Annotated in this window: 46 protein-coding genes and 1 tRNA gene (2 of these 47 cut by a window edge); 18 read left to right on the forward strand and 29 right to left on the reverse strand. The window is 33.6% G+C overall.

Annotated features, from left to right (window positions below; translation table 11 throughout):
• Nucleotides 1-414, forward strand: the 3' portion of a protein-coding gene (locus tag ACFSX9_RS06025; RefSeq protein WP_379805675.1) for an FAD-dependent oxidoreductase. Its footprint begins 195 nt before the window's first position; only the last 414 of its 609 coding nucleotides appear in the window; its start codon lies beyond the left edge, outside the window; it ends in the stop codon at nucleotides 412-414.
• Between the two features lie 3 nt (nucleotides 415-417).
• Here ACFSX9_RS06025 and ACFSX9_RS06030 read toward each other — a convergent pair whose 3' ends face one another.
• Genes ACFSX9_RS06030 through ACFSX9_RS06040 form a run of 3 tightly spaced genes read right to left on the reverse strand, consistent with a single transcriptional unit; the run spans nucleotide 418 to nucleotide 3012 of the window.
• Entirely contained in the window at nucleotides 418-1989 is a 1572-nt protein-coding gene (locus ACFSX9_RS06030; protein WP_379805677.1) for a S41 family peptidase, read from the reverse strand.
• A 1-nt stretch (nucleotide 1990) separates the two neighbouring features.
• On the reverse strand, nucleotides 1991-2419 hold the full coding sequence (locus tag ACFSX9_RS06035) for a deoxycytidylate deaminase (RefSeq protein WP_379805679.1): 429 nt from the start codon (nucleotides 2417-2419) through the stop codon (nucleotides 1991-1993).
• Nucleotides 2419-3012, reverse strand: a complete 594-nt coding sequence (locus ACFSX9_RS06040; RefSeq protein ID WP_379805681.1) for a HupE/UreJ family protein — start codon at nucleotides 3010-3012, stop codon at nucleotides 2419-2421. The genes ACFSX9_RS06035 and ACFSX9_RS06040 overlap by 1 nt, the downstream gene beginning before the upstream one ends.
• Before the next feature lie 134 nt (nucleotides 3013-3146).
• On the opposite strand from ACFSX9_RS06040, the gene ACFSX9_RS06045 reads away from it, so the two are divergent.
• Nucleotides 3147-3578, forward strand: a complete 432-nt coding sequence (locus ACFSX9_RS06045; protein WP_379805683.1) for a tellurite resistance TerB family protein — start codon at nucleotides 3147-3149, stop codon at nucleotides 3576-3578.
• 74 nt (nucleotides 3579-3652) lie between these two features.
• On the opposite strand, the gene fbp is transcribed toward ACFSX9_RS06045, so the two are convergent.
• Nucleotides 3653-4660: a class 1 fructose-bisphosphatase gene (gene fbp, locus ACFSX9_RS06050; protein WP_379805685.1), complete on the reverse strand. Its 1008-nt coding sequence runs from the start codon at nucleotides 4658-4660 to the stop codon at nucleotides 3653-3655.
• Between the two features lie 192 nt (nucleotides 4661-4852).
• Between fbp and ACFSX9_RS06055 the strand changes: the two genes are divergently transcribed.
• Nucleotides 4853-5323 carry a GNAT family N-acetyltransferase gene (locus tag ACFSX9_RS06055; RefSeq protein ID WP_379805687.1) on the forward strand — a complete coding sequence of 157 codons (471 nt, stop codon included), beginning with the start codon at nucleotides 4853-4855 and terminating at the stop codon, nucleotides 5321-5323.
• Nucleotides 5324-5388: 65 nt separating this feature from the next.
• The gene (locus tag ACFSX9_RS06060; RefSeq protein WP_379805689.1) at nucleotides 5389-6642 is read left to right on the forward strand and encodes an aspartate kinase; all 1254 of its coding nucleotides are present in this window, start codon (nucleotides 5389-5391) and stop codon (nucleotides 6640-6642) included.
• A gap of 91 nt (nucleotides 6643-6733) precedes the next feature.
• Here ACFSX9_RS06060 and ACFSX9_RS06065 read toward each other — a convergent pair whose 3' ends face one another.
• A complete protein-coding gene (locus tag ACFSX9_RS06065; protein WP_379805691.1) occupies nucleotides 6734-7783 on the reverse strand; it encodes a hypothetical protein in 1050 nt (349 codons plus the stop codon).
• A gap of 227 nt (nucleotides 7784-8010) precedes the next feature.
• Here ACFSX9_RS06065 and ACFSX9_RS06070 point away from each other — a divergent pair, with 227 nt between their 5' ends.
• The 5 genes from ACFSX9_RS06070 to ACFSX9_RS06090 all read left to right on the forward strand — a co-directional run bounded on the left by ACFSX9_RS06070 (nucleotide 8011) and on the right by ACFSX9_RS06090 (nucleotide 16347).
• Complete coding sequence (locus ACFSX9_RS06070; RefSeq protein ID WP_379805693.1) at nucleotides 8011-11415, forward strand: hypothetical protein; 3405 nt, start codon at nucleotides 8011-8013, stop codon at nucleotides 11413-11415.
• 67 nt (nucleotides 11416-11482) lie between these two features.
• Nucleotides 11483-14950 (forward strand): T9SS type B sorting domain-containing protein, encoded by a 3468-nt coding sequence (locus ACFSX9_RS06075; RefSeq protein ID WP_379805695.1) that lies wholly within the window; start codon nucleotides 11483-11485, stop codon nucleotides 14948-14950.
• Entirely contained in the window at nucleotides 14950-15708 is a 759-nt protein-coding gene (locus ACFSX9_RS06080) for an enoyl-CoA hydratase/isomerase family protein (RefSeq protein WP_379805697.1), read from the forward strand. Before ACFSX9_RS06075 ends, ACFSX9_RS06080 begins: the two co-directional genes overlap by 1 nt.
• Nucleotides 15705-15884 (forward strand): hypothetical protein, encoded by a 180-nt coding sequence (locus ACFSX9_RS06085; protein WP_379805699.1) that lies wholly within the window; start codon nucleotides 15705-15707, stop codon nucleotides 15882-15884. The genes ACFSX9_RS06080 and ACFSX9_RS06085 overlap by 4 nt, the downstream gene beginning before the upstream one ends.
• Before the next feature lie 10 nt (nucleotides 15885-15894).
• Nucleotides 15895-16347, forward strand: coding sequence for a 6-pyruvoyl trahydropterin synthase family protein (locus ACFSX9_RS06090; RefSeq protein WP_379805701.1), 453 nt, complete (start codon nucleotides 15895-15897; stop codon nucleotides 16345-16347).
• A gap of 40 nt (nucleotides 16348-16387) precedes the next feature.
• On the opposite strand, the gene accC is transcribed toward ACFSX9_RS06090, so the two are convergent.
• The 6 genes from accC to pdxA form a co-directional block, all read right to left on the reverse strand.
• Nucleotides 16388-17740, reverse strand: coding sequence for an acetyl-CoA carboxylase biotin carboxylase subunit (gene accC / locus ACFSX9_RS06095; protein ID WP_379805703.1), 1353 nt, complete (start codon nucleotides 17738-17740; stop codon nucleotides 16388-16390).
• A 91-nt stretch (nucleotides 17741-17831) separates the two neighbouring features.
• On the reverse strand, nucleotides 17832-18311 hold the full coding sequence (accB, locus tag ACFSX9_RS06100) for an acetyl-CoA carboxylase biotin carboxyl carrier protein (protein WP_379805705.1): 480 nt from the start codon (nucleotides 18309-18311) through the stop codon (nucleotides 17832-17834).
• Nucleotides 18312-18340: 29 nt separating this feature from the next.
• Nucleotides 18341-19336 (reverse strand): beta-ketoacyl-ACP synthase III, encoded by a 996-nt coding sequence (locus ACFSX9_RS06105; protein ID WP_379805707.1) that lies wholly within the window; start codon nucleotides 19334-19336, stop codon nucleotides 18341-18343.
• 166 nt (nucleotides 19337-19502) lie between these two features.
• A complete protein-coding gene (gene rpmF / locus ACFSX9_RS06110; protein ID WP_166236963.1) occupies nucleotides 19503-19697 on the reverse strand; it encodes a 50S ribosomal protein L32 in 195 nt (64 codons plus the stop codon).
• Between the two features lie 8 nt (nucleotides 19698-19705).
• The gene (locus ACFSX9_RS06115) at nucleotides 19706-20242 is read right to left on the reverse strand and encodes a YceD family protein (protein ID WP_379805709.1); all 537 of its coding nucleotides are present in this window, start codon (nucleotides 20240-20242) and stop codon (nucleotides 19706-19708) included.
• 81 nt (nucleotides 20243-20323) lie between these two features.
• Nucleotides 20324-21373 (reverse strand): 4-hydroxythreonine-4-phosphate dehydrogenase PdxA, encoded by a 1050-nt coding sequence (gene pdxA / locus ACFSX9_RS06120; protein ID WP_379805711.1) that lies wholly within the window; start codon nucleotides 21371-21373, stop codon nucleotides 20324-20326.
• 58 nt (nucleotides 21374-21431) lie between these two features.
• Between pdxA and ACFSX9_RS06125 the strand changes: the two genes are divergently transcribed.
• Complete coding sequence (locus ACFSX9_RS06125; protein ID WP_379805713.1) at nucleotides 21432-22022, forward strand: riboflavin synthase; 591 nt, start codon at nucleotides 21432-21434, stop codon at nucleotides 22020-22022.
• Nucleotides 22023-22427: 405 nt separating this feature from the next.
• Here ACFSX9_RS06125 and ACFSX9_RS06130 read toward each other — a convergent pair.
• Both ACFSX9_RS06130 and mce read right to left on the reverse strand, forming a co-directional pair.
• Nucleotides 22428-22501: transfer RNA gene (locus tag ACFSX9_RS06130), tRNA-Ile, on the reverse strand.
• A gap of 108 nt (nucleotides 22502-22609) precedes the next feature.
• Nucleotides 22610-23011: a methylmalonyl-CoA epimerase gene (mce, locus tag ACFSX9_RS06135; protein ID WP_379805715.1), complete on the reverse strand. Its 402-nt coding sequence runs from the start codon at nucleotides 23009-23011 to the stop codon at nucleotides 22610-22612.
• A gap of 113 nt (nucleotides 23012-23124) precedes the next feature.
• On the opposite strand from mce, the gene rbfA reads away from it, so the two are divergent.
• Both rbfA and ACFSX9_RS06145 read left to right on the forward strand, forming a co-directional pair.
• The gene (gene rbfA / locus ACFSX9_RS06140; RefSeq protein ID WP_379805717.1) at nucleotides 23125-23517 is read left to right on the forward strand and encodes a 30S ribosome-binding factor RbfA; all 393 of its coding nucleotides are present in this window, start codon (nucleotides 23125-23127) and stop codon (nucleotides 23515-23517) included.
• Between the two features lies 1 nt (nucleotide 23518).
• The gene (locus ACFSX9_RS06145; protein ID WP_379805719.1) at nucleotides 23519-24712 is read left to right on the forward strand and encodes an ABC transporter permease; all 1194 of its coding nucleotides are present in this window, start codon (nucleotides 23519-23521) and stop codon (nucleotides 24710-24712) included.
• Nucleotides 24713-24719: 7 nt separating this feature from the next.
• Here the strand turns inward: ACFSX9_RS06145 and gldD are convergent, their stop codons facing one another.
• The 4 genes from gldD to mutY are packed head-to-tail and all read right to left on the reverse strand — an operon-like array spanning nucleotide 24720 to nucleotide 28080.
• Entirely contained in the window at nucleotides 24720-25277 is a 558-nt protein-coding gene (gldD, locus tag ACFSX9_RS06150) for a gliding motility lipoprotein GldD (protein WP_379805721.1), read from the reverse strand.
• A gap of 2 nt (nucleotides 25278-25279) precedes the next feature.
• Nucleotides 25280-26569 carry a gliding motility-associated protein GldE gene (gene gldE, locus ACFSX9_RS06155; protein WP_379805723.1) on the reverse strand — a complete coding sequence of 430 codons (1290 nt, stop codon included), beginning with the start codon at nucleotides 26567-26569 and terminating at the stop codon, nucleotides 25280-25282.
• Between the two features lie 23 nt (nucleotides 26570-26592).
• On the reverse strand, nucleotides 26593-26994 hold the full coding sequence (locus ACFSX9_RS06160) for a single-stranded DNA-binding protein (RefSeq protein ID WP_379805725.1): 402 nt from the start codon (nucleotides 26992-26994) through the stop codon (nucleotides 26593-26595).
• A gap of 36 nt (nucleotides 26995-27030) precedes the next feature.
• Complete coding sequence (gene mutY / locus ACFSX9_RS06165; RefSeq protein WP_379805727.1) at nucleotides 27031-28080, reverse strand: A/G-specific adenine glycosylase; 1050 nt, start codon at nucleotides 28078-28080, stop codon at nucleotides 27031-27033.
• Between the two features lie 130 nt (nucleotides 28081-28210).
• Between mutY and ACFSX9_RS06170 the strand changes: the two genes are divergently transcribed.
• Both ACFSX9_RS06170 and ACFSX9_RS06175 read left to right on the forward strand, forming a co-directional pair.
• On the forward strand, nucleotides 28211-28504 hold the full coding sequence (locus ACFSX9_RS06170) for an HU family DNA-binding protein (protein WP_379805729.1): 294 nt from the start codon (nucleotides 28211-28213) through the stop codon (nucleotides 28502-28504).
• A gap of 328 nt (nucleotides 28505-28832) precedes the next feature.
• Nucleotides 28833-30383 carry an Rne/Rng family ribonuclease gene (locus ACFSX9_RS06175; RefSeq protein ID WP_379805731.1) on the forward strand — a complete coding sequence of 517 codons (1551 nt, stop codon included), beginning with the start codon at nucleotides 28833-28835 and terminating at the stop codon, nucleotides 30381-30383.
• Between the two features lie 56 nt (nucleotides 30384-30439).
• Here the strand turns inward: ACFSX9_RS06175 and pbpC are convergent, their stop codons facing one another.
• The 3 genes from pbpC to ACFSX9_RS06190 form a co-directional block, all read right to left on the reverse strand.
• Nucleotides 30440-32830, reverse strand: a complete 2391-nt coding sequence (gene pbpC / locus ACFSX9_RS06180) for a penicillin-binding protein 1C (RefSeq protein ID WP_379805733.1) — start codon at nucleotides 32828-32830, stop codon at nucleotides 30440-30442.
• Nucleotides 32806-38304, reverse strand: coding sequence for an alpha-2-macroglobulin family protein (locus tag ACFSX9_RS06185; RefSeq protein ID WP_379805735.1), 5499 nt, complete (start codon nucleotides 38302-38304; stop codon nucleotides 32806-32808). Before ACFSX9_RS06185 ends, pbpC begins: the two co-directional genes overlap by 25 nt.
• Nucleotides 38305-38369: 65 nt before the next feature.
• The gene (locus ACFSX9_RS06190; protein ID WP_379805737.1) at nucleotides 38370-38810 is read right to left on the reverse strand and encodes a nucleoside deaminase; all 441 of its coding nucleotides are present in this window, start codon (nucleotides 38808-38810) and stop codon (nucleotides 38370-38372) included.
• Nucleotides 38811-38870: 60 nt separating this feature from the next.
• Between ACFSX9_RS06190 and ACFSX9_RS06195 the strand changes: the two genes are divergently transcribed.
• The 3 genes from ACFSX9_RS06195 to ACFSX9_RS06205 all read left to right on the forward strand — a co-directional run bounded on the left by ACFSX9_RS06195 (nucleotide 38871) and on the right by ACFSX9_RS06205 (nucleotide 42425).
• Nucleotides 38871-39404 (forward strand): hypothetical protein, encoded by a 534-nt coding sequence (locus ACFSX9_RS06195; RefSeq protein WP_379805739.1) that lies wholly within the window; start codon nucleotides 38871-38873, stop codon nucleotides 39402-39404.
• A gap of 302 nt (nucleotides 39405-39706) precedes the next feature.
• Nucleotides 39707-41485: a 1-deoxy-D-xylulose-5-phosphate synthase gene (locus ACFSX9_RS06200; protein WP_379805741.1), complete on the forward strand. Its 1779-nt coding sequence runs from the start codon at nucleotides 39707-39709 to the stop codon at nucleotides 41483-41485.
• Complete coding sequence (locus ACFSX9_RS06205; RefSeq protein ID WP_379805743.1) at nucleotides 41478-42425, forward strand: DUF3078 domain-containing protein; 948 nt, start codon at nucleotides 41478-41480, stop codon at nucleotides 42423-42425. Before ACFSX9_RS06200 ends, ACFSX9_RS06205 begins: the two co-directional genes overlap by 8 nt.
• A 56-nt stretch (nucleotides 42426-42481) precedes the next feature.
• On the opposite strand, the gene ACFSX9_RS06210 is transcribed toward ACFSX9_RS06205, so the two are convergent.
• Genes ACFSX9_RS06210 through ACFSX9_RS06220 form a run of 3 tightly spaced genes read right to left on the reverse strand, consistent with a single transcriptional unit; the run spans nucleotide 42482 to nucleotide 51313 of the window.
• A complete protein-coding gene (locus tag ACFSX9_RS06210; RefSeq protein WP_379805745.1) occupies nucleotides 42482-44347 on the reverse strand; it encodes an OmpA family protein in 1866 nt (621 codons plus the stop codon).
• An 18-nt stretch (nucleotides 44348-44365) separates the two neighbouring features.
• Nucleotides 44366-45286 carry a PorP/SprF family type IX secretion system membrane protein gene (locus ACFSX9_RS06215; RefSeq protein ID WP_379805747.1) on the reverse strand — a complete coding sequence of 307 codons (921 nt, stop codon included), beginning with the start codon at nucleotides 45284-45286 and terminating at the stop codon, nucleotides 44366-44368.
• 60 nt (nucleotides 45287-45346) lie between these two features.
• Nucleotides 45347-51313, reverse strand: coding sequence for a T9SS type B sorting domain-containing protein (locus ACFSX9_RS06220; RefSeq protein ID WP_379805749.1), 5967 nt, complete (start codon nucleotides 51311-51313; stop codon nucleotides 45347-45349).
• Nucleotides 51314-51640: 327 nt separating this feature from the next.
• Here ACFSX9_RS06220 and ACFSX9_RS06225 point away from each other — a divergent pair, with 327 nt between their 5' ends.
• Nucleotides 51641-52393: a UDP-2,3-diacylglucosamine diphosphatase gene (locus ACFSX9_RS06225; RefSeq protein WP_379805751.1), complete on the forward strand. Its 753-nt coding sequence runs from the start codon at nucleotides 51641-51643 to the stop codon at nucleotides 52391-52393.
• Here the strand turns inward: ACFSX9_RS06225 and ACFSX9_RS06230 are convergent.
• The 6 genes from ACFSX9_RS06230 to rsmI all read right to left on the reverse strand — a co-directional run.
• Nucleotides 52390-53658, reverse strand: a complete 1269-nt coding sequence (locus ACFSX9_RS06230) for an MFS transporter (RefSeq protein ID WP_379805753.1) — start codon at nucleotides 53656-53658, stop codon at nucleotides 52390-52392. The two genes, ACFSX9_RS06225 and ACFSX9_RS06230, sit on opposite strands and share 4 nt — an antisense overlap.
• Nucleotides 53651-55351, reverse strand: coding sequence for a single-stranded-DNA-specific exonuclease RecJ (recJ, locus tag ACFSX9_RS06235; protein WP_379805755.1), 1701 nt, complete (start codon nucleotides 55349-55351; stop codon nucleotides 53651-53653). The genes ACFSX9_RS06230 and recJ overlap by 8 nt, the downstream gene beginning before the upstream one ends.
• A gap of 113 nt (nucleotides 55352-55464) precedes the next feature.
• Nucleotides 55465-55806, reverse strand: a complete 342-nt coding sequence (locus ACFSX9_RS06240) for a HopJ type III effector protein (RefSeq protein WP_379805757.1) — start codon at nucleotides 55804-55806, stop codon at nucleotides 55465-55467.
• Between the two features lie 2 nt (nucleotides 55807-55808).
• Complete coding sequence (locus ACFSX9_RS06245) at nucleotides 55809-56234, reverse strand: OsmC family protein (RefSeq protein WP_379805759.1); 426 nt, start codon at nucleotides 56232-56234, stop codon at nucleotides 55809-55811.
• Nucleotides 56235-56244: 10 nt separating this feature from the next.
• Entirely contained in the window at nucleotides 56245-56832 is a 588-nt protein-coding gene (locus ACFSX9_RS06250; protein WP_379805761.1) for a hypothetical protein, read from the reverse strand.
• A 213-nt stretch (nucleotides 56833-57045) separates the two neighbouring features.
• Nucleotides 57046-57671: the 3' portion of a 16S rRNA (cytidine(1402)-2'-O)-methyltransferase gene (gene rsmI, locus ACFSX9_RS06255; RefSeq protein ID WP_379805763.1), read on the reverse strand. It continues 46 nt past the right edge of the window; 626 of the gene's 672 nt are visible here — the last part of the coding sequence; the start codon falls outside the window, past its right edge — the gene reads right to left on this strand; the stop codon is at nucleotides 57046-57048.

A 57671-nucleotide genomic window follows, 5' to 3' on the forward strand; every position in this document is an offset into this window, starting at 1 on the left:
TTATCTGAAAGCTTAGCGCAATTGCATAAGTTATATCCGCATGTCTCTCAAATCGAAGGCGAAAAAGTACTTTCTATTTCGGGCGAAGCGGGAAATTTCACTATCGCTACCAATAAATCAAACTATCAATCTAAAATTATAGTAATTACAATTGGACCTAATAATCCTTTTTTAATTGAGGGATTAGAAGCGTTTATTGAACCTCATCAAAAAACGCCACCTGCAAAAAACAGAATTCAACTAAGAAACAATGATCATTTAGTAACGGAGGGAATTTATGTTGCTGGTGTTTTAGCTGGACACAGAAGCCAATTAGCCATCGCTGCGGGAAGTGGTGCTGCAGTTGCTACTGATATTTTAACTTTATGGAATGAAGGCACTCACTCAATGGTGCACGATTCTGTAAAAAAATAAGTCTTATTTCTTTAAAACTTTCTTAATCATTTCATCCTCTTTCAAAATAATTTTGAAGTAGGTTGTTTCGTCAAACAATTGTCTGACAAATTCTGCATGAAGATAATAGATTACAATATCTTTCTGACTACCTAAATTGAAGAACAAACCGCTTTTAGAAATGTATTGATTGAAATTATTAAAATATAGATAAGTAGATTTTATTTCCTTTTCTAAGTCGTCAATCGAAATATTTTCAAACTTTTTACGATTCTGATCTAATTGTTCAAAAACGAAATAGTTTACTAAACCTGATTGCATTAATAAAGTTGTGCCTTCTTCTCCGTGCTTCCCTTCAAAAGGAACGAAAACATCAGGAATAATACCGCCACCACCATAAACAATGCGTCCGTTTTTAGTTTTAAACTTCAAACTATCCGCGATTTTTGCTTTATCTTTTTCGTACAATTCACCACTTTCGAAACGTTTTTCGAACTCGTTGAAATAGTTTTGCCCCTTGTCTTCATAAGGCTTTTGAATGGAACGACCCGAAGGGGTGTAATATCTCGCCACAGTTAGTCTAATGGCAGATCCATCGCCAAGTGGCATTTCTCTTTGCACTAACCCTTTTCCAAAAGAACGACGTCCTACGACAGCTCCACGGTCGTTATCTTGAATAGCTCCAGCTAATATCTCACTTGCTGAAGCAGAATTTTCGTTAATCAAAACAGTTACTTTACCGTTTTCAAAAATCCCTTTATCAGTAGCTAAAGTACTACTAACTAACTCTTTTTTATTTTTAGTCTTTACAATCAGCTCATCTTTTTTCAAAAATTCATCGGCAATCGCAACAGCTGATTCTAAATAACCGCCACCATTTTCTCGCAAATCGATGATAACTTCCTTGGCACCGTCTGCTTTTAATTGGGTCAACCCTTTTAAAAATTCTTGATAAGTAGATTCTGCAAAACGGTTAATTTTTATATAACCAACAGCATCAGCAACCATAATAGCAATATCTACACTTTTAATAGGAATAACATCGCGCTTTAGATTAACCGCAAATTTTCTGTTTTCTGATTTTCTAAAAATAGTCAACTTCACACTGGAACCTTCTTCGCCTTTTAGAATTGAAAACAAACTGTCCGTTTCTAATTTCTTATTATAAAGCTGTAATTTATTAGCAAAAAGAATACGATCTCCTGCTTTGATTCCTGCTTTTTCGGAAGGACCGAAAGGAATTGGTTTAATAACCGCTAAAGAATCGTTGTACATGTAAAAATTAATCCCAATTCCCACGAAATCACCGCGCATACTTTGTTCAATTCCGGCAATATCTTTCTTGGGAATATAAACCGAATGTGGATCTAACTGCGCTAAAATTCCATTGACCGTTAAATCTACGATTGAATCCGTATTTATAGTATCTACGTAGTCTTTTTCGATTAAATCAATAAGCTTGTTGAGTTTGTTTTTATTGGCACTTTTAGTAAAGAATGCTGGATCTGATGGCGTACTCAGCTTACTTCCCATAAGAATTCCGATCGCAACAGCAACAGCAATAATTATTGGAAAATAGACCTTATTCATTTTCATTTTATCCTAAATCTTCTATTAGTTCAACCTCAACACCTGCTTTTCTTAGAAAATCAACACCCGAAGTATCTTTATATTCTTGATGATAAACAACTCTTTTTATGCCCGATTGATGAATTAACTTACTACAATCTTTGCAAGGAGAAAGCGTTATATACAAAGTAGCATCTTCACAGGATTGTGTGGATCGTGCTACTTTTAATATCGCATTCGCTTCGGCATGAAGCACATACCATTTTGTTATATTTTCTTGATCTTCACAACAGTTTTCAAATCCAGATGGCGTTCCATTGTATCCATCGGAAATAATCATCTTATTTTTAACAATTATTGCGCCAACTTTTTTTCTTTGGCAATATGACAGATTTCCCCATTCTTTCGCAATTCGCAAATAGGCTTTGTCATATTTTTCTTTTTTTTCTGGCTTCATTATCTGCTCCATATTTCGCTTTCAATTAACATTGGCAAAACTACACCAATTGTAAAAGCTGACAACACTAAAGCCCAATCTCTTTTCGAGAATCTGAAAAAAGTTTGTACAATATATGATAAAATCAAAACCACAAGTACTACAATTAACTGCGCAACTTCAATTCCTAAGGCAAATTCCAAAAGAGGTATTAATTTATCCGAAGCACTTCCTGGTAAAATCGTTTTAAAGTAATTTGAAAATCCAAGTCCATGAATAACTCCAAAACACAAAGTAATTACAGCGACAAAGGTGATGCTTTCATTTTTTGAAGTTTTTCCAGCCGTAAACAAATAAAAGAGCGCCGTTATTAAAATGGTAATTGGAATTAGAAATTCTACTAAGTTTTCGTCTATTCTAACTACTCCATATACAGAAAGAATTAAAGCTAAAGTGTGTCCTACTGTAAATAAAGACACTAAAATCAAAACCTTCTTCCAATCTTTAAAAGCAAAAGGAATTACCAATGCCATTAAAAAAAGCACGTGGTCATAAGCATTGATGTCTAAAACATGTTTCAGACCAATATTAAAATACACTAAAAACTCTGACATAATTATCCATTTATTGGGGATTCAAACTTACAATATATTTTTTGAAGTTAGTAATCTCTTTTATGAAAAGCTTGTTAAAATGTTTCTAAAAAATGGATTTTTTGTGTAGTTTTGCACAAACAAAAACAATCAACATGTCAATTTCAGATTTATTCGATAGCGGCTTTAGAAATAGAAACAAAGGCCATTTTTCAGCAATTGTAAGAGTTGCCTTATCAGACGGAATAATTACTCCTGAAGAAAAAGAATTCTTAGATAAATTAGCTATTAAATTAGAAATTTCTCAAGCTGAATATGAGGAAATTTTAGAAAACCCTTTAAAATATCCAATAAACCCTCCTTTGATGCATACACACCGTATTGAACGTTTGTATGATTTATCAAGAATGGTTTATGCTGACCACATCTTAGGTCCAAAACAACATGAATTACTTACGAGATTTGCTTTAGCGTTAGGCTTTACGGCAGGAAATATTACTTATATAGTAGATAAAGCTTTAAAATTAGTACAAATGGATGCTGATTTAGACACATTTACTTACGAAATGCAACATATGAACAGATAATCAAACTGTTTAAAAACTGAAAAATCCCAAAATCTAAATGAGTTTGGGATTTTTTTTATTTAATTGGATTTAGACTATTTAGCCAGTTCCATAAATTCTTCTGCTTTTTCTACCATATTTTTACTACCGCAGAAAAAAGGAACTCTTTGATGCAATTCCGTTGGTTGAAGTTCCATAATCCTAGTAAAACCATTAGAAGCCTTTCCTCCTGCTTGTTCCGCTATAAAAGCCATTGGATTACATTCATATAACAAACGCAATTTACCATTTGGTGCTTTTGAACTTGTTGGATAAATATAAATGCCCCCTTTAATCATATTTCTATGAAAGTCAGAAACCAAACTTCCGATGTATCTTGAAGTATAAGGTCTATCACCTTCTTCAGACTGGCAATATTTTAAGTAATCTTTTACACCTTTTGGAAAGTGTGTGTAATTCCCCTCATTAATAGAATAGATATTTCCATCTTCAGAATACTTCATATCAGGATGTGATAAATAAAATGTCCCGATTGCGGGATTTAAAGTAAAGCCATTTACGCCATCACCCGTTGTATAAACTAACATGGTTGATGTTCCATAAATCACATAACCTGCAGCCACTTGATTTATACCTGGTTGCAAGAAATCCTCGCTTGTAACTGGCGTTCCTACAGGTGTAATTCTTCTAAAAACTGAAAAAATAGTTCCTACTGAAACATTTACATCAATATTTGAAGAACCGTCTAAAGGATCCATTAATACTACATACTTGTTATTATGCGAATTATCTGAACCCGCAACCGTAATAAAATCATCGTTTTCTTCAGAACCAATTCCACAAACAATTTCACGATTAATCAACGTTTGAATAAAAACTTCATTAGCATAAACGTCTAATTTTTGCTGATCCTCTCCTTGAATATTTTTTTCTCCAGCAGCGCCAGTTATATCGATTAACCCAGCTTTGTTCACTTTATAATTAACCACTTTAGCAGCTAATCTGATTGAGTTGATAATGCGTGATAATTCTCCTGTTGAATATTGAAACGAATTTTGATGTTCAATGATAAATTCGCCTAACGTAGTATTTCTTTCTTCCATTACGAAAATGATGTAGTTGTGTTTAAGTTACAAATATCGGCAATTTTGTGAAATACCGACGAAAAAATAAAATCCTTTTAGAAAAATGACATTTATTTATGACCTTTGGAAAAACAAAACGCACTTAAAAAGTAGTGTAAAAATTGAAACGACAGTTTTAAACTTGCTTTACTTTTGTAAAAACATAAAGTTATGATTATCAGAAATGCCACAAAAAACGATATGCCTTCAGTTTTAGAATTGATTAACGAATTAGCAGTGTTTGAAAAAGAGCCTGAAGCCGTAGTAGTTACAGTGGATGATTTAGTGCGCGATGGTTTTTCCGACAATCCGTTATTTGAATGTTTTGTTGCAGAAGATAAAAATGAAATCATCGGAATGGCTTTATATTATTATCGCTTTTCAACTTGGAAAGGGAAAACAATCCATTTAGAAGACTTAATTGTTAGGGAAGATAAACGAGGAACGGGAGCTGGATTCGCATTATACACAGAAATCATCAAGAAAGGAAAAGCCGAAAACGTGCGAAGAATTGAATGGAATGTTTTAGATTGGAACACGCCGGCCATAAATTTCTACGAAAAATCAGGAGCTCACGTTTTAGATGATTGGCGCGTGGTTCACATGGACGAAAATGGAATAAATAATTTCTTAGAACTATAGCTACTTATTACTAACACAGACTTTTAAAATTATTCTAATCTGTGTTGAAAACAATTTAATTTAAAATGAAAATATTCAAATTTGGAGGTGCATCAGTAAAAGATGCTGATGGCGTAAAAAATGTATTACACGTTTTAAACACCGTTGGTTTTGATGATGTTCTGATTGTAATTTCCGCAATGGGAAAAACCACGAATGCATTAGAATTAGTAATCAAAAATTACTTTGACAAGTCCAAAGAGTTGAGATCTTCACTTCAGGAAGTTCGAAAATACCACAATCAAATTCTGTTAGATTTATTTGATGACGAAGAACATCAAGCATTTTTTGACGTTAATAAGCATTTTGATGATTTAGAAAATTTCATTAGCAACAATAAATCACCAAATTATAGCTTTGTTTATGATCAAGTGGTGAGTATTGGCGAATTAGCCTCAACAACGATTGTAAGTCATTATTTCAACTACAAAGGATTGAAAAATAATTGGGTTGATGTTCGGCCTTTAATCAAAACGGATAATAATTATCGTGATGCCCAAGTTGATTGGGAAACAACGCAAAAATTGATTTCGAAAAGCATCAAAAAGAAGACCTTAAATATTACGCAAGGATTTCTAGGTTCGGATGAAAATAATTTCACTACGACTTTAGGTCGAGAAGGATCTGATTATAGTGCGGCGATTTTTGCTTATTGTTTAGGTGCGGAAAGCGTAACGATTTGGAAAGATGTTCCTGGCGTTTTAAATGCAGATCCAAGATATTTTGAAAACGCTATCTTATTAAATCAGATTTCATATCGCGAAGCTATTGAGTTAGCTTTTTATGGTGCTTCGGTAATTCATCCAAAAACGTTACAACCTTTACAAAAAAAGGAAATTCCGTTGTATGTGAAATCATTCATCAATCCGACTTTAGCAGGAACAAGCGTTTCAAAAGGAGCTGATTTAGAGCCAAAAACCCCTTGTTTTATCGTAAAGAAAAACCAATTATTGTTGTCGCTATCATCAATCGATTTCGATTTTATAATGGAAAATCACATTAGTGAAATTTTTGCTTTGTTTGCGAAATACAAAATCAAAGTCAACGTAATTCAAAATACAGCGATTAGTTTTTCGGTCTGTATTGAAGATAAATATGGGAATTTTGAGGAGTTATCCAAAATACTATCAAAAAAATTCAAAGTTACTTTTAACGAAAATGTGTCGTTATACACGATTAGACATTTCGACGAAAATGCTTCGAAAGTAGTAGAAACGAATAAAACGATTTTATTGCGCCAAATTTCTAGAGAAACGATGCAAGTAATTACGAAAGAGTAAGATTAAAAGCTGTTTTTAAATTTTAAAACATAACTTTTATCTTGATATTGTAAATCCTTCTTCTTTAAAAATTTTAAATGACTTTTATGTATCAGTATATTATTTTATAAGTAGTTAAATCAATTTTTTTTGCTTTCGATGCATCAAAAGCAAATGTTGGCTCCTTTCGATATTTATTTGTAATTATTGAGCCTTTAAAGTAACCATCCAGTGATTTTAACTGACTATCAAAACGATAAGTTACTAACTCATATTTATTATTTTCGTTTTTATTATGTTTTATAAAACTTTCTTCATTTAGAATTTTATAATTAATTATTTTATCATTAAGAACTAGATTACGCTTATTTTTTTCATTGCTTGTAGTTTTACAACTAAATTCATAAATTCCGTAATCTTCATCATCGATTAAAATATATCCATAATAAGGGAATTCTTTATTATTTTTATTAGGCGAAAATTCAATCTTATAATATCCGTCATCTTTTGAAACTTTATATTCAAATAGTTTTCGAAATTTTAAAATAACTAGTAATTCCATTGTTAAATAAGAATTTGAATAGTGTAAATAATTATAATTAAACACTATTTGTTCATTATTATGTTCAAAAATAGGACTCAAATTATCTGTTTTTTTAAAGTTTCCAATTATTTTATTTTCTTGCGAACAAAAATAACCTTCTCTATTTTTAAGATACAATCTATTATTTAAGTACAACAATGTGTCTTTATCTATTGTTAATATATTATAAAAGTGAGTGTGGTTTGAGAAAATTACATTTTTCAACCTTTTTTTAGAATCACCGATACTATCTAGTAAATTAAAAACATTAGCTTTTGTAACGACTACTTCTTTTAATTGAATTGCATTTATTTTTCTTAAAAAAACTTTATCACTACTGTCTAAACTTATAATGGTGTCATAATAATCTTCTTTTACTATTGAAATTTTATTGTGTTTTTTCAAATTAATTTCAAAAAACCCTTTATTATTTGTCTTATCAATTAACACAGAATCATAGTATATAAGTGCGTTTTCAATAGGATTATTATCTTCTAAACTTAAAACCTGCGTCTTTGTCTTTTGTGAATAAATTGAAAGGGTTACTAATATTAGCAGGAGGGTTATATATTTTTCCATTTTCAAAATTAAATCGTGATGTATCATTTCATTTCCATGGCTAAATTACAAAACGGCTTCTATTATTGTCACATTTTTGCCTATCTTTTTTGATTATCTTTTTAGAATTTACTGAGGTTTTAATTTAAAAAAATCTTTACCAATTTAAAATATGCTAAAGTGCAAATTTTTTAATAAAAGCTTGAAAAAATAAATACTACTTTTGAAGATTCGGAGTTATAGTATTTATGCATAAAATTGTTTTTTTAGCGGGTTTTCTGTTTTGTTTTTTGGGCAGTTTTGCTCAGGAAACTTCACAATCCTATCCGACTAAGAAAATTGCGTTTTCAAAAGACACGATTTCAATCGAAAAATTCAGTTTAAATGATTCTTTTTTCGAAATTAAAGATGCGAAAGGAACAATAATTGATTCGAGTTTTTATAAAATTAATTTCCAAAAAGGAACTTTAGTTTTCTTGAAAAATGTCGATACTTCAGATTCTTTAGTCGTTCGTTATTCGAAATTTCCTGATTTTTTGACCAAAACCTATTCCATTTATGACTATGATAAAGTCGTTGCGAATGAAGCTGGAAAATTAATTGTTTTCAGAAAAGACAAGAACACTAAATTCAAACCTTTTGACGGATTGAATACTTCCGGAAGTATTACAAGAGGAATTACCGTTGGAAATAATCAAAATACGGTTGTAAATTCCAATTTAGATCTTCAGATTACGGGCAAAATTTCGGATAAAGTCAGTTTGCGTGCTTCGATTCAAGATAGTAATATTCCACTACAAGAAGGCGGATACTCGCAAAAACTAGATGAATTTGATCAGATTTTTATCGAATTATTTTCGGACAATTGGAACATCAGAGCTGGAGATTTATTTTTAGAAAATCGGAAATCGGCTTTTTTAAATTTCAATAAAAAAGTACAAGGACTTTCCACTCGTTTTAGTTTTGGAACTCCTGATAAAAAAACAGAAGTAGTTGCTGCGGGAGCTTTGGTTCGCGGACAATATGCAAAAAGTAGTTTCGTAGGACAAGAAGGAAATCAAGGTCCATATAAATTACGTGGGAATAATGGAGAATTATATGTTTTAGTGATTTCAGGATCGGAACGCGTTTATGTCAACGGAATTTTGAAAACTCGTGGTGAAAACAACGATTATGTTATCGATTACAATGCGGGGGAAATTATTTTCACATCGTTATTTCCAATTACTTCCGAAATGCGAATCAGTATCGAATACCAATATTCCGATAGAAATTTTACACGATTTATTACCTATGGCGGAATTTCGCACGAGCGAGAAAACTGGCAAATTGGCGGTTATGTTTATTCTGAAAGCGATGTGAAAAATCAGCCTTTGCAACAAAATTTATCTTCTGACCAAATTGATATTTTGCAAAATGCTGGCGATGATTTATCGCAAATGAATGGACCTTCCGCTTATTTAGATGGTTATTCGGAAAATAAAATTCTGTATAAAAAAGTAATCATTGGAGGTGTCGAAGTTTTTGAATATTCCAACAATCCGACAGATGAATTATACAATGTGCGTTTTTCATTAGTCGGGAATAATCTCGGAAATTATATTTTAGCGAACAATCAAGCTGTTGGAAAAATTTATGAATATGTGGCACCGATTTCGGGAATTCCACAAGGGAATTATGAACCGATTGTTCGATTAATTGCACCGACGAAAATTCAAATGGCAACTGTTTTAGGAAAATACAATCCGAGTGAAAAAACAATTGTAGATTTTGAATTGGCTTTGAGTAATAACGATCAGAATTTATATTCGAATTTAGACGACAATAACAATAAAGGTTTTGCCGGAAAATTTTATGGAAAACAACGTCTTTTTACTGGAAAAACTAAGATTGATGCTTTTGCGAATTATCAACTAGTACAAGAAAATTTCAAGACGATTGAGCGATTATACAACATTGAATTCAACAGAGATTGGAACATTACTACACTTTTAGAAGGCAATCAAAGCTTTTTAACTTCGGGATTGGATTTTAATTTCGACAATAAAGGAAAAGCGATGTATCAATTGGAAAATTTGAGTTTTGGAAATTCATTTTCGGGAAATAAACACACTTTATCCGGAAGATATGCGACTAAAAACTGGATGATTTGGAGCAATTCAAGCGTGATGAAAAGTGATTCAGAACTCGCTAATTCTTCTTTTGCACGAAGTCAAAATCGTTCTTCTTATAAATTCGATAAAAATTGGATTGGAGCGACAATCAACTTAGAAGATAATACTGAAAAACTGAAATCGACCAATACTTTTTCGGCTTTAAGTCAACGTTTTATTGAATATGGAGCTTTTATAGGTCGAGGAGATTCTACGAAAGTTTATGTTGAATTAGGTTTTTTGCAACGCCAAAATGATAGTTTACAATTTAATAAAATTGAACGTGTTAATCATTCGAATTCCTATTATTTGAAATCCCAATTGATTAAATCCGAAAAAAGAAATTTGAGTGTTTATTTGAATTATCGCACCTTAAAATATGAAGATAATTCGAAAAAAGACGAACCTTCGTTGAATTCAAGAATTTTATATTCGGACCAATTTTTTGATCAATTGCTTCAAACTACAACCGCTTATGAAACGAGTTCAGGAACAATTGCCCAACAAGAATTTACGTATTTGCAAGTGGAACCAGGTCAAGGTGTTTATATGTGGAATGATTATAATACCAATGGAATTCAGGAATTGCAAGAATTTGAAGTGGCACCTTATTCTGATTTAGCGATTTATGTTCGCGTATTTTTACCAAATCAGGTTTTCATTCGGACGCACCAAAATAAATTCTCACAATCTGTAAATTTAAACTTCAACCAATGGCAAAATGATACCGGATTGAAACAATTTGCATCGCACTTTTATAATCAGACTTCCTTTTTAATTGATCGAAAAACAGTAAGAAATGCGGATAACTTCAACCTGAATCCATTTTCAAAAGAGGAAGAAGAATTGGTTGGATTAAATATGAATTTCAGAAATAGTTTTTTTTATAATCGAGGCAAACAAAAGCATTCGACAACTTATTCGTATTTAATAAATGAAAGTCAAAATTTACTTTCTGTGGGAAGTCTTTCGGCAAAAAACAAATCGCATCAATTGCAATACCAACATTTGGTGCAGAAAAGTTGGTTGTTTAATTTTTCCGGAAGCAGTTCAATTAGTGAATCGGTATCGGAAAATTACCCAAGTCGAAATTTTGAAATCAACAGTTATCGTGTAGAACCAAAAATCGGTTATCTTTTTTCTAGAAATGCGAGTTGGGACATTTTTTATGAATACCAACAAAAAGAAAATCAAATTGGCGCTTTTGAAACTTTAAATCAAACCCGATTGGGAACTTCATTTACTTTTAATAGTGAAAAAGGTTTTAGTATGAATGGTGAATTCTCATTATACAATAACACTTTCAATGGCGACAATTTATCGGCAGTAGCTTTTCAGATGTTAGAAGGTTTACAGCCGGGTAAAAATCAGACATGGCGTTTGCTCTTGCAGAAAAATTTGACGCAGTTTTTAGACGTTAACATCAACTACCAAGGTCGAAATAGTGAGACCAGTAAAACTATTCATACTGGAAACGTGCAATTAAGAGCGTTTTTTTAGCTAATATTTAGATTAATTCTATATTTCTATATATTTTTACATTCTTGTACCTTTATAACTACCCCGTATGTTTAAGCAAATTTTATTTTTTATTATTATATTGTCAAATGTAAGTTACGCACAATTAAGCAATAAACACTGGTTACCGCCTTTGCATGCCAGAGACGCTAGTGTTGTAAATCAGCAATATATATATTTATCAACTCCTCAACCTATTCCTTTTTCAGTTACGGTAACTGATGGTGCTGGAATACCTATTTCAGGCTCACCCTTCACTATTTCTCAAGGAAATCCTAGGGAAATTTTTATTGGTAATAGTCAAAATTCGAAAATGTTTAGACCCATACAAGATATAAACATCGTAAGATCTAATCTTGGTCTAATTTTAGAAGGCAAAAAAGACTTCTATGTTAGCTTCAGGGTGCGGTCCAATAATCATGCAGAAACATTGATTTCAAAAGGTAGAACTGGGGCTGGAACTGATTTTAGAGTTGGAAGTTTACCACAAATTTATGGAGGTGAGCTTCGAAATTTTGTGACAAGTTTCATGGCTACTGAAGACAATACTAATGTGCGTATTTCTGAATATGACACAGATGTAGAATTTGCTTCAAACATGGGAAATATCACTTCTGACTTGTTAACATATAACTTAAATAAAGGAGAAAGTGTAATTATATCTGGTTATAGTGACATTTTTGCCAATCTTAGTGGTTTTGTTGGCGCACGGATTAATTCTACTAAACCCATAATTGTGAATACTGGAAATGCATTAGCAGGAATGGGAACTGAAGCGGATGGTCAAGATTTCACCTTAGATCAGATCGTGCCAATAGACATGATAGGGACGGAATATGCTTTGGTAAGAGGAAACGGAAGTAATTTATCTGAATTCCCCTTAGTAATCGCTACTGAAAACAACACAAAAATATATGTGAATGGAAATACAGTTCCATTAATTACTTTAAATGCAGGTGAACATCATTTAGTACCAAATTCTAATTACCAAGGAATAAACAATAAAAACATGTATATAACTAGCGATAAGCCCATCTACATGTATCAAATTATTGCAGGAAGTACTAGTGACGCTACTAATGGATTAAACTTTATTCCTCCTTTAAATTGTTTTTTTCAAAAATCTGTCGATCTAATTCCCAGTATCAATAGAGTGGGTACTACTAGTTATACAAGTGATGTAATAGCAATTACATCAAACACCGCAGTTTTGTCGCTAAACGGAACTGTTGTCAGTGCCATTCCACAGCCCTTGCTAGGAAACAATTCCTGGGTAACTTATAAAATCAACAATGTTGTGGGCGATGCAAAAATAGAATCAACAGGCCCATTAGCCGTTGGTGTTTTTGGATACAGTGGTGTTGCTGGATATGGCGGGTATTATTCTGGATTTGGAAGCACACCATCAGACACAAATGTGAGTGTATGTTCTAATGAAGCCATCAATCTTTTTGAAACTATCAATGGAAACCCAGAACTTAATGGAAATTGGGTTGTTCCTGCCGGTGCCAATCCTATTGTCAATGATATTTTTGACCCTCTTAATAACGTAGCTGGTGAGTATTTATATACATTTGATAAGGTTTGTGACAGCTACACAGTTAATCTATCAATAAAAATTAACGTTACTATTGAAACAGCACTTTATGCCGGATCGTCTAGCACTATCATTATATGTAAAAATGACGAGCCGATTGATCTTTTTACCTCGCTAGGCATAGGTGCAGAAACTGGAGGAACTTGGTCACCTCCATTAACATCAGGAACATTTTTTTTTAATCCAGCTACTGATACTTTTAACTCTTATGTTTACACTATTGCTGGAACCGAAACTTGTGCTGCTTCTTCTGCAACCGTTACAATAACAACTAACCCTTCCCCTCTCTTAATTCCAATTACAGATTATATGCTATGTGATAACAATGATGATGGTGATGATACAAATGGAATTGCAACTTTTGATTTGACTACGAAATCTACAGAAATTTTAAACAATCAAATCGGGATTACGGTGACATATTATACTTCTATGGAAGATGCAAAGACTGGTAGTAATGAAATCACATCGATCAACACTGCAGATAGAATTATTTATGTGCGTTTAACTAATGATGCGACGGGATGTTTTGCGACAACGTCTTTCGAAATAAAAGTACTTTCGCTTCCTACTGCTGCTAATTCAATTACATTAAAGCAATGCGATACTGACACTGATGCGATCACCGACTTTAACTTAACAGAAGCAAATAGTATTATTTCATCTGACGCCACAAATAATTTTACCTATCATACTACTTTTTTAGGAGCTCAAAATAATACAGATAGAATTACAAACGAATTAAGTTATACAGCTTCAAATGGTGCTCAAGTTTGGGCACGAATTACAAATACAGCAGGCTGTTTCAGAACTGCTTCAGTTAATTTAATAGTATCTACAACAACAATTCCTTTAAATCATAAATTAATGCTTTATGCATGCGATGAATATTTGAGCGACACAGAGCCTGCAAATGATGGTTTTGCTTATTTTAATTTAGACACAACAGATGTGACACAAAATGCAGTTGAAAATTTACTTTCATTTTTCTCAACAACTCAACCCTTAGCAGTAACATTTTATGAAAATGAAATTGATGCTTTGGCCGAAACGAATTCAATTCAAGACATCACGAATTATAGAAACATAACGCAAAACTCCCAATTTATTTGGGCAAGAATAGATAGCGAATTAAATAATGAGTGTTTTGCTGTTGGACCTTATATCGAATTAATCGTCACCCAACTTCCAGAAATTAATCTAGGCACAGATCTTATAATATGTGTTGATCCTATAACTGGTTTAGGTTCAAAATTTGTAGATGCCACACCTTCCATTGCAGGAAATTACTCCTATCTATGGACTCCAATTAATCCTGCAGGCGACTCACCTATATTTGAAATCACAACTGAAGGTGCTTTTTCAGTAATTGTTACGAACACAACTACAAATTGCGAAGCGACCGCAACAGTAACAAGTAGTATTTCATCTCAACCTGCAACTTTTGAAGCAAATTTAATAACTCCAGCTTTTGCAACTGGCTTATCGAGTATTGAAGCTATTGCAACCGGTGGTTTCGGGATTTATGAATACAGTATAGATGGAATAGACTGGCAGCCAAGCCCTATATTTACTGACTTAGAAAACGGAAACTACATTGTATACGTCAGAGATATTCCAGGTTGTGGCATTTTGTTTTCTCAGGAAATACAAACTATTACCTATCCAAATTATTTCACACCAAACGCAGATGGATTTAATGATTACTGGAATATTAACTTACCAACGCAATACGAAGGGAAAATTTCGATCTATGATCGTTATGGTAAACTTTTAACAAAAATAAGTTCACAAGAACAAGGATGGAATGGTACATATAATGGAAAATCATTACCTTCGACAGATTATTGGTTCAGAGTAGAATATATCGAAAACAACCAGAAAAAAGAATTTAAATCGCATTTTAGCTTAATCAGATAATGACAACATCAGGCTCAATACTTACAGAAATTAAGGAATCCGTTGCTACAGTAACGTTTTCGCATCCCGCTAGTAATTCATTTCCTAGTGTTTTATTACAAAAGTTAACAGATGAACTTTGTAATTTAGGCAACAATGATACAATTGCGTTAATTGTATTAAAAAGTGAAGGAACAGGTGCTTTTTGTGCCGGTGCTTCATTTGATGAATTGTTATCAATAACAAATTTAGAAGATGGTAGCAAATTTTTCTCTGGATTTGCCAATGTGATTAATGCAATGCGAACGTGTTCAAAACCTATTATTGGTAGAATTCACGGGAAATCTGTCGGTGGTGGAGTTGGCCTAGCAGCTGCCTGCGATTATACATTTGCAACTAAAGATAGCGCAATTAAACTATCAGAAATTGCTATTGGAATAGGTCCGTTTGTAATAGAACCCGCAGTAAGTAGAAAAATTGGAAAACCAGCTTTTACCGAAATGACGTTGACTCCGACACAATGGAAAACGCCTCAGTGGGCGAAAGAAAATCATCTTTTTTCCGAAGTTTTTGATTCAGTAGAAGAATTAGACGATCATTTAGAGCGTTTTGTTATCTCTTTAGCGAGCTATAATCAGGAAGCTTTAATGGAAATGAAAAAAGTGTTTTGGGAAGGAACAATGCATTGGGATATATTACTATATGAAAGAGCTGCAATTTCAGGAAGATTAGTATTATCAGACTTCACGAAAGAAGCACTAGAAAAGTTTAAAAAATGAGAAGTTTAGTTATAGCTTTACAGCAAGTAAATATCGAAGAAAAAATAAAGAATGACGTTGACGGAAATTATCAAATTGGAGTTGCAATTGGATCATTCCTGCCATTTATAGCACTAGCAGGTTTAGCTTATTTTTTATATTACAGAGCAAAGAAAAAAGGCAGCTTCGACAAATAAAATTAAAATTATGTCAAAAATTAGAATTACAAAGCAATTTAACTTTGAAACTGGCCACGCTTTATATGGTTATGACGGAAAGTGTAAGAATGTTCATGGACATAGCTATAAGTTATCGGTAACCGTAATAGGCTCTCCTATAACAGACACGACCAATGTAAAATATGGAATGGTGATCGACTTCACAGATTTAAAGAAAATAGTAAAAGAACAAATCGTAGATATATTTGATCATGCAACTGTTTTTAATAAAAACACACCACATGTTGAATTAGCACACGAACTAGATAAAAGAGGTCATCATGTAATATTAGTAGAATATCAGCCTACTAGCGAAAACATGGTAATTGATTTTTCAAATAAAATTAAAAACTTATTACCTGCAAATATTAAATTGCATTCGTTGCGACTTCAAGAGACAGACACTTCGTTTGCCGAATGGTTTGCAAGTGACAATGAATAAAAAGCATAAAAAAACTCCCATTTAAAATGGGAGTTTTTTGTTATTCTTCTTGAGGCTCTTTCATTACAAAAGATTCCATGAATTTTGTGGTATAATTCCCCGCTACATAATCAGGTTCTTCCATTAATTGTCTGTGAAACGGAATTGTTGTTTTGATTCCTTCAATTACGAATTCATCTAACGCACGTTTCATCTTACTAATAGCTTCTTCTCTCGTTTGAGCCGTTGTAATTAACTTCGCAATCATAGAGTCATAATTAGGTGGAATTGTATATCCAGCATAAACATGCGTGTCTAATCGAACTCCGTGTCCTCCTGGCGCGTGTAAAACAGTAATTTTACCTGGCGAAGGTCTAAAATCGTTGTAAGGATCTTCAGCATTAATACGACATTCGATGGAATGCAATTGCGGGTAATAATTTTTACCTGAAATTGGAATTCCAGCTGCTACCATTATCTGCTCACGAATTAAATCATGATCTACAACTTGTTCAGTGATTGGATGCTCTACTTGGATACGAGTATTCATCTCCATGAAGTAGAAATTTCTATGTTTATCAACTAAAAACTCTACAGTTCCAGCACCTTCATATTTAATGTACTCTGCTGCTTTTACTGCTGCATTTCCCATTGCTTCACGCAATTCATTTGTCATGAATGGCGAAGGTGTTTCTTCTGTTAATTTTTGATGACGACGTTGTACTGAACAATCTCTTTCAGAAAGGTGACAAGCTTTTCCGTAAGAATCTCCTACAACTTGAATTTCAATATGACGAGGTTCTTCAATTAATTTCTCTAAATACATACCGTCATTACCAAAAGCTGCTGCTGACTCTTGACGAGCTCCTTCCCAAGCTTTTAATAAATCTTCTTTTTTCCAAACGGCACGCATTCCTTTTCCACCACCTCCAGCAGTTGCCTTAAGCATTACTGGGTAGCCAAATTCATCAGATAATTGTTCCGCTTGTTCATATGATTCTAAAATCCCTACAGAACCTGGCACACATGGAACACCTGCTTCAATCATAGTAGATTTTGCTGATGCCTTGTCTCCCATTCTATCAATCATTTCTGGAGAAGCTCCAATAAATTTGATACCATGTTCTTGACAAATTTTCGAAAACTTAGCGTTTTCAGATAAAAATCCGTAACCCGGATGAATTGCGTCTGCATTTGTAATTTCTGCAGCTGCTATAATATTAGACATTTTCAAGTAAGATAAATTACTTGGTGGTGGTCCAATACAAACTGCTTCATCAGCAAACTTAACATGTAAGCTATCTGCATCAGCTGTGGAATAAACCGCTACGGTTTTGATGCCCATTTCTTTACAGGTTCTAATTACACGAAGTGCAATTTCTCCTCTATTGGCAATTAATATTTTTTTAAACATGTTTCTTTAATTAGATAATTAGACAATCTGTCAATTAGACAATTATGAAGGTAGAAAATACTCTAACTTCCAACCTCTAATCTCTAACTTATTAAGACGGGTCAACTAAGAACAATGGTTGATCAAATTCAACTGGCGAAGAATCATCAACTAATATCTTAACAATTTTACCTGACACTTCAGATTCGATTTCGTTAAATAATTTCATTGCTTCAATAACACACAATACATCTCCTTTACCTATAGTTGTACCTACTTCAACAAACATAGGTTTGTCTGGAGCTGGTTTTCTATAGAAAGTACCGATAATTGGTGATTTTACAGTGATATATTTAGAATTTTCATCTGAAGCTGGAGCTGTAACCGCGTCTGTAGCTACAGGAGCTGCAACTTGTGGAGCTAGCATTTGAGGAGCTTGCATAGGCATTTGTTGCACGTAAGTTGTTGTACTTTCAGTTCCTTCTGCAGTTGTCTTTATGGTGATTTTAAAATCGTCCATTTCTAATTTTACTTCTGTAGCGCCTGATTTTGCCACAAATTTGATTAGGTTTTGAATCTCTCTAATATCCATAATATTGAATTTATTTAGTTTGTTTGTTTTTATTTAGTATAAGCCCATTTCAAATAGATAGAACCCCAAGTGAATCCACCACCAAAGGCTGCAAAAATGATATTATCTCCTTTTTTTAACTGATGTTCAAAATCAGCCAATAATAGAGGTAATGTTGCAGATGTAGTATTTCCATATTTTTGGATATTGATTAAGACTTTTGAATCGTCTAATCCCATTCTGTTTGAAGTGGCGTCTATAATTCTTTTATTTGCTTGATGTGCTACTAACCAATTCACATCATCATGCGAAAGATTATTGCGTTTCATAATTTTTTCACTTACATCTGCCATACCAGAAACTGCGTATTTAAATACACTTTTCCCATCTTGGAAAACATAATGTTGTTTTTTTCTAACAGTTTCTTCAGATGCAGGTAAAATAGATCCGCCGGCATCGATTTTTAGAAAATCTCTTCCTATTGCGTCACTTTTTAAAATTTCATCTTGAAGACCTAATCCTTCTGTATTAGGTTCAAAAAGAGCTGCCCCCGCACCATCTCCAAAGATAATACAAGTTGCTCTATCTGTATAATCAATAATTGAAGACATTTTATCTGCTCCAATTAGTAATATTTTTTTATACTTCCCTGATGTAATATAGGCTGATGCAATAGACATTCCGTATAAGAATCCTGAACATGCTGCTTGCAAGTCAAATGCGAATGCATTCGTAGCTCCAATTTCTGTAGCTACATAAACACCTGTAGAGGCCACAGGCATATCTGGTGTAGTAGAAGCTAAAATCACTAAATCTATTTCTTTAGGATCTAAATTAGCTCTCTCTAATAAGTTTTGAGCCGCTCTGATGGCAAGGTACGAGGTTCCTTTACCTTCTTCCTTCAATAATCTTCTTTCTTTAATTCCTGTACGAGAGGTAATCCACTCGTCATTGGTATCAACTAATGTTTCTAACACTTCATTAGACAATACATAATCAGGCACATAAGAACCTACTGCCGTAATTGCTGCTGTAATTTTATTCATTTTCGATTATTTTTTCTTAGCTGAATCAACTGATTCAAAAAAGTGGTTGAAATTACAAAAAAAATTCCAAACGAATCCTATTCATGAATGTTAATTACATAAACGAACGGGCATTTAACAAAAAAACTCTCACAATGTGAGAGTTTTCTCTAATTTTTTAAAGCAATTAAGCTACTGCTTCTGCTTTGTCGATTACAACTTGACCTCTGTAATACATTTTTCCTTCATGCCAATAAGCTCTGTGGTATAAATGTGCTTCACCAGTTATAGGACATGTAGCAATTTGCGCAACTGTCGCTTTGTAATGTGTTCTTCTTTTATCTCTTCTTGTAGACGACTGTCTTCTCTTAGGATGTGCCATTTTTCTATTTATTTATCCGTTAATAGTTTTTTTAAATCTTCCCATCTAGGGTCTATATCTCCTTTGTGTTCTTCTAATTTATTTTCGCCTGGAGCTAATGAATTTAATTTGTCAATTACTTCTGAAAGCGAACCATCCTTTATACCTGGATGAATTCTTCTCAACGGAAGTGACACAACAATTGACTCATATATATATTGAGCCACATTAACTTCAAACTCACCATGAGGCAATATCAGCAACTCCTCATTCTCATCATTAAATTCATCTCCAAACTTAACTAAAAGTTTCAATTTTCCTTTAATTGGCATATCAAACTCTTCTCCTGAAACATCGCAAGGAACATTTACAGTCCCTTTATGTTTGAAATCGAGTTCTAGCATAGTGCTTTTCTTCTCTAAAACAACAGTCACTTTAACTGATGCATCATTAAATTCATCATAATCAAAGTGCTGAAAGAACGTATTATCTAATTGATAATCAAACTGATGCTTCCCTACTTTTAATCCCCCGAATGGAATCAAATATTCTTTTAAATTGTTCATAACAACAGTTTTACCTTTTCAAAAGGAGTGCAAAGATATAAAATATTTGTAAATTAAAACTAGTTGTAAACATTTTTTTGTTTATAACTGCTTTTCTTTTGTTTTTAAAGGGTTTTTAATAAGCTCTTGATACTCATTTCTTTTATTATAAATATCGATTGCTAAATAAACCGCCTCTTTAAATGACTCATGATTTGCAATTCCCTTACCCGCAATTTCATAAGCAGTTCCATGATCTGGCGAAGTGCGTATCTTATCTAAACCCGCTGTATAGTTAACTCCAGCACCAAAAGACAATGTCTTAAACGGAATCAAACCCTGATCATGATAAGTTGCAATTACTGCATCATATTTCTCATATTGGCCTGAACCGAAAAAACCGTCAGCCGAAAAAGGACCAAAAACCAAATTTCCTGCTTCAAAAAGTTTTTTTAGTGCAGGTTTTATAATCTTTTCTTCTTCGTTACCAATTACTCCGTTATCACCAGAATGTGGATTCAATCCTAAAACAGCAACTTTCGGCTTCTCAATTTCAAAATCTTGTTTCAAAGATTTCATTATGGTTTGGATTTTACTCGAAATCAACTTCTCTGTCAAATTTTTCGCAACTTCATTCACAGGAACATGATCTGTAAGCAATCCTACTCTCAAATCATCGTGAACCATAAACATCAAAGCATCACCTTGTAATTCCTGATCCAAGTAATCTGTATGACCTGGAAACTTAAAATCTTCCGACTGAATATTGTATTTATTTATAGGTGCAGTTACCAGCACATCCACAAAACCATCTTTCAAAGCATCCGTTGCTGCAATAAATGACTTTATCGCGTAACCTCCTACTACATCATCGTTCTTACCAAACTCTAAATTGACACCTTCACGCCAAACATTCAGTACATTTATCTTTCCAACTACTAACTGGTCAATTTTATCAATTCCATGAATGGCAGCAGTAAGTTTAAACTCCTTTTTCAAAAAAGAAATAATCTTAACATTTGCAAAAATAACTGGCGTACATAATTCTAACATACGAATATCTTCGAATGTTTTTAAAATGACCTCGCTTCCAATACCATTAAGATCTCCAATTGAAATTCCAACAATTATATTTTCTGCTTTTTTAATCATGACAAATGTGATTTATTGCTTACTTTTGAACTGCAAATTTAGTAAAATTAAATCAGTTATGTTTACCGGAATTATAGAAACACTCGGAATTATAAAAGAAATTGAAAAAGATCAAGAAAATCTACACTTAACAGTAGCTTCAAAGATTACACATGAATTGAAGATTGACCAAAGCGTAGCACATAATGGTATCTGCTTAACTGTTGTGAAAATAGAACAAGACGAATACACGGTAACCGCTATTAAAGAAACGATTGACAAAACATCAATTGGGACGTGGCAATTGGGTGATACTTTAAATTTAGAACGTGCTATGAAACTCGGAGATCGTCTAGATGGACACATTGTTCAAGGGCACGTGGACCAAACAGGAGTTTGTACAAATATAAAGGAGACTAACGGAAGTTGGGTATTCACTTTTGAATATGATAGCAGCCTACAGAACATCACTATTGAAAAAGGATCAATTACCGTAAACGGAACCAGTTTAACAGTCATCAATTCAGGATTGAACTCTTTTAGCGTGGCAATCATACCTTACACCTACGAACACACTAATTTCAATACGTTTAGAATTGGTAGTTTAATAAATTTAGAATTTGACGTAATAGGTAAATACGTCGCAAGATTAAATCAATTAAGAAATTAAAAACAATAAAAAAGACTCTATAAAGAGTCTTTTTTATTTAAGTTATATTTTCGTGACAGGTACCAACCAGTCATTAAAGCCAAGAAAAAAACCAAAATAAGAGGCTCGTCAATAGACAAGCCAACCGGTGGTGGTGGCAAAGGTCCACGCGCAGGCGTAGGAGGGCCCTCAGCAGCAAAAAATGCCTGAGAAAACAAAACCATTATTATAAAAATCGTCTTATTCATAATATAATATCATTGGGGGATAAAATCTTAATCTTGTATATATTCAAAAAAAATGAATATATGTCACAAAGATAACATTTAACTCACAAATAAAAGAGATTTTAGAATGTATTACTGAAAATAAAAAAACGCATAAAATATATAGCTATATACTTTATGCGTTTTTTTATTATTATTGTGGTCCCACCTGGGCTCGAACCAGGGACCACCTGATTATGAGTCAGGTGCTCTAACCAGCTGAGCTATAGGACCCGTTGGTTTTTTATACCCAATATAAGCTAGATTCCATTACAAACCTTAGATTTTATTGAGAGTGCAATATTACTACTAATTTTTATTTGCACCAAATTTATTTTAAAATTATTTAATCTCCTGACAGAGCTCAATCAAAACACCGTTTGTACCTTTTGGATGCAAAAATGCAACTAACTTATTATCAGCTCCTTTTTTAGGAATTTCATTCAAAACAATAAAACCCTCGGATTTTAGACGAAGAATCTCAGACACAATATCTTCTACATCAAATGCAATATGATGAATACCCTCTCCCTTTTTAGCAATAAATTTTGCAATAGGACTGTCATCATTGGTTGCTTCTAAAAGTTCAATCTTATTAGGACCATTCATGAAAAAAGAAGTTTTCACACCCTCACTCATCACTTCTTCCTGTTTATAAGGCGGTTGCCCGAACAACTTTTCAAACAACAAATTTGAAGTTTCTAAGCTTTTTACAGCAATTCCAATGTGTTCAATTTTTCTCATTTTCAATACTAAATTAATTCTAACAAACTTACTAAATTAAAAAATTTAGCTCTGATTTGTAAATACAAAAATACAATTATTTTTAGCTTGAAAAAAAATTGTATTTTTGCAAGATGGAAACAAATAGACAAAAGAAAATAGGAGCACTTTTACAAAATGATTTAGTATCTATTTTGCAAGGGGAAATCCGTAAAAATAATATTAACAACTTATTAATTTCGGTATCTCAAGTGAACGTAACTTCTGATTTATCGATTGCAAAAGTGCATTTGAGTATTTTCCCCACAGAAAAAGCAAGCGAAACTTTGGCAGCTATAAAAAGTAACGCTCCTTTAATTAAGCATGATTTGGCGCAACGCGTAAAAAATCAATTGCGTAAAGTTCCTAATCTAATTTTTTATATTGATGACAGCTTAGACTATATCGAAAAAATTGACAAAGCATTAGCTGGGAAAGACAACCCAATTGAAAATCCAGATTTATTAGAAAAAAGAAAGAAATCGTAATTTGAACCTTTCCCTATACATAGCCAAACGATACGCTATCAGTTTTAGCAAGAACAAAGCCATTAATATTATTACTGGCATAGCTTCTGTTGGAATTATTGCTAGCACAATGGCTCTGTTTATATTTTTATCGGTTTTTAGTGGATTGAAAGTATTTACTCTAAACTTTGCCAATGCCTCCGATCCCGATTTTAGATTAGAAACAATTTCAGGCAAATTCTTCGACATATCTACTGAACAGGAGGAACAATTAAAATCGAGCAAGAATATTGCTTTCTACAGTAAAACTGTGGAAGAACGTGTCTATTTTTTATATAATGAAAAAGAGATCGTTGCTCACATTAAAGGAGTTGATCAAAATTACACTAAAGTAAATGACTTCGAACGCCACTTATACGCTGGAGATTGGTTGCAACCCAATACAGAAAATGTGGTAGTTGGCGCAGAAATCAGTCGAAAGTTATCTTTGGGATTATTCGACTTTAACAATGCATTGGAAGTTTATGCTCCAAAACCTGGAAAAGGAAACATCGACAATCCCGATGAAGCATTCAATAAGGCACTATTATTTCCTTCTGGAATTTACTCTATTAATGAAGAATTAGATGGGAAATTTGTTTTTTGTAATATTGCTTTAGCTCAAGATCTATTAGGACTACCGGCAGATCTTTTTACAAACATCGAACTGAAAACTACTCCAAACTGTGATGAATCGGACCTTAGAAATGAACTGGGTTCCATTTTTGGCAAAAATGTCAAAATAAAAAACAGAGCGCAATTAAATGATTCTTTATATAAAATGTTGGAGTCTGAAAATCTATTCATCTACCTATTTAGTACATTAGTTGTAATCCTAACCTTGTTTTGTTTGGCTGGCGCAATTGTAATGATTATCATCGATAAAAAGGATAACTTAAAAACGCTTTTCAATATTGGAGTTACAAAAACCTCAATTCGAAGCATCTTTTTTGCACAAGGAATACTAATTACATTTTTTGGCTTACTAATAGGATTAGCATTGGCAATTTTAATAATTGTCTTGCAGCAACAGTACTCGTTCATTATGATTACCGCCACCATGCCTTATCCCGTATCGTTTGAATGGGCAAACATTGGAATTGTTGTAGCCACTATCGTTATTCTAGGACTTATATCATCTTGGATTGCTTCAGGAACAGTTAAAAATACATTTTAATCTATTTCTATTTCCACTCTAAAGTTTCCATGATGCGTCTGACATCATCTTGCACATATTTTGCAGCTGGCAAAATGGAGTCGTAGTTCGGTTTTGCATAAAAATAAACACTACCGCGCACGAAATTCTTCACGCTATCGGTAACATAAAACTGCGCATTAGTAGCCGCGTTTCCACCAACTTGATAAAACATTCCGTAGACCTTTTTACTATCATTCAGAAAAGGTTGCTCCAAAATATCATCAGCTTTTATGGCGTGATCGTAAGTTAATTTTTGCGAATCTCGCAACAAATCATTAATATTACCATCCACTGATTTATAAGTTAAATATATTGTAGCTTTCATTTTTGGATAATTAATCTCAAACGAACAATTATCATTTTTGATTTCTCCCAACTTATTAACCTCAAATTGATACGCACAATTAGGCTCAAATGTTTCATAAATTGCTTCTGGATAATCTAATCGCAAATGACCTTTCGGTTTTGGAACAGCATCATCTCCACAAGAAATTAACCCTAAAATTGCAATAAAAAAACTGTATTTTATTATATTTCGCATCATAATTACGGTAAAGTAACTTTTATCTGTTTTATTCTTCTCTTGTCAATATTTTCAATTGAAAAAATTATTCCGTTGAAAGTAAGTTTTTGTTTCTTCTTTGGGAAATTACCCGAAATTTCAAGTAAAAAACCTGCTAATGTTTCGGCCTCACCTTTCGAATCTTCAAATTCATCTTCTTCAATATCAACAACACGATAGAAATCTTTTAAACTTGTCTTACCTTCGAAAAGATAATTATGCTCGTCAATTTGCGTATAAGAAACATCATCATCATCAAACTCATCGCTGATATCTCCAACAATCTCTTCTAATACATCTTCTAACGTTATAATTCCACAAGTCCCCCCATATTCATCAACAACAACCGCTAAGTGATTTTTCATTGCCTGGAAATCCTTTAAAAGGTTGTCAAGCTTTTTATTTTCTGGTACGAAAAAAGGTTTTCGAATAAGAGTTTGCCAAGTAAAAACAGTTTCATCAATAAAAGGAATTAAATCCTTAATAAACAAAACGCCTTCAATTTGGTCAATATTATCTCTATAAACCGGAATTCTCGAATATCCCTTGTCCACAATATTAGGCAAAACTGCTTCAAAATCATCTTCTATATTAATTGCAAAAACATCAATTCTTGGAATCATTACTTGTTTTACTTCGGTGCTTCCAAAAGTAACAATCCCTTCTAAAATTTTCTGTTCTTCCACCGTAGTTTCAGATTGATGTGTGAGCTCTAAAGCTTGAGACAACTGGTCCACCGAAAAATTTCCTTTCTGTACATTTAGCTTCTTCTCAATATACAAAATCGCATTTCTCATAGGAATACTAATGGGAGCTAATATTTTATCTAAAATAGAAATAGGCACAACAACCATTTTGGAGAAGAGCACATTATTTCTGTTGGCGTAAATCTTTGGTAAAACTTCACCACATAATAAAATTAAGAAAGTTACCACAATAACCTCCAAAACAAATCTAACTACAGGAGAAGCGATACCGCCAAATAATTGACCACTTATAGACGAGAAAAGAATAACAATTGCAATATTCACAAAATTATTCGCCACTAAAATAGTAGCTAATAATTTCTTAGGCGTCTGCAATAATTTTTGAAGGAGATTTCCTTTGTTAGAATCGTCATTTACAACATCATCAATGTTTTTTTGCGACAAAGAAAACAGCGCTACTTCAGAGCCAGATATAAACGCAGAAAGAATTAGCAAAATAAATATTGCAAAAATTCCTATTATTAACTCAAAATTAATCGATTGAAATAAACTGGGATCAGGATCCAAAATTTGTTGGTATTAGTTAAATATTAATGCATTGAGTCATCAGGAGCACTACCTAAAGGCACTGATGATTTGCTCAAATCTGTTTCTTTTTTAGTAGTTAAAAAAGTAAATTCAGTTACCTGAATTTCGGTAGTATATTTTGTAGCTCCGTCTTCTGCTTGCCACTGACGCGATTTAATTCGACCTTCAATGTAAATTTTATCACCTTTAGATAAATATTTTTCGCAAATTTCAGCTGCTTTATTTCGAACTACAATGTTATGCCATTCTGTAGAAGTAATTTTTTCACCTGTTGTTTTATTGATATAAACTTCGTTAGTAGCAAGTGGAAATCTTCCAATGCAATTACCCCCTTCGAAGTAATGCATTTTAATTTCATCTCCAAGATGTCCTATCAAAATGACTTTATTTAATGTACCGTTCATGGCTTGTAATTTATTGGGTTGATCAAAAGTAATAATTTAATGCGAATTAAAATAATCCGAAAGCATAAAATTATGAATTACTATTGGAAAAGGTAACTTTTGTATTTCAGTAAGAGATTTGGAATCAGGCAATTTGACATCAAAACGCAGTAAAAAAAATCGGATAAACAAGTGCTGATGCGACAATTTATGATTGATAACTTCGTCATTAAAAACAAAGTATTCTACTGGTTTTTGTCCGAAGAAATTCATAGTTTCGAATTGATCTTCTACTTCATTTGGCTCCATTAAAACATCCGTTTCTAACAAGTGGAACTCATATAAATTTTCCCAAATCCCCTTTCCTTCACGTTTTTGAACAATAAATTTACCATCAACATCTTTAAGAATCAAATAATTAAAGTATTTATTAGTCACTTTCGTTTTCTTACTTTTCACGGGAAGTTCTCCTACCTTTTTATATTGCAATGCACCACATGAATCAGAAAAAATACAATTTTCGCAATCTGGACTTTTCGGAACACATTGTAAAGCACCAAATTCCATAATCGCCTGATTAAACAAAGCAGGCCTATCCTTTAATATTAATTCTTGAGCTAAAGCTTGAAACACCTTTTTTGTTTTGGAATCAGAAATATCATTATCCATATTAAAATACCTACTCAAAACCCGATATACATTTCCATCTAAAACCGCTACTGGCTCATCATACGAAAAAGATGCGATTGCGGCTGCTGTATATTCGCCAACTCCTTTTAATTTTAACAATTCACTGTAATTATCTGGAAAAACACCGTTTAATTCATTAGCGACATATTTAGCGGTTCCATGTAAATTTCTTGCTCGGGAATAGTAGCCCAAACCTTGCCATAATTTCAAAACTTGCTCTTCTTCTGCATTTGCCAAGTCAAAAACAGTAGGAAATGCTTCTATGAAAGATATAAAATAAGGTAATCCTTGCGCCACGCGAGTTTGTTGCAGCATAATTTCTGACAACCAAATAAAGTACGGGTTTGTGGTGTCTCGCCACGGTAAATCACGCTTATTTTGTAAATACCATTGAACTAAAGAGTTAGAAAATTGCATAATTTTATATTGATTGGCAAAAATAAATCTTTACTATTTAAAATTTAATCAATTATGATTGATTTATTATTTTTTTAATCCTTATATTTGCACACTCAAAAAAATACACAATATATAAATACGAAAGAAAATGACGAAAGCAGATATCGTAGCGAAAATTTCAGAGAGATTAGGACTTGAAAAGGGAGATGTTCAAGCAACTGTTGAGACTTTTATGGATGAGGTGAAAAATTCTTTGGAAACTGGTGACAATGTTTACTTAAGAGGCTTTGGAAGTTTTATCATCAAAACTAGAGCGGAAAAGACTGGTAGAAACATTTCTAAGAACACTACAATCAAAATTCCTGCACACAACATTCCTGCATTTAAACCTGCAAAAGTATTTGTAGAAAGCATTAAAGAGAAGACAGAAGTTACAGTATAAAAATAAATTATTAATCTAAACACCAACACGTTATGCCAAGTGGTAAAAAAAGAAAAAGACATAAGGTAGCGACTCACAAGCGTAAGAAAAGAGCGAGAGCTAACCGTCATAAAAAGAAAAAGTAGTTTAAAACTACTTTTTTCTTTTTTAAGAAAAAGTTCATTGAAATTAATCAACTTATGTTGGTTACCGGGAAAAAATCCTGTAAAAAATTATTGTTTAATCCATTCGTACAATTAGAATTAGAAATTTAGAATTGGGAATTTAGAATATTCTAACTTCAACTTTCTTAATTCTTACTTTAAGAGTATGGATAAAAAGATGCCGCATGAACAAAGAATTAATTATTCGATCAGGTTCAGACGCTGTAGATTTTGCCTTATTAAAGGATGGAAAACTAATTGAATTACACAAAGAAGAAGAAAAACAAAGCAACTTTGCAGTTGGTGATATTTTTATTGCCAAAATTCGCAAACCAGTTGCTGGATTGAATGCTGCTTTTGTAAACTTAGGCTACGAAAAAGACGCCTTTTTACACTATCATGATTTAGGTCCTAATCTTCCTTCTATGATGAAGTTCATAAAACTTGTAAGCGCAGGTAAAATAAAAGATTATTCACTCAAAAATTTTCCTTTTGAGCCTGAAATCAACAAAGATGGTGCTATCACAGATATTCTGAGCCCTAATCAGTCGATTTTAGTTCAAGTAGTAAAAGAACCTATTTCTACAAAAGGTCCCAGAATTAGTTCTGAGATTTCTTTAGCAGGAAGATACGTGGTTTTAGTTCCTTTTTCAGATCGAATTTCTGTTTCTCAAAAAATAGAATCTAGAGAAGAAAAAGATAGATTAAAGCGACTGGTTCAATCTATTAGACCAAAAGGATTCGGTGTTATTGTGCGAACAGTAGCCGAAGGCAAAAAAGTAGCCGAACTTGATAAAGATCTACAAACCCTAATAGAAAGATGGTCATCGATGAGCAGACGTTTACAGACAGCTCAACATCCATCAAAAGTACTAGGTGAATTAAACAAAGCTTCGTCAATACTAAGAGATGTGTTTAATGATACATTTACTTGCATAAATGTAGACGATGAAGATTTGTATTTAGAAACGAAGGAGTATTTGCAAGAAATAGCTCCGGATAAAGTGTCTATCGTTAAACACTATCAATCAAAAGACTTACCTCTTTTTGAGAAATATCACATTGAACGACAGATAAAAACGTCCTTTGGAAAAACAGTATCCATGAGTAAAGGTGCTTATTTGATTATTGAACATACTGAAGCTTTACACGTAATTGACGTGAACAGTGGAAACCGTTCAAGCAAAGCAACTAACCAAGAAGATACTGCACTTGAAGTTAACATGATTGCCGCAGCAGAAATTGCTAGACAGTTGCGTCTGAGAGACATGGGCGGGATTATTGTAGTCGATTTTATTGATATGCAAAACCCAGAAAATCGTAAAGTACTATATGACTTCTTAAAAGAAGAAATGAGTGACGATAAGGCCAAGCATAAAATCTTGCCTCCTAGCAAATTTGGATTAATTCAAATTACTAGACAAAGAGTTAGACCAGAAGTCAATATTAAAACCAGAGAAGAAGACCCTAACAATGAAAAAGGGGAAATTGAAGCTCCAATATTAATTATTGACAAGATTGCGTCTGATCTTGAACGCATTGTAAAAGACCACAAGAAAATTGTACTTAATGTACATCCATTTGTGGCAGCATACCTTACAAAAGGTTTTCCATCATTACGTTCGAAATGGTTTTTCGAACATAAGAAATGGGTGAAAATCATACCTCGTGACGCTTACACGTTTCTAGAATATCATTTCTTCGATAAAGAAGTTCATGAAATTATAGTAAAATAATACTGGATTTATCCTGAAAAAAAACCGCTACTCTTAATTGAATAGCGGTTTTTTTATTACTCAAATTCTACCTTTCTAACAATTTCATTTCCTAACTCGTCTATTACTGTTACCAAATGAAAACCAGATTTAGCACTAATTGCTTTTTCGTGAAATGTTTTTGTGCTTCCTAAATACACATCATCTAAGTACCAGAAAAGTTCTGATTCCCTACTGATATGGGCTATTTTAAAAATTGCAGGCTGTATATTTCCTTCAAAATTCTTAGTTAAAATAATTCTAGTCTTTGCTTTTGGATAAATAAAATCCATCACTTTATCGGATGAATTGGATTCGCAATCCGGACGAAACGGCGGCAAAGTCAAATAATTAGGATTATTGTTTTTATAATACCATTCCATAATTGGCGGTAGAACAAACCAAGCTCTCGCTACCATATTATCGACACTTTCACAAGCTGCATTCACCCTAAATTGTTCGCTTTTATCCAGATGAATTAATTTATGGAATGAACAATTTGCTGTTTTCTTAGCCGTTTTTGGAATCCATTGTTTTATAGATGGACAATTTTCTTGTGCTAAATGACCTGAAACACTACAAACATTTGCTTCTTCTAGATCATTATAAGGCGTTTCAAACCATTTTGATTTGGGTAATAGATGAAAAATATCGAATAAAATAGGTGCGGCACTTTCAACTCCCGTTAAAATTGGCCTTCCTTCACCCGTTGCATTTCCAACCCAAATTCCTACCACATACTCTTTGGTTACACCAATTGCCCAAGCATCTCTACTTCCAAAACTTGTTCCTGTTTTCCATGCAATTTCTAATGACGAATCATAAAAACGCCAAGCTTCATCGCCTTGTGGTCGGTTCACTTCTTTCATTGCATTAAAAGTTTGCCAAATAGCTCCCGCACCAAATACATTTTTCTGACGTGTTGTTTTTCCAAAATCTGTTTTAACGTTGAAATCAATGTTTAGCTTGCCCATTTCTGTGGTTCGATACTCATTGTTGTTATTATAGAAATGATTCAACGTGCTCGACATATAGGCGTAAGCATTGCATAAATCCCACAGATTGGATTCAGCACCACCTAAAATTAACGACAGTCCATAATTCGAAGGTTGTCGGTTGATGTTTTTCAAATTTAACTTCTGCAGTTGTTCATAAAACTTATTCACAGAATATTCTTGAAGCATTAAAACAGAAGGAATATTCAAAGATCTTGATAGAGCTCTACTAGCTGGAACCGCTCCGTCATAAGTAAGATTATAATTTTGAGGCGAATAGCCCGAAATTTGTGTTGGAATATCGGGAATTAATGTTTGAGGTAGAATTTCTCCATCATCTAACATCGAAGCATATAAAAAAGGTTTTAAAATACTTCCCGTACTTCTTGGAGCCGTAATAATATCGACATCTTTTTGATGATTTTTATCCGTGGGACTGTTTCCAATATAGGCAACAACATTTCTAGTTTTAACCTCAACAACTAAAACAGAAATATTATAAACTTGGTTTTGCTTGTATAAGTTATAATACTGTCGGACTATTTCATTCGCTTGTTCTTGAATATGCGTGTCAATTGTTGTTTTGATCTTCTCACCACGATTCGTCTTGGCAACTTTCTCTAATAAATGAGGTGCAATTTGAGGCACATCAAAAGGCTTTTGAGGCAAATTTTCTTGCAATGATAATTCATAGGTTTCTTTATCAATTACCTTATTTGTGTATAATTTCTTAAGTAAAAGGTTTCGTTTGTTTAGTAATCTTTCTTGATTTTTTCCCGGATAAATTAAGCTTGGAGCATTTGGCAAAACCGCCAAAGTAGCCGATTCAGCCCATGATAATTGGTTAGATTGCAAACCGAAATAACGCCAAGATGCCATTTCTAAACCCACAACATTACTCCCAAAAGGAGCGTGACCAGCGTATAGTTGTAAAATTTTTTCTTTAGAATGCCTAAATTCCAATCGCGTAGCTAATATAATTTCAATTACTTTCTCAAAATAACTTCTGCTTTTTCCATCTCTGTGTAATCTGATGACTTGTTGCGTTAATGTACTTCCACCACGTACTACTTTATTCGCTTTTCGATTTTGTAAAAAAGCATTGTACATAGAAACGGGATTGAAACCAAAATGCTGATAAAAATGCTGATCTTCAAATGCAAGAATGCAAGCTTTAAACTTTACTGGAACACTATCACTTTCCGGAAAACGCCATTGCCCATCTTTGGCGATTTTCGCACCTAATAAATCACCCTTATTACTTTCTATAACGGTTGCGTAGTTGTTTTCAAATAATTGACGGGGTAATGAAAAGAAATAAACTACCATCAAAATGAGAATGATGGTAGTTTTAATTTTATTGTTTTTAAAAAAACGAACTGGCTTTTTGACCCAGTCCGTTTTGAAAGTTAATCTTTTACTATTTTCACCCATTGTCCTTTGGTTCTTACTATGTAATTATTATCATACATAGCTTCACATTGAATACCTGGGAAATAGTAATCTCCTAAATATGTTGCATTCAACAATACTGTAAATGTTCGCGATTCATTAGGTCGAAGTCCAAAATAAAAATAACTTCTGTCATCACGAATATCAATATAATCTGCTTTGTTTTGAGCAAACTCACCAAAATCGGTATAACGTGAATTCATAATTTCAAATCCTGATGGAATTATTTGCGCTAACGCCACATTTTCAAGCACGTCATTAGAATTATTTCTAATCGTGATTTGCGCTACAATTTCAGTTCCTTGCGTTACTTTATCTAATGAAATTGTATTTCCGTTTCTAGTTTTGAAAGTGATATTTCCGGCTAAATTGTTTTGCATCACTTTTTCTTCGCCCACAGGCAAAATTCCTGTATTAATAACTCGGACATAAACCGTATTGTCTTTATTATTTTTTATTGTGATGGAATTAGAACCGTTTTTGACCACTAACTTTCTATCCGCAATTGATTTAGTTGAAGTTACAACTTCCGTTTTTCCATTATTTGCATAAGAAACATTAATTCCTTTTCCACCATTTTTAATAGCAAATTTTGACATTGCATACAAACAGTAAGCAGTTGTTTGCGTACTCATGTAATTTTTAGACGACAACGAACTAGCAATTTTTGTAGCTAAGTCAAACGATTTTTGATTATCACCAACCAATAAATAGGTCTCTAAAAGCATTGCTCTATTTCTATCCATAGAACCATAATAGTAATAAGTATCATAAGTATCAGCAACCGAAGTTGCGCTTAATAAAGCCAAAGCCGTTCTCTTTTGACCTGTAATAGCATACGTTGCCGCTAATCTGACTTTCGATTCGTTCGAAATTCCTGAAGTTTCTCTCAAACGGTTCATTGATCCCATATCTGGAGCTCCCGCTAAAGCCAACGTATATAAACGATAAGCTTGCGCGAAATCATTGTGATATTGTTGATAATAACGCCATTTTTTTGCTTCAGATTGCTGGTAAGAAATCCATTTTTGTTTGAATCCAATTGGCATAACATAACCTTTTTTCTCAGCTTCCAAAAGGAAATGACCTGCATAAGAAGTTCCCCAATCATCCGCATTACTATTTCCTGGCCAGTAAGAAACACCGCCATTTGCCAATTGATAACTTCCTAATTTTTGAATTCCAGCATTTACATTCTTTTGCATTGCATCTTTTCTCGTGTTGTCGATATCCATCACATCAGCTAGATATAATTGAGGAAAAACACCCGAAGTAATTTGCTCCACACAACCGTGCGGATATTGAATCAAATATTGAATTCTCGAATTAAAATCGATTGTAGGGAAAGAAGAAACTTCAACCCTAGCCGTATTACTTCCGTTTACACCAAAGGTATTCCAGTCGAGTGTTTGACTTGAATTTGGTTCCACAACAACATCAACAAAATCAGTTGTTACCAGATTTGGATTCGTTACATCGATTTCAACTTCATAAGTTGCTTTTTCATTTCCAGAAGTAGCAATAATTTCAATTTTTCCAATGCCGAGTACATTTCCGACTTCTAAATCAAAATAAGCCATTTTTTCATCAGGCGAACTGAACGTTAAATTTTGCTTCAATGGAGAAATTACACGAATCGCATTATTAGTTTTTATTTGAATGGTAACATTTTTAACATGATTTTCCATTGCGAAAACCGTAATTGGCAACGTAACTTTTTCATTAGGCGAAATCTTTCGTGGAACAGATGCTAACACCATCAAAGGTGTTCTAACTGGAGTAGTTTTTTCTGTACTTCCATAAGCATTTGTTTTTGCATCTCCCGCAACAACCATTGTTCGAACTGATCCGATATAATTAGGTATTTTTACTGTATGCGATTTTGTTTCGCCTTTTTTAAGTTTGAAAGGTCCTAAATATATTACTACAGGCTTAAATCTGTTGGCTTTTTTAGCACTTCCGGCACCTAAATCCTCGTCTCCACCAATACTGAAAATCTGATTTATCTTTCCACCATAGGCCCCAATTACCTCGTCATAAATATCCCAAGTTTTTACGCCAAGAGCTTGTCTTGCATAGAATTTATCCCACGCATTTGGTGTTTTGAATCGTGTTAGATCCAACAAACCATCATCAACAATTGCAATAGTATAAGTCATTTCCTTACCATCCTTCTCACTAACTTTAATAGTAGTTTTCGTTTCGGGCTTTAAAACACCTGCCATAGCAATTTGCGGTTGAAGTACCGTATTTTTATCGATAACTTCAATAGGTAAAATTCCATACATCCTAATTGGTGTATCATTTAAACTTGAAGCGTGTGGTTTCAATAATGAAATATTTACATATACATTTGGAGCCATTGCTTCCGTTACTGGAATTTCAACTTTAGTTTCTCCGCTTTTTGTCATAGCCCAAAAAGACGAAATCACTTTCGAACCATTTTCGATGGAGATCAAAGCACGTCCTTCCTCACTAGAAGGAAAAGAAACAATAGCTTTTTCACCCACAGCATATTTCTTTTTATCAGAAGTAAAAACTAACATGTTAGCTGTAGAAGCATTACCTGTTTTTGTTTTCCCAGACCATATAGGCCAATCTATAATTTCTGCTTTACTGGTTGCATGTCCACCATCGTTATCTACAACACGGATTAAATATCTTCCCCAATCATTTTCCGAAACTTCAAATTGCACGCTTGCCTTTCCGGATGCGTTTGTGCTAACGTTAAAGTTCTTATAAGCCGTAGTCACTTCAGATGAATTATATCTTGACAAATCATCATCTGAACTGTTCCACCACCAACGCCAATCTACTTTATAAACTTGAACATCTAAATTTCTTACTGCTTTCGGACTTCCATTTTCATCAACGGTAACGATATCAAAGCGATTCGTTTTTTCCGTTTCCAGCATTCCGTATTTATTTGGCTCTGGACTCTTTATTCCTACATAAGTTTTAAAAGGTGAGTACGAAGCCGTAACAACATCTGTACTAAAATCCCCACCCGTTTCGTAAGCTTTTGTTTGAAAAACTACTTTTAATTTCCCAGGCGCTTGATTTGTGACTTTGGGTTGAATAACCACTTTAGCTCTTCCATAATCATCTACTTTCCCTGAAAAAACATTCACTTCTTCGGTTGAAAACTTCCGAACTTCATCATCAAAATCATAATTTGCAAAGCCTTTAAAAGCAGTTACTTGCGGCATAAATTTTGCCTGCATTTCAACGTTCAAATTTTTCGCAATTGCTCCGTGTAACCAAGCGACATCAATTGTTCCAACGTTTGGTTTATTACCTGATAAAACACCATCAGCAAAACTGTTTTTTATTTTTAAGCGATTTGGCTTAATCGTTTCAATCTTTACACTTTGATAAAAATGAGCACCGCCGACTGTGATTTTTGCCTCCCAGTTTCCAGTTATATCAGTATCTTTTGTAGCTATAGAAAATTTATAGTGATTGTTTTCATTATACTTTTGAACCGCAGTATAGGATGCCTTTCCTTGTGGATTTGATAATTTAAACTTTATAGGATGTGTTTTTTCTAATTTGCTATCATTATCATTTAACATGAAAGAAAGATGCAATGTATCACCAGGACGCCAAACGCCCCTTTCGCCATAAATATATCCTTTTAAACCTTTTTGAAGTTGCTCACCACTAACGTCAAAGTTACTTACAGAAAGTGATTGTCCTTCATCTAATTTAATATATGTGGTGTTATGATCTCTGTTAACTATTGCAAAATATGCGTATTTATCTAAATCAGCGATAGCAAAACCTTCGCCATCAGTTTTAATGGTTGTTAGTTTTTGTTGCTGAAAATTATATACATCGATTGTAGCTCCAGAAATTGGATCAGTTGTAACAATATCATTAACGGTAAAGAAGTAAGAACCATTTTCACCTCTTTTTACTATTACACCTAAATCACTCGCTATTACATTTGTAGAAACAGCACTTTTAAAATAGTACGATTTGTCACATGGATTATCTCTTTCTTCCCAGTTATAATCATCATAGTAGTAATAATCATCATAATAATAGTTTTGATTGCTGCGTACTTCGTCCTTATCAACTGTATCTTCATCATCATCCTCCTCAACACTTGCGTTAGCACATTTGTAAAGTGAGTACTTTCGTTTATAACTCAGCTCAACTCTATAAATAGAACCCGGGTCAACAGCGATTATTTTAGATAAATCTATTGCGTATGTATTCCATTCGCCATAATTAACTAAATTATTAGTCTTTAAGGTTATGGTTTGTTTCGCTACTGGAAGCGCAACATTTCTAAGGTTTTGATTTCCGTTTAGTTCGTTATACTGTAAAAATTGAAGAATATTATTTTTATATATTTGATATATTTTTACATCAACAGCACTTAGGTTTACAGCTTCAAAATTAATTTTTAAATTATTTGAGCTTGGCAATATTGTACCACTTTTCACAAATTTAATTTCTGGTTTTACCTGATCAAAAATTATTGACTCAGAAAAATCATATTTCATCTTATTGCCTTCTTCATTTTGAATCCCTTGAAAAACTTCAACTAATAATTCTCCTTTTAAGGATTCACTGAAGTAGACTTTTAAAAGATTTCCGGCTGTAGCGAATTTTAAATTTGTAGCAGATTGAATTTGGACTAATCCATCTAATTCTTGACCTTTTTTAATGGGATCAGAAAAGTTTAGCAATAGCACCTGAGCGTTATCTTCTTGAAGACGGGCTGAGATTACCTTGAAATTATTTTTACCTGGGATTTCAAAATCCATTGTTCCCTCTTGCTCAATATCAAAAGAACTTCCATTCCAAGAAATATTAACTTCACTGTCCTCGGCTTTGCGCTGGATGCTATCAATGATAAATTTATATTCTTTAGAACTCGATTGTTCTTTATTAAACTTAATTTTCAAGTCTTTATCGTTTTGATTGACTTTAAACAATTTAATAACCGACTCTAAATCAATGTCATCACTAAACGAAATTGTAGCGTTTAAATACTGATATTCTTTACTATATGATTGTAAATCTTGTGTCTTAATTACAAAATCTTGCTTTATCGTCTTCAGAGAAAACTGAAATTTTTTCAATTCCTTAGGCACATCTTTAACCTCATCTAAATGAAAAGTAACTTGATATTCAGTGTCTTGCTTTAAACGCTCTGCAGGAATGAATGCAATTGTATTCGCTGAAAGCGCAACAACTTTACCTTTTACTTTAGGACTAATAGAAAACAGATCACTATCTAGCTCCTGATTAGGTTTCCATTCTTTGTTGTCAAATGCTAAGACAACTCTAACATCAGTTTTAGTAGAAACTAATCCAGAACTAAAATTAAGTATATAGTCTTTGTATAGATTAAAATTTGAATTGAAATTTTCCGTCTTTTTACCACACGAAAAACCCACAATTAATAATAATACTAGCTGGATATAGTTTTTGAATTTCATTAAATCTGATTTTTATAATTAAAGTTTAAAGATATAAAATAATTTTAAACCTAATCTTACAAATATCATCTTCTTGATTTAAAAAAATTTCGCATTAATTCTGCACATTCTTTTTCTAAAATCCCTGAAACGACTTGGGTTTTTGGATGTAATTGCGTTCCCATTTTCTGAAAACCTCTCGCTTCATCTGTTGCACCATAAACAATTTTGGTGATTTGACTCCAGTATAAAGCGCCAGCACACATCTGACAAGGTTCTAATGTGACGTATAAAGTACAATCTTTTAAATATTTGCCTCCTAAAAAATTCGCCGCACTTGTAATGGCTTGCATCTCGGCGTGCGCTGTAACATCATGAAGCAATTCTGTTAAATTATGAGTGCGCGCAATTACTTTATTCGCCACAACAATTATAGCTCCTACAGGAATTTCCCCCTTCTCAAAAGCAATTTCTGCTTCTTGCAGTGCTTTCTTCATAAAATATACATCGGTAAAAACATCTATCATAATTCAAAGTTACATTATTTTTGGAATAATAATTGCGGTTGAAAATTAAACTCAATAGCTATGAAAAAGATTTCTATTTCAATTCCAAAACCGTGTAATGAAAACTGGAATGCGATGTTACCTGAAGAAATGGGCAGATTTTGCCAATCTTGTTCTAAAACGGTAATTGATTTTACCAAAAGTTCAGATGCAGAAATTACAAATTATTTTCAAAACAACACAGCTGTTAAAACTTGTGGAAGATTCAAAAGCGATCAGTTACACGCTCTAAAAATAGAGATTCCTGAGCAAATCTTATTGCAACAAAAATCGTTTAGAAACATGTTTCTACTTGCGCTATTGATTACAATGGGAACTACATTATTGAGCTGTAAAGATGTGAACAATAATAGTCAGCCTCTAGGTGAGATTGTTGTTATACAAGATAGTATTGTTAAACCAAAAGATTCTGTTATTCAGGTCGAAAAAACCGGTGAAGTCACGAAGCTCGGCATGGTAATCTGCGAACAACCTGAACCTACTAAAGTTTTAAAAACACAGAAAGTAGCGGAACCTCCTATGATTACAGGTGAAATTGCTATTGATGAAGAATAGCGTATTACAGTTAAACTAGTTTAAAACTTATTTTTTTTTAGCTAGCAAGCAAAAATTTCAATTCAAATAGTACAAATTTATATTGGCAAATAGTACCATAAAAAGCATCAAACAATTATTTTGAGTTTATAACTTTTATTACTTCAAAACTAAAATTTCCAAAAACATAAAACTTTAAATGATTAAGCAGATTGGGCAGTTTAAAATTAAAAGCTTAACTGTTAGTGTTAAAATCACTTACCCAATTCGAATTAAAATAGAGTAATATAAAACAAAAGCTTAAATTTGCCTTTTCAAATCAAATGCAAAGCGAAATTCTCTCCTATATTAACAGCCCCAAAGATTTAAGAAAGCTTTCTATAGATCAACTTCCACAGTTAGCTACAGAATTGCGGGAATTTATCATTGATATTATTTCCAAAAAAGAAGGTCATTTAGGCGCAAGTTTAGGTGTTATAGAATTGACAATTGCGCTTCATTATGTATTCAACACACCTGAAGCTTTATTAGTTTGGGATGTAGGTCATCAGGCTTATGGCCATAAAATTCTTACAGAAAGACGTGCGGTTTTTCATACCAATAGAGAATTAAATGGTATTTCTGGTTTCCCGAAAAGAAGTGAAAGTATTTACGACACCTTTGGCGTGGGACATTCCTCAACTTCTATTTCTGCAGCTTTAGGAATGGCCTTATCTTCCCAATTAAAAGGAGACGATCAAAAACAACATATTGCAGTTATTGGTGACGCTTCAATTGCGAGCGGAATGGCTTTTGAGGGTTTAAATCATGCTGGCGTTACCGACGCAAATTTATTAGTGATTTTAAATGACAATGCTATTGGAATCGACCCAAGTATTGGTGCTTTAAAAAACTATTTAACAGCAGTTAAAGAAGGAAAAAACCCAAAACAAAACAACATTATTAAATCCTTAAATTTTGATTATTCGGGTCCAATTGACGGGCATGATCTGCCAAAGTTAATTTTGGAATTAGAACGTTTAAAAAAAGTAAAAGGTCCTAAATTTTTGCACGTAATTACCACAAAAGGAAAAGGATTACAATTAGCAGAGAAAGATCAAGTCAAATACCATGCACCCGGAAAATTTGATGCAAAAACAGGCGAAATTCATTTAAAAGACGAATCGCATTTACCTCCAAAATTTCAAGATGTTTTTGGACACACTTTGGTAGAATTAGCTACTACAAATGAGAAAATAATCGGAATTACTCCAGCTATGCCTTCTGGAAGTTCGATGAAATATATGATGGATGCTTTTCCAAAACGAGCTTTCGACGTTGGAATTGCGGAACAACATGCAGTTACTTTAGCGGCCGGAATGGCGACTCAAGGTATGGTTGTTTTTTGTACTATTTATTCCACTTTTATTCAAAGAGCTTACGATCAAGTCATTCATGATGTGGCTTTGCAAAACTTACCAGTCATTTTCTGTGTTGACAGAGCCGGTTTAGTGGGAGAAGATGGCGCCACACATCACGGCGTTTTTGATATTGCCTTTTTAAATTGCATCCCAAATTTAATTATTGCTTCTCCAAAAGACGAAATAGAATTACGAAATATGATGTTTACTGCTTCCCAAGGTTTAGATCATCCGATTGCAATACGCTATCCAAGAGGAAGAGGCGAAATTATAGCTTGGCAAAAACCTTTCGAGAAAATCGAAATTGGACAGTTAAAAGAAATTCAAAAAGGTAGTAAAATTGCTATTTTTTCTACGGGAACAATTGGAAACAATGTAACAAAAGCATTGGCTACAATTGAAAATTCAAATTTATTTTCACATTATCATTTTCCGTTTATCAAACCGTTAAATGAAATTGAGATAAAAAGCATTATAAGCTTACATCAGCAAATTATCACTATTGAAGATGGAGCCATAAAAGGTGGATTTGGCGAACAAATCAATTCAATTATCACCAAAAACAATCTAAAAAAACCGTGTATTAATTTAGGGATTCCTGATTTTTTTATTGAACAAGGTACGGTTTTAGAACTGCAGCAAATTTGTAAAATTGACGTTCAAAGTTTAATTCAATTATTTAATATTATACAACATGATTAAAAATGCCTACCTAATATTAGGTATCTTCTTTTTAGCATTTCAAACCAACTATGCACAAATCATCCGAACAGAAATCCCTGACTCTATCTCAAATTGGACAAAAGAAAATAAAATAGGATTAGACATTTCTCAAATTGCCTTTGTAAACTGGAATGCCGGAGGAAACAACTCTGTTTCAGGACTTATAAAGACACAATTTATTAGAACATACACAAACGGTAATTTAAACTGGAAGAACGAATTAATCACGCGTTATGGTATCAACAAGCAGGAGTCTCAAGTTATGAAGAAGACTGACGATCAACTTCAGTTAAACTCAACTTTTGGTTTCAGAACCGATACAATTTCGAATTGGTACTATGCTGGGAAATTTAATTTCAATACCCAATTCGCGAATGGATATGCCTATCCAAATACTGATTTAGCGATATCAAGAGCTTTTGCACCTGCCTACATTTTTCTTGGGGTTGGAAGTGAATATTCTAGAAAAGATTTAGATCTGAATATCTACGCATCTCCACTAACTATGAAAACGACTTTAGTTTTTGATCAACGCTTAGCGAATCAAGGTGCTTTTGGGGTAGAAAAAGCGGTCTATGATTTAAATGGAGATTTACTTAAAGAAGGTAAAAATACCCGTACCGAAGTTGGTATTTTAATAACCAATCAATGGAAGAAGGAAGTATATAAAAACATTGACTTAGAGCATCGCATTAGTTTATATACCGACTATGCAAACAACTTCGGAAACATTGATGTGGACTGGGAATTACAATTTGCAATGGTTGTAAATGAATACGTAAAAGCAAACATTGGAATGCGTTTAATTTATGATGATGACATCAAGTTCAAGGAAGAAGTCGCGGGAGTTCAAGTTACGAAAGGACCAAAAACTCAAATAAAACAAATGCTCGGAGTAGGGATTCAATATAAATTTTAATAAAAAAAGGCTCTGAAAATTCAGAGCCTTTTTTGTTATCGTGCTATTTTAATCGTTTATTTCTTAACGATTAAGAATTCACTTCTTCTGTTTTGAGCATGTTCTTCTTCAGTACAATCATCACACATTACTTTAGGTTCAATTTCTCCGAAACCTTGTCCTGAGATTCTTTCTTTTTCAATTCCTTTTGAAATTAAGTATTGAACAGTAGATTTAGCTCTTCTGTCTGATAAATTTATATTGTATTTATCACTTCCTCTATTATCTGTATGTGATTTAGCAAAAATCACCATAGTAGGATGTTCGTTCATAACTACAACTAACTTATCTAACTCTTCAGCACCTTCCTTTGTAATATTGCTTTTGTTGAATTCAAAGAATATTGGCTCAAGAATGACTTCTTTCTCTGTAATAATAGGTAAAATTGGGTTTAGCAAAGCTTCAATTACAACTTTTCCTCCATTAGTCTTAGCAATTGCAAAAACACCACTTTCATATCCTTGTTTTGATACTTGGAAATTATAAGCCATGTCACATTCTACAGCAAATGATGATTTACCCTCAGAATTTGCAAATTGGATATCAAGTACTTTTTCATCACCATCAACTAGAACTACTTTAGCAGCATCAAGCAATTTTCCTGTTTTAGCATCTTTCACTAAAGCAACAGCTTGAACACCGCATATTGGATTAGCTACGTAAATATTGTCAACACCGTCTCTATTACTAGAAAAGAAACCCACATTGTTTACAGTATTAAATGTAAAAGAGAAATCATCCTTCGAAGAGTTTACAGGAGCACCAACATTCATAGCTTCTTCTCCTTTAGCTAAATCAATGCTAAATACATCAAAGCCTCCAAAACCTTGTTTTCCATTAGATGAAAAATACAACACATTATCATCCGTAATGAATGGAAAGCTTTCGTTAGCTTCCGTATTGATTTTTGCACCTAAATTTTCAGGTGTTCCATAAGTATCGCCATCAACAGAAACTTTCCATATATCATCTCCACCAAGACCACCAGGCATATTAGACGAAAAATATAGTGTTTTACCGTCTTTACTAATACTAGGATTTCTCACATCATAGGCGGGACTATTAAATGGTAATGGCTTACTATTTGACCATGAATCTCCATCCTTAGTCGCTTTGTATAGATAAATTTTACCAAATTTTGCTTTTTTCTTTTTATCCTTTGTGTATTCTTTTTCGTTAAAACTTTCACTTCCGTAATAAATTGTATTACCGTCTGAAGATACAGCCGCGGGTCCATCATGCCATTTTGTATTTATATTAGCAACAGCAGTAGCTTCACTAATAGTACCATTTGCATTATATGTAGCTTTATAAATGTCTAAGTAAGGTTCATCATTCCAATTACTAGTTTTTCTTGAAGTATTTCTAGCGCTTGCAAAATATACATTTCTGTCGTTAGTTAAAACTGCACCAAAATCACTATGAATACTGTTTATATCGGATTTTCCAATGTTATACATCTTTACTTGACTTTGTAAAGCGGTCAAGTATTCTGGGTTGGCGTTGAATGATTTTGCTCTTTGGTCGTTTGGAGCCATAGCTACAAATTTCTTCATTTGCTTATCAGCTTCGGTATAATTTCCTTCGGCCTTTAACATTTGAGAATACTTGTAATAAGTTTCAGCGTCCTGTTTCGTTTCTATAGCTTTTGCGAACCATTTTACTGCTTCTTTAGTATTAAAAACATTATAATAACTTTCGGCTAGTTGGTTGTAAACATAGCTATCTCCTTTGTCTTTTTCAGTTAATTTTAAATATTCATTTGCTGCATCTACATATTCGTATCTATCAAATAATTTATCTGCAGCTTTGGTGTCTTTGTTCTGCGCACTTAGTAAACTAGTTGCGATTACAAAACTCAATGTTAAATATATTTTTTTCATGTCGTTATCGCTATTAGGTTAAAAGAATCTTGGTGAGCTTGATACCTTTTTCGAGAAATTCAAATCGAATAGTAAGATAAACTCATGAGAAGAAGGTGTCGTAATTTTCAAATCAGAAACGATGTGATCATACGCGTATCCAATCTTAAGACTTGGTGTAATTGCATAATTAACCATTGCACCAAAACTATCATCTAGACGATAAGTTAAACCAGCTTCAAACTTTTCATTAAATAAGAAATTTGTTGACACATCAAACGAGGTCGGTGCATTAAATGCAGATTTCACCATAAAGAAAGGCTTAAACTTAACATTGTCAGTTAAGTCAAAAACATACCCTCCAGTTAAGAAATAATGTGATGCTTCTGATCCATATTCACGTCCATCAAAATCTAAATGTTTTGATTTCATCATATTTGGAACTGAGAATGCAACATAATACTTATCTGTATAATAGAACAAACCTGACCCTAAGTTAAAATAACTATTGTTCGTGTCTTCTGCAAAGGCAGGATCACTAGGTTGTGGAAGTGTGTTGTAAATATCGCTATACAATCCTACTTTATGAAGCGTAATACCAGCTTTAATACCAAAAGCTAATTTATGCTCACCTCCTAAATTAAGCGTATAAGAGAAATCTCCATAAATATTATTTTCTTCTACAGGCCCAATTTTATCCGAAATAACAGACAGTCCTAATCCAACGTTTTTCCCTACAGGTGAATGACCTGAAAGTGTAAAGGTTGTAGGCGCATCTTCAATATCCACCCATTGTTTTCTATATAACATCCCTATCGATAGGTTTTCTTTACTACCAGCATAAGCAGGATTTATTACATTCATATTATACATATATTGTGTATAATGTGGGTCTTGTTGTGCGTGCAAATCCCCATACGAGGCGATTACAGCTAAAGCTACTAAATATAGTTTCTTCATTATTTTTATATTTATTTTATGTTAGTCACCTCTATTTTTTTAGAGGTGACTTAACAAATATTATCTCTCTCTATTAATATATACCCAACCTGTTTTAGCAGGAGAATCTTTGAACTCAATCATATAGTAGTACGTTCCGTCTGGAAGTTCATTTCCATTATTTGACTGTCCAAACCACTCTTTTATATAGTCTGTTTTATTGTAAACTTTTGTACCGTAACGGTTGAAGATTTCAACTTTACTAACATTAAAACCTGTTAAATCCCAAGTGTCATTTATACCGTCATTATTAGGCGAAACACCTTTAGGAATTGTACAACGTTTAACAGTCAAAACTAATTCTCCAACTTCACTACAAGTTGAAGTGGTAGGCGTAAAATAATAGGTTGTAGTTCCTTCCGTTGAAACATCTGCAGAAGAAGACCAAGACCCTTCGTAACCTTCTTTAGATTTAGCTGGCAATACAAATTGAGAACCCAAACATACTTCAACGCTATCAAATGTTGGAACTAAGTAAGCACTAATTACAAATTCGAATTGACTAGACTCACCATTTACACAGTTTGCAACATCTACAGGCAACGTATATGTAATCGTATAAGTTCCCGCAACACTTAAAGACAAATCTACTTCACCTGTTAAAGGATCAATAACTATGTTTGAACTATTTCCTGTAAAAGTACCTCCTGCGGTAAAATCTACTATCGAAGTGTCTGGCATAGGATTAACAACATCCGAAAGACAAACTGGAGTGTCATAAGTAAACGCAGTAACAGGATTACTATATACAGCAGCGTCAATTGTAAATTCGTATGGTGGCGAATAACATCCGGTAATTAAATCATGCGCTATGATTGTATAAGTACCCGTTGCAACATCCGTATAAGATGTACTCGATTGGGTAGTCGTTGTAACGCCGTCACTTAAAATATATTCATAATTTGTAGTATATAAAGTGTAAGAACCAACGTCTGAATAATCCTCAGGATCAAGTAAATCCCATTCAGTTGCATCCCATATAATGCTAGGCAATAATGCAGTAGCTTTTCTTCTATAGGTATAACCAACTCCTGGAGTAAATACGGTTCCATTAATTCCCCAAACATCAATTAAAACATCAGCACTAGTAGTTAAAACAATTTGATCATTATTATTCACTCCAGAACATGCCGTAAAACTCAAATCTGGAACTACTCCAGCTTCATTTGGACTAGTACTAAGTTTAATTACAACAACTGCATTGTTCAATAAGTTTCCTGAAAGAGGCATAGTACATGCAGCAGATGGTAAATTTCCGTTTGTAGAAACTACTAATTTGTAATTACTTAAATCTACTGTTGCTCCTGTGCCGTTATAAACTTCCACATAAGTTAAAGAGCCTGAAGCAGCATCAGTTATTTCTGAAATAAATAAATTACCTGGCACATTTAACATCGAATTAATTGGAGATAATACTTCAAAATCTGCTGTTTGATCTGCACATGTTGGTAAAGAAGTAATACTTATCGTAGGCAACGGAACAGAAACGACTTTAATAGTAACTGTATTGTTTACTAATGTCGTACATGTTCCGTCTATAATATCAATCAATTCGATTACTACATCTGCCGTTGGATTAGCGATTGTAATTGTTGCGCTTTGACCTGAAGCATTAAGTGAAGCCGTTTCAACTGCTCCAGAATTCACTTGATACGATACCGTCCCATTTGGCGTTCCTTCAATTGTGAATTCAGCATTACTTCCTAAACATACAGAAGAGCTAACTGGTGTTAAGCTAGTAACTGATGGTAAAGGTTTTACAACAACAGTTGCTGTATTGCTTAAAGTAGTAATACAAGTTCCATTATCAATATTTACTAAGGTTAAAATTACATCACCAGCAGCTGGCGCAGGAACGGTAATAGCTACAGAACCAGAAGCACCCACAGCTGCTGTTTGTACTGTTCCAGTCCCTATTTTGTAACGTACCGTTGTGTTTGCAGTTCCAGTTATTGTAAACACTGCATCTCCACCAAAACAAATTGGAGAATTTGAAAGTAAATTAGTTAATGAAGGCGCTGGATTAACAGTAACAACATAAGTTGAATTAACTGTTGCACATTGTCCTGCAGTTGGAGTAAACGTATAAGTTGTCGTTTGCGTATTATCAACTGCTGGAGACCAAGTCCCTGTATAACCTTCAATAGAAGTAGTTGGTAAAATGATTGCATCTCCTACACAGAATGGCCCTACTTGATTAAACGTTGGATTATAAATTGGATCAACTAAAGTGATAACGATAGCATCAGTAATAGTACAACCGTTAATAGCAAAGTTAAAACCTGTGTAAGCTCCTGCAGTTAAATTAGAAATTAAAATATCTCCATTGCTATTTGCAGTATAATTATTCGGACCAACCGCCACTGCATTTTGCATATAAGATACTCCGTAAATATTTCCTGGTGTAAATCCAGAGATTGTTATAGCCCCTTGAGTTCCATTACAAGTTGTTGGACTAACAAAAGCAAACGATGGAGTTGCCTGTATAGAAAACGTTGCAACGTAATAAGCTCCACCATTATCTAGCACAATTGAATCATCACATTCGGTTGGATTATCATTGTCACCTGTTACATCGTAATAAACTTCAATTATATAATTACCCGGTGCATTAGCTGTTAAATCAATAGCTGCAGTAACTTCTTGCCATCTTTGATCTCCAGTTAAACATGAAGCTCCTCCAGTTGGATATGTACCCGCCGTACAATCTTCAAGTAATGATAGATTAACGATAGTAAATGCTCCTGGAGTTGCAGAAGCTTCATAAACTCTATAATTTAATCTTGCACTACAAACGTTCGAAGTTATTGTTTTGAAAGTTCTTAATTCTGCTCCATTAAACATAAGATTTCCAGAAGCTTGAACGTAAGTCCCTAAATTGCTATTTGGAAAAATATCGGTTGCAGCTCCAATAGCTTGTGAACCTGAAGTAGTATTGAAAAATGTTCCACTTGGTGTAGTAGTACAATTATCTAATAGAACAGCACTTGCAATTGTACCAAACGTACATGTTGCTAATACTTGCACATTTAATGTCGCTACTGATGCACATTGACCAGTATCTGGCGTAAATGTGTAAGTCGCCGAATTCATATTATCTACAATTGCAGGAGACCATGAACCAGTAATGCCATTATTTGAAGTTGAAGGAAGCACAGGCGCAACATCACCAGCACAAACAGGTGCTAAAGAAACGAATGATGGCACAGTTTTAGCATTCACTGTAATTGAAACATCAATTGGTGATGCACATTGTCCTGTGGTAGGAGTAAAAGTGTAAATTCCAGAATTTACATTACTAACAACTGCAGGAGACCATGTTCCTGTGATTCCGTTGGTTGAAGTTGTGGCTAAAACCGGCGCAGTTGTGTTTTCACAAATTGGTACTATAGCATCAAATGTAGGTATTGTTGAAGTGTTAAAGGTCAAAACTATCTCATCCTCAACTTGATTAATTCCGCAAGTAATAACACATTTATAAGTACCAGTTTGAGAAACTGTAATAGAACTTGTATTAACTCCGCTAATTAAAACATTATTAAGATACCATGCGTAATTATCTGCAGTAGCATTTGACGACACAATCTGATAACTAGGTGTATCACAAAAAACTTGATCTGGACCTAGATCCAAACTACAAACAATACTACAATCAGTTGCTCCTGTTCCGCCAGTTTGCGTGAAAGTTACTGTACCAACACTATTACTATAATTAGTAATTAAAACAACGTAAATATTACCAACAATTGCATTAGGTATAGTGAAATTTTCAACTGAAACCGCAGAATAACTACAAGATGCTACATTGTTTGGAAACCCTGTATTACCTTGTGGATAACCATATAAATTATTACATGATGTTGCAAATTGTTCTGGTGTAAAAGGACCCCAAACGATATAATCGACATCAAGTCCGCCACCTGTAGTTGCGCTAGTTTGCGCTATTTGAAAATTAAGAGTACCTGATTGGTTTACTTGCATGTAAAACCAAGAAGGATTTGGAGTTGAACTCAAACATCCTATTGCTCCATAGCCAGGCGTACTCACTGAATTTGGATAAACCAATCCAACATCACCACAGAATGCAGAAGAATCAGAACAAGATACAGGCGTTCCAATACATAAATCAAAAACAGTATCTTGACCTACAGTACTGGAATAAGAATAAACTCTTATATAGTATGTTTCTCCAATTACTAAATTATTTGCAGTACTGCTATTATCATCGCTACAATATAATCTTGTTAAATTATTACAAGTTCCAGAATAAACCACATGATATAAATCTGTAGTACTCCCTGCAACGTTTATAAGAGAAACGAAATGAATATTTGAAGTCGCCGTAAATTTAAACCACACATCGTCATTTGAAGTACCTGAACAGTTACTTGCGGGTAAACTTGCAGTTGCTCCTGTAATTGTACCACCCACAGTTTGCAAACAAGACGCATTACTATTAACAGGTGCAGTCACAGCATTAATACATTCATCATTCACTATTTGTGTTGCAAAACTTGTTCCAAAAGAAACAGGACTCTCATCTATTCCTGCCACACAAATTGATCTTACATAAGCTTTGTAAAAAGTTCCTGGATTAAGTCCTGTATAAACGTAAGGTCTAGTAGAAGTAGTTTGCCACCCTGGAGTTGCGGCTGTGGGCACTGGAGCATTAGCTGGCAATACTAAAACCTGCCATTGAGTTGCTGGTCCATTTTCCACCCAGTTTACTGAAACTTGTTGCTGTCCTATTGCAGAAATAGTAGGCGCCGTCGGTCTTGGACAAGTTGGTGGTGGTCCACAGGTAATGTTAGAAGTCCAACCTGGTCTTTGTCCAGAAGTATCGCTTCTAAATACAAAAGTTAAACTTCCATCAGGCGCAGTCGATGTAAAAGGGCCAGGAGAAACGTTCCCCCAATAACCACCAGCTAAACCACCAGGCACAAATGCTGCAGGATTAGTACTTGCAATTTGAGGTGCTGCTGCAGAATTCCCATCAAAAACATATAAAGCATCCCATCGCTCTTCCACATCAAAAGAAGTAAAAGTCACTGTTACTTTGTCAGTTGGATTAACTGGTACAATTGTAACCGTCTGATTTGAACCGTTTAAATAATTTCCAGCACCACCGTTATCTACAAAGTTCCCACCACAAACAGGTGGCGCAGCGGTTGTCACAAATAATTTCGATGTTGACCAAACGCTAGGATTGTCTTCACTACAAACTGCCCTAACATAGTATTCATAAGAAGTTAATGGACTTAAGCCCGTTAAATTATAGGGATTAGTAGTCACACCTGTAATTATAGTTCCTGTTCCTTGCGTAAAACCTGTAGGTCCCCATTCTATATCCCATAAAGTCGCTCCGCTAGGATTGTTCCATCCTAAATTTACAGATGTAGCAAGAACAGCAGTTGTTGTTAACGTTGTAGGATTTAAACATTTAGAATCCACAAATACATTATCAATTAACCAAGGATCCCCATTATCATTTTCCATCACAAAAGCTATGTAAACACTTTGTCCTATATAACTAGTTAAGGGTACAACTTTTTGTTCGTAAATATTAAATGTCGTTACTAAATCAGCTTCTGTCCAAGTTTTAACAGTTGTAAAATCACCAGCAGTATTTTGAGAAGTTGTAGAAACTCTAATTGAATAACTACTTCCATAGTTTCCAACTCGTCCTTCGCGCGTTCTAAAGCGCAATTGACCATCAGCAGGGACAGTAACCAAAGGAGTAACTAACCAGTCGATAGCTTTTGAACCGTCAGTTACATTTTCTCCTTGCATATAAGCTGCTCCAGCGGAAGAATTATAAGTCAAAGATGCATTAGGCGTTCTAACCCAAGATCGATTTGTTCCGATTCCATTATCGAAAACAGCCCAGCCGGCTGGGGGGAAAGTTGTCGCGTCAAAATTCTCCGTTAATACTTGTGAATAACTACACAAGGAGAAAATCGACATGAAAAAAAGTAAAAGTTTTTTCATTGTGTTAAAGTTTTATTATAGTTTGATTAATCTTCCAAAGTTAACAAAATATATTATTTACAAGACAATTATGAATAAAATGTTGTAATATTTAGAAAATAAATACACATAAATCAAAATAAACACAATATTACTGAACCACAAAACACTGCTTATTTCATAGAAAGGACCTAAATTTTAACATTTGTTCATGAAATTCAGAATCTCATTCTACTTGAATACATAATTAGCATAAACCTAGCAACTCTATATTTTACAAGCGAATAAAAATTTCAAACATGGGTAAATGAAGTAAAAAGTGTATTTTTGTGAAAAGATTTAAAAAATTTGAAACCAAATTCAAAAATATATTTCGCGTCTGACCAGCACTTCGGCGCACCCACCTCTGAACTTAGTTTCCCAAGAGAACAAAAATTCGTCTCGTGGCTTGATGTCGTTAAACAAGATGCTGACGCAATTTTTCTTTTAGGCGATTTATTTGACTTTTGGTTTGAATACCAAACTGTGGTGCCTAAAGGTTTTGTAAGAGTTTTAGGAAAATTAGCTGAAATTAGAGATTCGGGAATACCGATATATTTTTTTGTAGGAAATCACGATCTATGGATGGGCGATTATTTTCAGAAAGAATTAAACATTCCTGTTTATCATGATAACGAAGAATTCACATTTAATGGAAAAACCTTCTTAATAGGTCACGGTGATGGAAAAGGTCCAGGCGATATGGGCTATAAAAGGATGAAAAAGGTTTTTACTAATCCTTTTTCAAAGTGGTTATTCCGTTGGTTACATCCTGATATCGGTGTGAAATTAGCCCAATATCTTTCTGTAAAAAACAAACTGATTTCCGGCGTTGAAGATGTAAAATATTTAGGAGAAGATCAAGAATGGCTGGTCCAGTATTGCAAGAGAAAACTAGAAACCAAATCGTATGATTTCTTCGTTTTTGGGCACAGGCATTTACCTTTAGAAATTGAACTTACTGAAAGTTCAAAATACATTAATTTAGGTGATTGGATTGGTTACTTCACCTATGGAGTGTTCGATGGAACTAATTTTGCGCTGAAGAAATTTGAGGTTTAATCTCCATTTTCTAAGGCTTCAACATCTTTCTCTAAATCTAATTTTCTAAATTTAGGTAAAGCTACTGCTGTTGCTCCAACTGTAATTATTGTCATTACTCCTCCAAAGATAACGGCATTTACTACACCCATTAATTTCGCGGTTAAGCCACTTTCAAAAGCACCCAACTCATTAGAGGAACCCACAAAAATAGAATTCACTGATGCCACCCGACCTCTCATGTGGTCAGGCGTGTGCAATTGTAAAATAGTATTTCGGATTACCACTGAGACGCCATCAAAGACACCACTTAAAAACATCGCTAAAACAGAAATCCAGAAAATCTCGGAAATTCCGAAAATAATAATACAAATTCCGAACATGAAAATTGCACCTAATAATTTAATTCCGGCTTTTCTGTTGAGTGAAATATAAGCAGAAAGCAACATCATTAAAAAAGAACCTAGAGCTGGCGCAGCTCTTAAAATCCCAAATCCTTCCGAACCAACTTTTAAAATATCTTGAGCAAAAATCGGCAATAAAGCTACTGCTCCACCGAATAAAACCGCAATCATATCTAAAGAGATCGATCCAAGTATCGTCTTGTTAGTGAATACAAAACTCAAACCTTCCTTTAAACTCTTCATGATCGGTTCGCCAATCTTCGGATTTAAAATCGGTTTTTGTTCAATTTGCGCTAACATTATCAAAGCCATAATTGAACAAGCAAATACAAAACACAACGACCAATGCACACCAATGAAGCTTATCGAAAGTCCAGCTAATGCAGGTCCGAACATAGACGCTAATTGCCAAGTGGAACTACTCCAAGTAGCAGCATTTGGATATAACTTTTTTGGAACAATTAAAGAAAGTAACGAGAATATTGTTGGCCCAAGAAACGACCGAACAAATCCTCCGAAAAATACCAAAGCATATATTGTACAAAGAATTGTACTTTGAGCTAGATTTTTGGTGATTTCAGGAACAGTAATTAAAAACAAACCTAAACTCACGACTGAAAATCCTAAAATACATTTCACTAAAAGCTTCTTTTTTTCACTTTGATCCACAATATGACCAGCAAACAAAGCCATAGAAACTGCCGGAATTATTTCCATCAAACCGATAATTCCAAGTGATAATGGATCTTTTGTTAAACTGTATACTTCCCATTCTATAATAACAAATTGCATCGACCATGCAAAAACCATCGCAAATCGCATTAATAAGAAAAAGTTGAATTCTTTGTATCGTAAAGCTGCGTAAGGATCTTTTTTACTCATTGGGTTGTCGAATATCTCGTAATTGCAGTTGCAAAGTTACGGTATCTTTCCATTCGTTTTCTTCCAAAGAGAAAATTCCATCGAATTTATTTTTGTTTTTTACCACATCTAATTTGTTGCCCAACTTAAATCCGATAGCTCCAAAATTTTCAGAAATCCCTTGTTTAACGAATACTTTTAAATGCTCATTTTCATTGCCTAAAGTTTTTGCATAGCCAGAATCCATAAGGTTTCTAGCCAAGAATAAAGGTGCCATATTTTCGGGCCCGAAAGGTTCAAATTGCTTTAAAACACGCATTAATTTCGGGTTGAGGTCTGATAAATCAATTTCGGCGTCGTACGCAATTTCTTGAATTAACAGATCTGGATGAATAGTTGAAGACACTACTTTCTCAAAAGCATCTTTAAAATTCTGATAATTCTCAGGCAACATCGTCATTCCGGCCGCATACATATGACCTCCAAATTGTTCCAGATGTTCGGCACAAGCTTCCAATGCATTATAAACATCAAAATCTTTGACAGATCGAGCGGAAGCGGCCAATTTATCGCCACTTTTTGTAAAAACGATTGTAGGACGATAATAATTTTCAACCAATCTGGAAGCAACAATCCCAATCACACCTTTATGCCAACTTTCATGATAAACCACAGTTGAACATCGAACTTGCTCGTTATTTTCTTGAATTTGAAGTAAAGCTTCTTTCGTAATTTGCTTGTCCAATTCTTTTCGGTCCGAATTATATTGTTCAATTTCTGATGCAAATTGTTCGGCTTGTTCGATATTATATTCTGTTAACAAAGCGACTGCTTCATTTCCGTGTTTGATTCTTCCAGCCGCGTTAATTCTTGGCGCAACAATAAAAACGACATCAGTAATAGTTAGAATTTTCTTCTTTGCATATTGAATTAAAGCTTTTATTCCTGGTCTTGGATTTGAATTAATAACTTCTAATCCAAATTTTGCCATGACGCGATTTTCTCCCGTAATAGGAACTATATCCGCTGCAATTGCCGTCGCGACTAAGTCTAAATACAAAACCAAATCGTCAATCGTTTGATTTCTATTTTGGGCTAAAGCCTGGATTAATTTAAAACCAACACCGCAACCGCATAATTCATCATAAGGATACGAACAATCGGCACGTTTTGGGTCTAAAACCGCAACAGCATCCGGTAAAATATCTCCGGGCCTGTGGTGATCACAAATGATAAAATCGATATTTTTAGCTTTCGCATAATTGACATGATCTATCGATTTAATACCACAATCCAAAGCAATAATTAAGGCAATATCATTGTCATCTGCATAATCAATTCCCAAGTACGAAATACCGTAACCTTCTCCATACCGATCGGGAATATAAGTCGCGACATTGGGATAAAAACTTCGTAAATAACTCGAAACTAGGGAAACAGCTGTCGTGCCATCGACATCATAATCTCCAAAAACCAAGATATTTTCGTTATTTTCAATCGCTTTTTCAATCCGATTTACCGCTTTATCCATATCTTTCATCAGATAAGGATCGTGCAAATCGTCTAAAGTAGGACGGAAAAAAGTTTTGGCTTGTTCATAGGTTTCAACACCACGCTGAACGAGTAAAGTAGCGATGATTTCGTCTACTTGAAGGGCATTTTGCAAGGCTTGTAACTTTTCTTTTTCTGGCTTTGATTTTAGATTCCAACGCATAATAATAAAATTAGAATTTAGAAATTAGAATTCCGAACAAATGGGTTTAGAATTCAATTATTTTGGCTTATAGTATTGAACAACAAATATATAAATATTTTTTAGAAAGAAATTTATTTTTTCAATTCTAATGCATTCCCCGAAAATCGAACACCTTTCCAGCCAGATTTTATAAAATTACGAATGTTTTGATGGTCATCTTCGTTTGGAGTTTGTAGCACTTTTTGATAATGTTCTCCAAACATAAACAAGGTTTCCGAAACATCTAAATTGTGTTCTTTGGCAAATGAAAACACTTTACACGAACCATTATTTGTTCCTGCTTCATTCGATAATTCTCCATTTGTAAAACTTGTTGGTGTAAACGAATAATACGATTCAATAGAATGGATTACTTCAGAAAATACTAAAACTTCTGAATTCTGAACTTTCTCTTTAAGTATTGAAACCGTCATAATTACACTTTATGATAAAAAATCTCAACCTCAACTTTTGCAAATTGACGGAACATTCCCATTACGCCACAATATTTATCTACAGATAAATCCACTACTTTTTGCAGTTTTTTCTCGTCTAAATTGGGACCGTAAAAATGATAATCCACTTTTACTTTATTGTATATTTTTGGATGTTCTTCTGTTAATTCAGCTTCTACTTCAATGTTGAAATCTGTAACTTCCAACTTCATTTTTTCAATTAAAGAAGCCAAATCAATACCTGAACAACCTGCTAAAGCCGACAACATCATTGATTTTGGTCTTAAACCCGCTCCTTCTCCTCCATTTTCCGCACCTGCATTAATTAGAAATGTTTCGCCACTTGGATTAGTAGATTCGAATTGCATTTTTCCTTTCCAGGTTGTTTTTGTTTTTGTTGTGTTCATAGTTTATATTTTAGTAATCAAAAGCTTTTTTGATTTTAACACCTTTAGTAATTAATAAATTCATTGCTTCCTCAAAGACCTGAAAGTGTTTCTTGTTTTCTAAAAAAAAGAAAAACTTGTAATCCTTATCTTTATACATAAAGCTTATCCAATTTAAAACACCTGTTCCATATAGATATGATTGTATATTGTATTGGAGATCATAACGAAAAAACGGAGGCTCTTTTCCTTTAAAATCAGTTACTATATACTTAATATTTGACAATTCATTACAATCAAATGATTTATCACCTATGATAATTGACTTTTCAAGGACATAAATCGTATCGGTTAATTTGCCGAATTTTAATTCGTTGTCCAATTTTGTTGCTAAAAAACTGACAAAAAGTGATATAAATCCAAATACTGAAACGATGATAGTAAGCTTATTCAAAACTTCAAGGTCAAGAAAAACAAAATTTATAAAAAAGCTAATTAAAGATAGAATCAAAAAGGCAATACCTAAATATTTAGCTCTTACGTAAAAAAGACCTTTCTTTTCTTCTGAAGAGAGTTGATTATAAACTTTACTTTCGAAAAGTGTTTTATACTCATTCATATTACCTTACTTTTCACCATAAAAACTATAGAATTTCCCTACTAGTTTTTATTGATTTAGACTTTTCTTCAATTAATTATTTCTTTCATACAATCAGAAAATAAAACAGGTAAAAACTCATAAATTTATTTGTTTTACTGTTAATTGCAGTCGGCATTTTATTAAATCTTAATCGAAGTACTACCACTGCAAACTGCGACTGCAAACTGAATACTATTTTTTCCCACCAACACAAACCACAATTTCCCCTTTTGCAGGTTTAGCCTCAAAATGATTAAATACTTCTTCAGCCGTTCCTCTTACTGTTTCTTCATGTAATTTTGACAATTCGCGGGAAACGGAAACCGGTCTTTCGGCACCGAAATATTGCATAAACTCGGCCAAGGTTTTGTTTAATTTATGGGGTGAAACATAAAAAATCATCGTGCGATATTCTTCAGCCAAAGCTAAAAATCGGGTTTGTCTTCCTTTTTTATCAGGTAAAAAACCTTCAAAAACGAATTTATCATTGGGCAAACCGCTATTTACTAAAGCCGGTACAAACGCTGTAGCTCCAGGCAAACAATCGACCTCAATTCCATTTTCCACACAAGCTCGCGTTAGCAAAAACCCAGGATCTGAAATCGCTGGAGTTCCTGCATCACTAATCAAAGCAATATTTTCGCCCGCTTGCAAACGTTTTACCAAATTCTCAACGGTTTTGTGCTCGTTGTGCATGTGATGGCTGTGCATGTGCGTGGAGATTTCGAAATGTTTTAGCAATTTACCACTAGTTCGCGTGTCTTCTGCTAAAATCAAATCTACTTCTTTCAGAATTCGAATCGCTCTGAAAGTCATAT

The sequence above is a fragment of the Flavobacterium ardleyense genome (assembly GCF_042686085.1).
In the GTDB taxonomy this organism is placed as follows: domain Bacteria; phylum Bacteroidota; class Bacteroidia; order Flavobacteriales; family Flavobacteriaceae; genus Flavobacterium; species Flavobacterium ardleyense.

Coding starts and splice junctions, on each gene's coding strand:
- ACFSX9_RS06030 (WP_379805677.1), bottom strand. CDS start 1,989: ATGAAAATGAATAAGGTCTATTTTCCAATAATTATTGCTGTTGCTGTT.
- ACFSX9_RS06035 (WP_379805679.1), bottom strand. CDS start 2,419: ATGAAGCCAGAAAAAAAAGAAAAATATGACAAAGCCTATTTGCGAATT.
- ACFSX9_RS06040 (WP_379805681.1), bottom strand. CDS start 3,012: ATGTCAGAGTTTTTAGTGTATTTTAATATTGGTCTGAAACATGTTTTA.
- ACFSX9_RS06045 (WP_379805683.1), top strand. CDS start 3,147: ATGTCAATTTCAGATTTATTCGATAGCGGCTTTAGAAATAGAAACAAA.
- fbp (WP_379805685.1), bottom strand. CDS start 4,660: ATGGAAGAAAGAAATACTACGTTAGGCGAATTTATCATTGAACATCAA.
- ACFSX9_RS06055 (WP_379805687.1), top strand. CDS start 4,853: ATGATTATCAGAAATGCCACAAAAAACGATATGCCTTCAGTTTTAGAA.
- ACFSX9_RS06060 (WP_379805689.1), top strand. CDS start 5,389: ATGAAAATATTCAAATTTGGAGGTGCATCAGTAAAAGATGCTGATGGC.
- ACFSX9_RS06065 (WP_379805691.1), bottom strand. CDS start 7,783: ATGGAAAAATATATAACCCTCCTGCTAATATTAGTAACCCTTTCAATT.
- ACFSX9_RS06070 (WP_379805693.1), top strand. CDS start 8,011: ATGCATAAAATTGTTTTTTTAGCGGGTTTTCTGTTTTGTTTTTTGGGC.
- ACFSX9_RS06075 (WP_379805695.1), top strand. CDS start 11,483: ATGTTTAAGCAAATTTTATTTTTTATTATTATATTGTCAAATGTAAGT.
- ACFSX9_RS06080 (WP_379805697.1), top strand. CDS start 14,950: ATGACAACATCAGGCTCAATACTTACAGAAATTAAGGAATCCGTTGCT.
- ACFSX9_RS06085 (WP_379805699.1), top strand. CDS start 15,705: ATGAGAAGTTTAGTTATAGCTTTACAGCAAGTAAATATCGAAGAAAAA.
- ACFSX9_RS06090 (WP_379805701.1), top strand. CDS start 15,895: ATGTCAAAAATTAGAATTACAAAGCAATTTAACTTTGAAACTGGCCAC.
- accC (WP_379805703.1), bottom strand. CDS start 17,740: ATGTTTAAAAAAATATTAATTGCCAATAGAGGAGAAATTGCACTTCGT.
- accB (WP_379805705.1), bottom strand. CDS start 18,311: ATGGATATTAGAGAGATTCAAAACCTAATCAAATTTGTGGCAAAATCA.
- ACFSX9_RS06105 (WP_379805707.1), bottom strand. CDS start 19,336: ATGAATAAAATTACAGCAGCAATTACGGCAGTAGGTTCTTATGTGCCT.
- rpmF (WP_166236963.1), bottom strand. CDS start 19,697: ATGGCACATCCTAAGAGAAGACAGTCGTCTACAAGAAGAGATAAAAGA.
- ACFSX9_RS06115 (WP_379805709.1), bottom strand. CDS start 20,242: ATGAACAATTTAAAAGAATATTTGATTCCATTCGGGGGATTAAAAGTA.
- pdxA (WP_379805711.1), bottom strand. CDS start 21,373: ATGATTAAAAAAGCAGAAAATATAATTGTTGGAATTTCAATTGGAGAT.
- ACFSX9_RS06125 (WP_379805713.1), top strand. CDS start 21,432: ATGTTTACCGGAATTATAGAAACACTCGGAATTATAAAAGAAATTGAA.
- mce (WP_379805715.1), bottom strand. CDS start 23,011: ATGAGAAAAATTGAACACATTGGAATTGCTGTAAAAAGCTTAGAAACT.
- rbfA (WP_379805717.1), top strand. CDS start 23,125: ATGGAAACAAATAGACAAAAGAAAATAGGAGCACTTTTACAAAATGAT.
- gldD (WP_379805721.1), bottom strand. CDS start 25,277: ATGATGCGAAATATAATAAAATACAGTTTTTTTATTGCAATTTTAGGG.
- ACFSX9_RS06160 (WP_379805725.1), bottom strand. CDS start 26,994: ATGAACGGTACATTAAATAAAGTCATTTTGATAGGACATCTTGGAGAT.
- mutY (WP_379805727.1), bottom strand. CDS start 28,080: ATGCAATTTTCTAACTCTTTAGTTCAATGGTATTTACAAAATAAGCGT.
- ACFSX9_RS06170 (WP_379805729.1), top strand. CDS start 28,211: ATGACGAAAGCAGATATCGTAGCGAAAATTTCAGAGAGATTAGGACTT.
- ACFSX9_RS06175 (WP_379805731.1), top strand. CDS start 28,833: ATGAACAAAGAATTAATTATTCGATCAGGTTCAGACGCTGTAGATTTT.
- pbpC (WP_379805733.1), bottom strand. CDS start 32,830: ATGGGTGAAAATAGTAAAAGATTAACTTTCAAAACGGACTGGGTCAAA.
- ACFSX9_RS06185 (WP_379805735.1), bottom strand. CDS start 38,304: ATGAAATTCAAAAACTATATCCAGCTAGTATTATTATTAATTGTGGGT.
- ACFSX9_RS06190 (WP_379805737.1), bottom strand. CDS start 38,810: ATGATAGATGTTTTTACCGATGTATATTTTATGAAGAAAGCACTGCAA.
- ACFSX9_RS06195 (WP_379805739.1), top strand. CDS start 38,871: ATGAAAAAGATTTCTATTTCAATTCCAAAACCGTGTAATGAAAACTGG.
- ACFSX9_RS06200 (WP_379805741.1), top strand. CDS start 39,707: ATGCAAAGCGAAATTCTCTCCTATATTAACAGCCCCAAAGATTTAAGA.
- ACFSX9_RS06205 (WP_379805743.1), top strand. CDS start 41,478: ATGATTAAAAATGCCTACCTAATATTAGGTATCTTCTTTTTAGCATTT.
- ACFSX9_RS06210 (WP_379805745.1), bottom strand. CDS start 44,347: ATGAAAAAAATATATTTAACATTGAGTTTTGTAATCGCAACTAGTTTA.
- ACFSX9_RS06215 (WP_379805747.1), bottom strand. CDS start 45,286: ATGAAGAAACTATATTTAGTAGCTTTAGCTGTAATCGCCTCGTATGGG.
- ACFSX9_RS06220 (WP_379805749.1), bottom strand. CDS start 51,313: ATGAAAAAACTTTTACTTTTTTTCATGTCGATTTTCTCCTTGTGTAGT.
- ACFSX9_RS06230 (WP_379805753.1), bottom strand. CDS start 53,658: ATGAGTAAAAAAGATCCTTACGCAGCTTTACGATACAAAGAATTCAAC.
- recJ (WP_379805755.1), bottom strand. CDS start 55,351: ATGCGTTGGAATCTAAAATCAAAGCCAGAAAAAGAAAAGTTACAAGCC.
- ACFSX9_RS06240 (WP_379805757.1), bottom strand. CDS start 55,806: ATGACGGTTTCAATACTTAAAGAGAAAGTTCAGAATTCAGAAGTTTTA.
- ACFSX9_RS06245 (WP_379805759.1), bottom strand. CDS start 56,234: ATGAACACAACAAAAACAAAAACAACCTGGAAAGGAAAAATGCAATTC.
- ACFSX9_RS06250 (WP_379805761.1), bottom strand. CDS start 56,832: ATGAATGAGTATAAAACACTTTTCGAAAGTAAAGTTTATAATCAACTC.